This window comes from Paraburkholderia saeva (assembly GCF_907164555.1).
GTDB classification, from domain to species: domain Bacteria; phylum Pseudomonadota; class Gammaproteobacteria; order Burkholderiales; family Burkholderiaceae; genus Paraburkholderia; species Paraburkholderia saeva.
In genome coordinates this window covers 745,143-801,376 of the sequence record NZ_CAJQZC010000001.1, presented here as the reverse complement: position 1 = coordinate 801,376, position 56,234 = coordinate 745,143, and the positions used below count along the sequence as shown (strand labels likewise).

The following is a 56,234-nucleotide window of genomic DNA, read 5'->3' as shown; positions in this document are numbered from 1 at the left end:
TCTGGATGATCCAGATCCCGCCCAGCAACTGCAACTGGATCGCGTACGTCAGCGGCAAGCCAAGAATGAACGCCACCGCGCCGACCTTGACGATCAGCGACACGAGCTTGGCGATGTTCGTTTCCTGCTCGTGCGACATGTTGCGGTTCACGAACTCCTTGTGGATGTTGCGCGTGTACAGGTTCGCAGCCGCGATCGACATGATCGCCGCCGGCACCAGCGCGCCGATGCCGATCGCCGCAAACGCGACGCCGACAAACCACGACGGGAAGAAGTGCAGGAACAGCGCCGGCACGGCGAAGTTCGGACCGAACGCCTTGAAGTAAGGCGCGAATTCCGGCATGTCCTTCACGCCGGCCGCGAGCGCCATGAAGCCGAGCAGCGCGAGCAGACCCAGCACCAGCGAATACGCCGGCAGCATCGCCATATTGCGGCGAATCGTGTTACCCGACTTCGACGACAGCACGGCCGTGATCGAGTGCGGATACAGGAAGAGCGCAAGCGCCGAGCCGACCGCGAGCGTCGCGTAGGCGCTGTAGCCGTTCAGGCTGGCCGCATCCGGCGCCTTCAGAAGCAGCTTGGCAGGCGGCACGACCGAGAAAATATGTCCGAAGCCACCGAGTTGCGGCGGGATCACGATGATCGCGGCGGCGATCGTGATGTAGATCAGCACATCCTTGACGACCGCGATCATCGCCGGTGCACGCAGACCCGAGGTGTACGTGTACGCCGCGAGAATCGCGAACGCGATGATGAGCGGCAGGTCGCCGATAAAGCCCGTCGTGTCGAACCCGAGCGCGCCGATCACCACTTCGATACCGACCAGTTGCAGCGCGATGTACGGCATCGTCGCGACGATGCCTGTCACGGCGATTGCCAGCGCGAGCATGCGGCTGCCGTAACGGGCGCTGACGAAGTCGGCGGAGGTCACGTAGCCATGGCGCTTCGCGATGCTCCACAGCTTCGGGAACACGACGAACGCGAACGGATAGATCAGGATGGTGTAAGGCAGCGCGAAGAAGCCGGTTGCGCCTGCACCGAACACAAGCGCGGGCACGGCCACGAACGTGTAGGCCGTGTACAGGTCGCCACCCAGCAGGAACCACGTGACGATCGTGCCGAAGCGGCGGCCGCCAAGGCCCCACTCTTCGAGATGAGCGAGGTCGCCGCGCCGCCAGTGGGCCGCGACGAAACCGAGAATCGTGACGCCGATAAAGAACAGGACGAAGACAAAGGTTGCGGTGGCGTTCATCGCGCGCCTCCTTGCGGACCGTTGCCCGTCGGGCGCTTTTTGGTCTTGAAGTACACGAGTGCGGTGATGACGGCGCTGATCAGCACCCACAGCAACTGGTACCAGTAGAAGAACGGGAAGTCGAACAGCTGCGGTTCGATCTTGTTGTAGGACGGTACCCAGATCATCGCGATCCAGGGAAGTAGCAACAGCCACAACCAGCCTTTGCTGGACTTGTTGGCGTCGGCGTCGTGAGCCATGACGTCTCCTCTTTACTTATATTGAATAGTCCGCCCGTGTCGACGGATACCGGCCCCCGCGGGCGGATAGCCGACGGGCACCCCGAAAGCTTCGAAAGAGTATAGGAGCCGCGAACGTGCGGTCAAGCGGGGTTCTTCCCAAGCGCGCAACGCTTGTCAAGTGAAAAAAGCTCAGGTTCGGGTGAGTACTGTGCGACAGAGCGTCGCGTTCGACGTTGTAGCAGCCGCGCTCCGATAGTGCGCTTTCGTGCGTCGATGCAAGCGTGACAGCGCGTAGGGCGCGCCGGAAATAGCGAAGGCCGCGACGGCATGTCTGCCGTTCGCGGCCTTTGATGTCATGCGGCCTGCAGCGCGCGCCCGTGCGGGCGCGAGGCGGTCAGATCGTGAAAGAGCCGGACGTCTGCCCTGTCGACTCCTGCAAGCCCTTGAGCCACTTGCGCGCGGGCAGCGCGAGCGTGTCTTCGATCAGCTTTGCACGCTTTTGCAGCGTGACGAACGGGACGTCGATGGCCGGACCCGAGAACGCGATCGCGACGCGATTGCCGTCGTGCACCTCCGGCAACGCGAACACGCGGCCGTCGAACGCTTCGTTCAGGCGCTTCATGTTGCGCACGAAGCTCGGATGGTCACCGAACAGGTTGATCGTGACCACGCCCGCATCGGTCAGGCACGCACGCACCGCGCGGTAGAACGCGACGCTGTCGAGCACCGGGCCGCGTGCCGTCGCGTCATAGACGTCGATCTGCAACGCACCGATCGTGCCGTGATTCGCGCGATCGTTGACGAAGTCCCAGGCGTCCGTTTCGTGCACGGTGAGGCGCGCGTCGTCATGCGGCAGTTCGAACATCGTGCGGGCTGCCACCACCACGGCCGGGTTGAGCTCCACGGCTTCGACTTTCGCGCGCTTCAGGAAGCGGTGCGCGAACTTCGTCAACGCCGCAGCGCCGAGGCCCAGCTGGACGACGCGCTTCGGCGTTTCGAGGAACAGCAGCCAGGCCATCATCTGCTGTGCGTATTCGAGTTCGATGTGATGCGGCTTTTTCAGGCGCATCGCGCCCTGCACCCACTCGGTGCCGAAGTGCAGGTAACGCACGCCACCCTCTTCCGAGAACGTGACCGGCGCGAAACGCGGCTTCCTCGGCGCCTCGATGAGCGGTGCGTCGTCGAGATCATCGTCGCGGTTCCTGCCGGACGCGCGGTTTTTCGCGCGCGACATTGTCTGCTTCGATTCCACGGAATCAGCCTGTTTGTTGCGGAAAGCACGCGCCTCGGCCGAAGCACGTTTGATCAGTTTCGTCATGTAAGGATGTCGCGCCAGAGACGCAATTTTTAGTCGAACGAGAGCATAGCACTTGCCGGACACGAAGGGCCGCGCCGGGTCGGGCACGTGCCCGCGGTCATCGGGTTAGTAACGCGCTATGGCTTTGGCAGCGAATCCTTTCTGCCACGCCGGCGCGGCTTCGGCTCGACACCCACGCGCCAGTCGCGCGCAAGCACGAGCGACGTCATTCTTGCCACGACGTCTTCAAATGCAGGATCGGACTGCGGCACATACAGCCACTTTCCCAGCACCGGATGCGGCCGCAAGGCGGGCATTTCCTCGATCAGCACGACGTGCCGCTCCTGCGATGTGCATACGAGCAGGCCATTCCACGGCGCGTCGCGATCGGCTGCGACGAGGCACAACAGGCCGTCGATATAGGCGGCATCGGAGCCGAACATCCGTTTGCGAAGGTAGGTTGGGTCGCGCTCGAATGCTTCGAATATCCAGACGAGCGAGTTGCGGATGGTGGATGGCATCGTCGTGAGGGGTTCAGAAAGAACAACGTTACGCCAGAATCGTTCGCCAGAGCACCCGCTTTTGCTCAAACGAAAGCATCCGTGTCGACCTGTGATTGCCCGCGTGTTTGGGGACCGGAGTGAAACCCTGACCCGGCCAATCGGGTGACTTGCGCGAGCGCGGCCATCGGCGGATAATGCATCGCAATTGCAACGCATCGAGAGACGTCATGAAATCCGCCACCTTTCCGTCCATCCGGGTCGAGCAGGCGCTGCGCGACGCTGCCGAAAGCATCCTCGGCGAAGGAGAGACACTGTCGGGTTTCGTCGAGCAATCGATCCGCGAAGGCATCGAACGTCGTCGCAACCAGAGCGAATTCATTGCCCGTGGCATCGCATCGCGTGAAGCGGCCCGCGGCAGCGGTGACTATCTGTCGTCGTCCGAAGTATTGGAGAAGCTCGAGCGTCGGCTAGACGCCCTTCGCACGAAGCGCAAACCTCGATGACTTACGAGGTCCGGTTCACGCGTGCGGCTTCGGATGATCTGGAGCGTCTTTATGGCTTTATCGTCGATCGCGACGATGCCGACGTCGAACTCGCCGCCCGCGCGCTTGCAGCCATCGCTGCCGGCATCGCTACATTGGAATCGTCGCCGTTTACCTGTCGCAAAGCGCATGCGTCGATGCCGTTTCTGCGGGAATTGATCATTCCGTTCGGCGCGTCGGGATATGTCGCGCTGTTCGAGATCGAAGACGATCGTACCGTGACGATTCTTGCAGTGCGTCACCAGCGGGAAAGCGACTATCACTGAGCGTCGCTTCGCGTTCCAGCCATCCGCCGGCGTGCACCTCAGGAGCGAATCGATCGCCACACAACCAGTTTCTGCTCGAAAGACAACATCGCGTTCGCCGGGCTCGATGAAGGCAACACGAGCGTGTCGTAGCCCGCGGCAGCAATCACCGGCGCGAATCTTCCCGCTGTTTTACCGTTAAAGCAGACTTTCCTGAGCATCGGTGCGTGCTCGCGCAGCGACGCGAAATCGTTAGGCTGCGCGTTGCGGATCGCTGAATCGAGACTTCCTTCACGATGGCATGCATCGAGTACGTCCCAGATGCCGATGCGGTGCGTCAGCACGCGGGTCAGGCGTTCTTCGTAGGGAAGTTCGTGGAGCGAAGGTTCGTCGAGCACCGCGCCCAGTAACCGCCAGAACTGGTTGCGCGGATGCGCGTAGTACTGCGTCGCCGCAAGCGACGCCTCGCCCGGGAAACTGCCGAGCACCAGCGTGTGCGTATCGGCCGCGACGACCGGGGGAAAACCGCGCAGCATCAGCGGCTTCCTTCGCGGGGCGTGCGCGGCACGGCATGCATTCCGTGCGCCGAATGAGCCCGCGACGTCGTGTGATCGAGCGGACGTCCATGTTCACGCGGATGCGCGCGCGTCGGCGCTTCGTGGCCCGCTTCGCGCTGATCGTGCGCCCGCGTCTCTATTTGCGGTCGCTGGGCAAGATGCGCCCAGAGCGTGGGCAGCATGCATTCAGTGACCATCAGCGGCGCGCCGTGTCGCTCGAACACCGAGCGGCGCGCGACAAGCGCGTGCGGCGCGGCTCCTTCGATTTCGCGCGAAGCGAGCCGGTGCAAGGGATGTCGTGCGTTGAGCCGGCGGCTGACGAGCGCGGATCGCGCGACGCTGCTGTCGCTGTACAGCAACTCGGCGAGCGGCCGGTTGCGCAGACGCCGCATCGATTGCCACACACCGACGCTCGCCGCGAGCGGCGCAATGCTGTGCGCGGCGACGAACGGCGTGCCGTCGACGGAGAGCACGACTTCGCGCACCCACACCGGCGCGCGCGACGCGATGCACAGTGCGACATGTTCGTCGTCCCACGCGCGCGCAACGGCTTCGCGCGTCACGCGCACGGTGACCGCGCCAAGCGTCGCGAGATGGGCGGTCAGCGAACCGCCGCGGGTGAGCCAGTCTTTCTGGTCTGACGAGAAACCAGGCATGGGGGCAACGCGCCAGTGCGCGTCGGCGGCATCGAAACGGATAGACATGCGCCGCATTATAAGACGCGCCCCGCTTCGCTTTACGCGAGGCAACGCGTGGATGCCTGTTGAAGCCCGACGTCGAAGCCCTGCTGCCGCAAGGGCGACCATCCGCGGAAGACCGATTCGGAATTTGACGCAAACACGGCCTGCGACTCGGGAAGGCTGCCCGGCGCAACAGATTGACGTTTGACAGAACCCGGTCGAATCCGACCGGGTCTGTCTGAAAGCGTCCGACCTCGTGAGCAGACGGCGGATTACGACGTCGTGTCTTCACTTCATCGCACAAACGATTCTGAAAGCGCCTGAGCTCAACGGTATGCGCCGCTATCGATACTGTTTAGCGCGGTCCGCGTCGTGCGGAATCGCGTCATTTGAACCGGAACAGGTCCAAAAACAGGGAGAAGAGATTGACCGTCAACACAAAACACACGTCCGACCGTATCGCCCATCTCGCCGCCGTCGTGCTGGGAACGCGCAGCGCATCGCATGAAGAAAAGGAACTGGCCGGCTCGGCGCTTGCGCAGCACCACACGACAAAACAGTCGAGCGTCGCAATGGGGCGTCTCGCTGCAAAGGTGCTCGACGACAGGCACGCGAGTGAAGCGGCAAAGGAGCTCGCAGGCTCAGTGCTCGCGCAGGTTCGCCGGCTGACCTGAACGACCGAAGCGTCATCACGAAGTGCAAAAAAAAACGCTGCCATAAAGGCAGCGTTTTTCAACACACCATCATGCAAAAGGCGGGGCGCGATGCCCCCGCTTTCACACGTTGCGAGCCAGCAGCAACGCGTTGGTCCGCTTGACGAAGCTCGCCGGATCTTCCAGCGAACCGCCTTCGGCCAGCAACGCCTGATCGAACAGCAGATGGCACCAGTCGTCAAAGTTCGCGCTGTCGGTGTGCAGGTTCTTCACGAGCGCGTGCTCCGGGTTCACTTCCAGGATCGGATGCGAAGCCGGCGCGTGCTGTCCTGCCGCCTTCAACATGCGCTGCAGATAGCCGCTCATGTCGCCTTCGTCGGCCACGAGACACGATGGCGAATCAGTCAGACGGAACGTCAGGCGCACGTCCTTGGCCTTGTCCTTCAGCGCTTCCTTCATGCGCTCGACGAGCGGCTTCAGTTCTTCGCCGACCTTTTCCTGCGCCTCTTTTTCTTCGTCGTTCAGCGCGCCGAGGTCGAGATCGCCACGCGCAACGCTCGCGAGCGGCTTGCCATCGAATTCGTTCAGGAACGACAGCATCCATTCGTCGACGCGATCCGTCAGCAGCAGCACTTCGACGCCCTTCTTGCGGAACACTTCGAGGTGCGGGCTGTGCGTCGCGGCCTGGAACGTATCGGCGGTGACGTAGTAAATCTTCGACTGTTCCGGCTTCATGCGCGAAACGTAATCCGCCAGCGATACGGTCTGTTCCGACGAATCCGTATGCGTCGATGCAAAGCGGATCAGCTTCGCGACGCGTTCCTTGTTCGCGAAGTCTTCGCCGATGCCTTCCTTCAGCACCTGGCCGAATTCCGTCCAGAACGTCGTGTACTTTGCCTTGATGGCTTCGTCTTCCGAATTCGCCAGATCTTCCAGCATCGACAGCGAACGCTTCGTCACGCCTTCGCGGATCGCCTTCACGTCGCGGCTTTCCTGCAGGATTTCGCGCGATACGTTGAGCGGCAGATCCGCCGAATCGACCACGCCCTTCACGAAGCGCAGGTACTGCGGCAGCAGCTGTTCGGCGTCGTCCATGATGAAGACGCGCTTCACGTACAGCTTCAGGCCGCCGCGGTGATCGCGGTTCCACATGTCGAACGGCGCGTGCGCCGGCACGTACAGCAGCTGCGTGTATTCGCTGCGGCCTTCGACGCGGTTATGCGTCCACGTCAGCGGATCCTGATGGTCGTGCGACAGATGCTGGTAGAACTGCGTGTACTGTTCGTCGGTGATGTCGCTCTTCGAACGGGTCCACAGCGCGCTCGCCTGGTTGACGGTTTCGTCTTCGTCCTTCGCGATCATCTCGCTCTTTTCGGCGTCCCACTCTTCCTTTTGCATCAGGATCGGCAGTGCGACGTGATCCGAATACTTCTGGATAATCGACTTCAGCTTGTAGGTGGACAGCAGTTCGTCCTCGTCGGCGCGCAGATGCAGCGTGATCGTCGTGCCGCGTTGCGCGCGCTCGATCGAATCCACCGAGAAATCACCCTCGCCCGCGCTTTCCCAGCGCACGCCTTCGCTGGCCGGCAGACCGGCGCGACGCGTTTCGACCGTGATGCGGTCGGCGACAATAAAGCCCGAATAGAAACCCACGCCGAACTGGCCAATCAGCGCCGCATCTTTCTGCTGGTCGCCCGAAAGGCTGCCGAAGAATTCCTTCGTGCCCGAACGCGCGATCGTGCCGAGGTTCGAGACGGCTTCGTCGCGGCTCATGCCGATGCCGTTGTCGTCGATGCTGATGGTGCGCGCGGTCTTGTCATACGACACGCGGATGCGCAGGTTCGGATCGTTTTCGTACAGGCCGCTGTTTTCGATCGCTTCGAAGCGCAGCTTGTCGGCGGCATCCGATGCGTTCGAAATCAGTTCACGAAGAAAGATTTCCTTGTTGCTGTACAGCGAATGAATCATCAGATGCAGAAGCTGTTTCACTTCTGCCTGAAAGCTCATGGTTTCTTGTGCCATGGTCGGATGTCCTCTCTGTTGCGGGATGGTTCAAAACGGGCAAATTCCGCGCTTTTTTCGCACGCCCCGGCAGGGACGGCGCGACGTCGCGATGCGTCAGTTAAAAATGCGAATTGCCCGCGTAAATGGGGTCGCCCGCGCCCGTTTCAAGAGGCGCGGCGCGCGACACTGTCGAGATAACGGCACAGAAACACCGACAGCGCCGGATCCGTGCAGTTCGCGACGTTAAAGCGCATCCACGTGGTCGGCGACTGGTTCGGGGAGAAGAGGCTTCCTGGCGTCAGCAGGAAGCCGTCCTCGTGGCCGGCGGCGGCGAACACGTCAGCATCGACGCCCGTGTCGGCCCACAGAAACATGCCGGCGCCTGGCGCGAAGAATACTTTCATGCCCGCTTTTTCGAGCATGCGCACCGCCTTGTCGCGCACGCCGTCGAGGCGCGCACGCAGCCGCTCGACATGCCGCCGGTAATGGCCTTCGGTCAGAATCTTGTAGAGCACGCGTTCGTTCAGTTCAGGGGTCGTCATGCCGACCAGCATTTTCTGGTCGGTGATCGCGTTCGCCACTTCCGGCGCGCACGCGATGAAACCGACGCGCAGGTTCGCCGCCAGCGTCTTCGAAAAGCTGCCGAGATAGATCACGCGCTTCAACTGATCGAGGCTCGCGACGCGCGTCGCGGCGTAGCCGGCCGGGCACAGGTCGCCGTAGATATCGTCCTCGACAACAATGAAATCGTGTTCCTCGGCGAGCCGCAGGATGCGGAACGCCTGTGCGGCGGTAAGCGACGTGCCCGTCGGGTTCTGCAGCACGGAGTTGATGACGAGCATTTTCGGGTGCCACGTCCTGATCAGCTGCTCGAGCGCGTCGAGATCGGGGCCATCGGGCGTGTACGGCATGCCGACGAGCCGCGCGCCCTGCGAAGCAAAGCGCCCGAACATCTGGAACCACGCCGGATCGCCGACGATCACCGCATCGCCCGGCTGCACGTAAATGCGCGCGATCAGGTCGATGGCCTGCGTGATGCCGGACACCATCACGATCTGGTCCGGCGAAGCACCGATTTCCAGTTCTTCGAGCCGCGTCTGCAACTGCTGGCGCAGCGGCAGAAAACCCTGCGGCGTGCCGAAGCCGAGCATCTGCGCCCCGCTTTGCCGTCCGAGCGTGCGTAGCGCGCCGGTGATGAGGTCGCCATCCAGCCAGCGGCTCGGCAGATAGCCGAGGCCCGGTCCTTTCTCCGGTCGCGTCGACGAGTGCAGCATGTTGCGCAACAGCCAGACGACATCGATCGTGCTGGGCGCCGGCGCGGCCTCGGTGAGCGCACGCCGCTCGCCGGGCAGCTGGCTGACGGCGCGCTCACGTACGTAGAAACCCGAACCTCGCCGCGAATCGAGGTATCCCTGCGCGACAAGCCGTTCGTACGCCTCGACCACCGTGAAGCGCGACACGCCCTTTTCGAGCGCGAGCGTGCGGATCGACGGCATGCGCATGCCGGGGCGGAACACGCGCTCCTCGATGCGGCGGCGCGCCCATTGCACGAGCTGGTCGACGAGCGTCAGCGAAGACGCGTCGTGAGGCGCAGGGATCAGGTCGAGCGGGACGGACATAACAGGTCTCCAACTGTACAGAACAGTATCGAACCGATTGTACCGTTACTGTGCCGGTCGCAGGCGCTACATTGAGCATTCCGTTGAGCGACGCGGCGTGCACCCGCGTGCCCGGCATCTGGCTGATCCCGGGTATATCGCGCGTCGCACGGGCCGTCGTTCAGGCGAAGGGTTATGCTAACGGCCCGGGCCACATCGCCCTTTGCGTCGCGCTTGCGTCGTCCAGTCGCCCGTGCCGATGCGCCTGCCGCTCGCTGAAAACCGTCTTTTACCGTGTTGCCATGACCGCCCAGAAGCTGCATCTCGATCACCTCGTTGTCACCGCCCGCACACTCGACGAAGGCACGCAGTACGTTGCCGACGCGCTCGGTGTCACGCCAGCCGGCGGCGGCGCGCATCCGCTGATGCGCACGCACAACCGGCTTCTGAACCTGTGGGGCGGCGTCTATCTGGAAGTGCTCGCGATCGATCCGGAAGCACACGCCCAACTGGCGGAAACCGCTATTGCGCCGCGTCCGCGTCTCTTCGCACTCGATGCGCCCGAAACGCACGCGCGGCTCGCCGGCGGCCCGTACCTCTCGCACTGGGTCGCACGCGTCGAGCGCCCGAAGAACCTGCCGCGCTGGCGCGAGCAGTATCCGGAGCGGATTGCGCCCGTCGTGCCGATGTCGCGCGGCGACTTCGCGTGGAGTCTCACCGTACCCGACGACGGTGCGTTTCCCGCGTGGCTGGGTGCCGGCGACGGCATCGCGCCTTCGCTGATCCAGTGGGATACGGCGCTGCATCCATCCGCAGTGTTGCCGGAAGCGGAAGTCGCGCTGAAGTCGCTAAAGGGTTTTCACCCGCAACCCGATTTGATCCGTGAACAGCTCGAATGGCTCGGTGCGGCACATCTGATCGCGCTCGACACGTCGCTGGACAGCGCGCGCCTCGTCGCTGAATTCGAAACACCCGCCGGGCTTCGCTCGCTCAGGTAGCGTCTGTCACCGCCCACGAACCGAAGCCGGCCCCGACAACAAAACAGTAAAGAGAGACACCCGTAATGAAAGCGCGCGAATCCCAGGGCATGATGCTCGGCCTCATCGGCGTCATGATCTTCAGCCTGACACTGCCCATGACGCGCATCGTCGTGCAGGAGTTTCATCCCCTCCTGAACGGCCTCGGCCGTGCGCTCGCCGCCGCGGTGCCGGCGGCCGCGCTCCTCGCATGGCGCCGCGAGCGCTGGCCGAACTGGCCGCAGGTCAAGAGCCTCGCCGTAGTGTCGCTCGGCGTGATCATCGCGTTTCCGGTGTTTTCCGCATGGTCGATGAAGACGGTGCCCGCTTCCCACGGCGCGGTCGTCAACGGCCTGCAACCGCTGTGCGTCGCGCTGTATGCCGCGTGGCTCTCGCACGAACGGCCTTCGAAGGCGTTCTGGGCGAGCGCGCTCGCCGGCAGCGCGATCGTCGTCGCGTTCGCGCTGCAATCGGGCGGCGGCTCGCTGCAGGCGGGCGACCTGCTAATGCTCGTCGCGGTCGGCATCGGCGCACTCGGTTATGCGGAAGGCGCCCGCCTCGCGCGGCAGATCGGCGGCTGGCAGGTGATCTGCTGGGCGCTCGTGCTCTCGGCACCGTTTCTCGTGATTCCGGTCGGCTGGCTCGGCTGGGAACATCACGTGCAGCATCCCGAACCTGTTGCGCTGAAGACGTGGCTCGCGTTCGGCTATGTCACGCTCTTCTCGCAGTTCATCGGCTTTTTCGCGTGGTACGCGGGGCTCGCGATGGGCGGCACGGCGCGTGTGGGTCAGGTGCAACTACTACAGATCTTCTTCACGATGGCGTTTTCCGCGCTCTTTTTCGGCGAGCACGTTGCGGCGTCCACATGGCTTTTCGCGGCCGCTGTGATCGCCACCGTTGTGCTCGGCCGCAAGGCGGCTGTGCGCACCGTGCACGTGCCCGCGCGCGCAGCGTGACGAGACGCGCGATAATTACGGATTCGACCGACCCTTTCCGGCTTCCGCATCACACCAGCAATCGAGGAGACTATGGACCAAAGCGACCTTCAAGCCCCGACGTGGCAACTGTCCGAACGTGCACGCAAGCTCACCAGCTCGGCGATTCGCGAGATCCTGAAGGTCACTGAACGGCCCGAAGTCATTTCGTTCGCGGGCGGCCTGCCTTCGCCCGCGACCTTCCCGGCCGAGCGGATGCGCGAGGCGTCCGACCATATCCTGCGCAACGACCCCGCCGCCGCGCTTCAGTACAGTGCGACCGAGGGCTACATGCCGCTGCGCGAATGGATCGCCGCACGCTATTCCGTGAACGGCGCCGCGATCCGCGCCTCGCAGGTGCTGATCACGACCGGGTCGCAGCAGGCGCTCGACCTGCTCGGCAAGGTGCTGATCTGCAAGGACAGCCCCGTGCTCGTCGAAACGCCGACGTATCTCGGCGCGTTGCAGTCGTTCTCGATGTACGAGCCGCACTACGTGCAGGTGCCGACTGATGAGAACGGTTTGATCCCCGAGGCGCTCACGCCCGAACTGACGGCGGGTGCGCGCCTCCTGTACGCGCAGCCGAATTTCCAGAATCCGACGGGCCGCCGTCTGCCGGTCGAGCGCCGCCGTGCGCTCGCCGCGTTCGCGAAAACGGCGCCCTTCCCCGTCATCGAAGACGATCCCTATGGCGCGCTCGATTACGCAGGCGAGCCGCTGCCGACGATGCTCTCGATGTCGCCCGATCACATCGTTCACCTGGGCTCGTTCTCGAAAGTGCTCGCGCCGGGTCTGCGGATCGGCTACATCATTGCGCCCGAGGAACTGCACTTCAAGCTGGTGCAGGCCAAACAGGCCACCGATCTGCATACGCCGAGCTTCACGCAGCGCATCGTGCATGAGGTCGTGAAAGATGGCTTTCTCGATACGCACGTACCGACGATCCGCGCGCTCTATCGCGACCAGTGCGCCGCAATGCTGGCTTCGCTCGAACGCTACATGCCCGAAGGCGTGAGCTGGAACCGGCCGGAAGGCGGCATGTTCGTGTGGGTCACGCTGCCAGCGCATTTGAACAGCATGAAGCTGCTCGAAGAAGCGGTCGCGCAGAATGTCGCGTACGTGCCGGGCGGCCCGTTCTTCGCGAACGAAGCGCAACACCACACGCTGCGTCTTTCGTTCGTGACCGTGCCGCCGGCAAAGATCGACGAAGGCGTCGCGAAACTCGCGGCACTGATCCGCGCGCGGATCTGATTGCAGATCCGCTTTCCCGATTTCATCCAGAGATAAAGGACACGTCATGGCTCAAGCAAATGTGTATGACCGGCTGAAGGAACTCGGCATCGAACTGCCGAACGCAGGTGCGCCCGCCGCCGCTTACGTCATGAGCGCGCAGAGCGGCAACACGGTGTATCTGTCCGGCCACATTGCAAAGAAGGACGGCAAGCCGTGGGTCGGCAAGCTCGGTGAAACGCTTTCGACCGAAGAAGGCAAGGTCGCCGCGCGTTCGATCGCGATCGATCTGCTCGCCACGCTGCATACGCACGTCGGCGACCTGAACCGCGTGACGCGCATCGTCAAGCTGATGAGCCTCGTCAATTCGACACCCACGTTCACCGAACAGCATCTCGTGACGAACGGCGCATCGGAACTCGTCGCCGATGTATTTGGTGAGCGCGGCAAGCACGCACGTTCGGCTTTTGGCGTGGCGCAGATTCCGCTGGGCGCGTGCGTCGAAATCGAAATGATCGCCGAAGTACAGTAAAACGTTTTTGCGTTCCGGCTTCAACCCTGTTGAACCCACGCCGAACGCCAGCGGCGCCGCGCGACTGTGACTCAGCGCGTGGCGCCGCCAGCCAGCATGTTCCATGCGGTATTTGTCATATGCGGGAAACATGTCGATGTTTTTCATGTCGCGTGTCAAGAGCAGCAGAAAAGACGAATAACGCGATTCAGGCGCCGATCTTAAAAATATGAAGAATCGCGCTTGTTCAATTCCAGCATTGGAAACGGGCGAAACGTATGCTTAGTCGCTTCAAGCAGGTCGATGTGTTTACCCTTGCTCCGTTCAAGGGCAATCCGCTGGCGGTGATCCTCGAAGGCGACGGCCTGACCTCCGACCAGATGCACGCCATCGCGCGCTGGACGAATCTGTCCGAGACCACTTTCCTGCTGAAACCGACCGACCCGGCCGCCGACTACCGCGTGCGTATCTTCACCCCCGGCGGCGAGCTTCCGTTCGCGGGTCATCCGACGCTCGGCACCGCACATGCGCTGCTTGAAAGCGGCTACACGCCGAAACAGCCAGGCCGGCTTGTGCAGCAATGTGGCGTTGGCCTCGTTGAACTCGCCCAGCAGGATGCGCAGGTCTGGGCCTTCGCCGCGCCACCCGCCCGCGTCACGCCGCTTCCCGAAACGCAGTACGCCGCGCTGCAGGCGGCCCTGAAAACCGATGCGATCGACTTCAACGCGCCGCCGTGTGCGATCAACAACGGCGCGGCGTGGCTCGTGGTGCGCCTGCATTCCGCTGAGGCATGCCTTGCGCTGACGCCCGATTCGCCGCTGCTCGCCGACGTCGTCCATGCCGCCGATACGCATGGCATCGCCGCCTATGCGCCGCATGCGCCGGGCGGCCCCGCTACGTTCGAAGTCCGCTGCCTGATGGCGGGCGGCGCATTCGGCTTCGGCGAAGACCCGGTGACGGGCAGCGCGAACGCCGCGCTGGCTGGTTTGCTGACGCAGCAGAATCGCCGTCCGGGTAACGCCTATACCGCACGCCAGGGCACCGCGATGGGCCGCGACGGCCGCATCGTCGTAACCTACGATGATGTTGCCGGCAAGACGTGGATCGGCGGCTCATCGGTGACGGTTGTAGACGGAACGTTCCGGTTGCCGTGAGCGGTGAGCCGCGAGCGCACGCATTCCACCGTTGTCCACAAAATGCCTTACGTGGGCAACCTGACGATGATATCGATGCGGGTGCAATGCATCGCATCGATGCTGACCTGATGCATTCTGGATAAACCCGCGGCGTCGATATACGTCCCCCTGACGCAGCGGACGTCGTCGCATACCAGGTTTCGACGGAACCCTTCAAAGGCGGGTGGCCCGCGAACACGGCGACAAGGCTGGCAAGCCGCGTCAGGTCTGCGTGTCGCGTGCCTGGCCGGGCGAGCGTATACCCGATGCGCGGATGCTTCCTTAATCTTTTGGCATTCAGTAATATCGAAAGGTCCCGGTGACCAACGGACTTCGGCACAGCGCCGCGCCTTCCTACCCGCGCACCTGGTACCCGTTCATCATGCAGCCAACCTCGAACTTCGCGCAGTCGACATACCCGGAGCCGCTGCAGCGAGGCACACGCCCCTGGTCAGCACGATGACCCATTTCCGCTCCTTTGCGACACGCGACGGAAGACTCCGCAATCCCACGGTGTCGCGCCGCCGTGCGCTTCTGGCTATTCCCGCGCTGGGCGTGCTTGTATTGATCCTGTTGTGGACCGTCATCTTCGCGCGCCTGTCCGTCGAGAAGGAGACCACGTATCGGGAAGCGATGGCATCGTCGGCGATCCTGTCGGCAGCGCTCGAGCAACACACGGTCAAGGCCATTCACCAGGTCGACCAGATTACGCGCTTCGTCAAATACGAATTCGAGAAGACGCCGAATCACTTCGACCTGTCGAGCACGGTTGAAAAAGGCGTCGTGCAGAGCGAAACGCTCGTGCAGGTTTCGCTGATCGACGAACACGGCAAGCTGATCGCGAACACCGCCGATCCCAATCCGAAACGTATCGATCTCTCGGACCGTGAGCACTTCAAGGCGCACGAACACGAGAACGACGACGCGCTCTTCATCAGCAAGCCGGTGCTTGGACGTCTGTCCGGACACTGGACGTTGCAGATGACGCGCCGCCTGAATCATCCGGACGGCTCGTTCGCGGGTGTCGTGGTGGTGTCGGAGGATCCGAGCTACTTCACGACCGACTTCTACAACAACGCGGCGATCGGCCGCGACGGTGTGATCGCCGTGATCTCCGATTCGGGCACCGTGCTCGCGCGCCGTACCGGCAGCGCCGAGCATGCGGCTGGCACGTTCTCGGCGAGTGGGACGTACCCGACGTCGGAACATGTATCGGGCACCTACGTCGATCCGATCGACAACGTGACGCGCATCGTGTCGTACCGTCATATCGACGGCTATCCGCTCGGCGTGCTGGTCGGCCTCTCGCAGGCGGAAGAATTCGCCGACTACAACCACACGCGCAACGTGTACCTGATGATGGCGGGCTTTATCTCGCTCGCGATGCTGAGCTTCTTCGCCGTTGCCACTGGGTTGATCGGCAAGCTGCTCGGACGCGAACGCGAGATGACGCATCTCGTCGAATACGATCTGCTGACCGGCCTGCGCAACCGCTACGCCACGCTGCAAAGCCTTCGACACGACGTTGCGTTGCCGGTGAACGTCGGCCGCCTCGCGATCCTCTTCATCGACCTCGACAACTTCAAGACCGTCAACGACACGCTCGGCCACAACGCCGGCGACATCGTGCTGCAGATGACCGCATCGCGGCTCGCCGATGCGGTCGGCGATCTGGGCGCGTTGAGCCGCATCGGCGGCGACGAATTTGTCGTGATCGTCAAAGGCGAGAACGTCGAAAAGCGCGCCGTCGATCTCGCCGAAGCAACGGCCGACGTGTTCGCCAAGCCGTTCGAAGTGCGTGGCAGCGCGTTCGTGCTGCACGCGAGCGTGGGCATCGCGCTGTACTCGGTCGCCAACGAAAGCGAAATCGACCTGCTGAAAAAAGCCGATCTCGCAATGTACAGCGCGAAGGATGCCGGCAAGAACTGCTACCAGTTCTACTCGCCGCAGCTCTCGCACCGCGCGGACCATCTGATGAAGTGGGAGCAGCAGCTGCGCGTCGCGCTGAACGAAGGGCAACTGTTCCTTGCCTATCAACCGAAGGTCGATCTCACGCGCCGCTGCATCACCGGTTTCGAGGCGCTGGTGCGCTGGAACCATCCGCAGCACGGCCTGATTCCGGCCAACGAGTTCATTCCCGTCGCGGAATCGACCGGGCTGATCGTCCCGATCGGCGACTTCGTGATCGAAACCGCCTGCCGGCAACTGGCGATGTGGCAGCAACAGGGCTACGACCCGCTTTCGCTCGCGGTCAACATTTCCGCCGTGCAGTTCTGGCGCGGCGACCTGTACCAGACGATCTCGCGCGCCATCGAGGAAACCGGCATTTCCGCGCGCCGCCTTGAACTGGAAATCACCGAGACGGCGATGATGGAATATCCCGATCTCGTCTCCGAGAAAATCTTCGCGCTCAAGCGCCTGGGGGTGCGCATTGCGCTCGACGACTTCGGCACGGGCTATTCGTCGCTGTCGTATCTGAACCGTTTTTCGGTCGATACACTGAAGGTGGACCGCTCGTTCGTGCAGGCCATCCCCGGCGACCGCAGCGTGTGCGTGATGGTGACGGCGATCGTCAATCTGGCGCGCTCGCTGGGGCTGACGGTGGTCGTGGAAGGCACGGAGACGGAAGAACAGATCGCGTGGCTCGCGGCGCTCGGCCACATCGAGGCGCAGGGCTTCCTGTTTTCGCGACCGGTGCCGTCGGACGGAATACCGGCGCTGCTCGACCGGTTTGGCGTCTGTGGCATGCCGGACCGCCGCGTAACCCAGGAACCCGATCTCGACAGTATGGGCTTTGCACCGAGCACCAGTGGACAGTCTGCGTGACTGAAGCGACGGCGCGCTGCCGCGACGCAACGTCCGCGCAGCAGGCGGTCCCGACGCTGGCCATGCCACCGGTCAGGCGCACGGCGAGGGCCGCTCACCCTGAACCAGAACGAAACCCGACGATACGCGCGCCCGGCACGACCGGCGCGGATTTGCCATGCAGATGACGACAACGAGGGACGCCGCCCGGCGAGGCGAGCGCGAACCGCTGTGGACGCTCTTCAGGGTGGTCTTCGGACTATCCACACTGTCATGGGGCGGCCTCGCGCTGATGGCGCAGCTGGAGCATCACTACGTCGAACGCGAAGAACGTCTCTCGCGACTCGCCTTCTCCGACCTGATCGCGCTCGCGTGGATGGTGCCGGGGCCCGTCGGCTGCAACGTCGCCGTGCAGCTCGGGCATACACTGCGCGGACGCGCAGGCGCGTGGATCGCCGGCATCGCGAGCGTGCTGCCCTTCTTCCTGTTGATGACGCTCTTCGCGATCTTCTATCGCACGCCGATCGTCCGGGCGGCCGCCTCGGAAATCCTCATCACCCACTTCAGCGTCGTGCTGGCGACGCTCATCGGCGTGACCTGGTACAAGCAGACGCGCGCGCTCGTGCGTGGCCATGTGGAGTGGATCGCGGCCGTCCTGTCGTGCGTTGCGCTGGTTTATGCGCATAGCCCTGCCGCCTACGTGCTGCTGCTGGGCGGAGCGTTCGCGGCAGGCTGGCTGAAGAGCCGCGCGCACGCAATGCCACTCAAGGTTTCGCTCGATGCGGGCGAGGGTCAACTGCTGCTTGCGCTGGCCGCACTCGTCGTGCTGTTTGCGCTTCCGCTGCCGCCGCGGTACGAGCCGGTGCTGCTGTGGCCGCGTCTTGCGGGCGCTGGGATGACGTTGTTCGGGGGGGGATTTTCGGCGTTGCCCGTATTGAAGACGCTCTTCGTCACACCGCCCATCGGCGTGTCGAATAACGACTACACGCTGGCGTTTTCGCTCTCGCCGTTGTCGCCAGGGCCGCTCCTGAACGTGGTGCCGTTCCTCGGCTATCTGATCGACGGATGGACGGGCGCGCTGATCGCAACGTTTGCGCTCTTTGTGCCGTCGGGGTGTCTGGTCGTGCTCGCGCAGCGCCATCTTCATCAACTCAAGGCGCATCCGCGCTTCGAAGAGGGCATGCGCGTGCTACGCGCGGTGACGACCGCGTTTCTCGCCGTGGCCGTCTTCAGGATCGTGCAGCGCGTGCCGCTGCAACCCTCGTATGGCGCGACTGCGCTGTTTTCGTTGATGTGCTTCGTGCGGCTGAAAATGCCGGTGTACGCGGTGTACGGTACGGTGGCGATCGTCTGCGGGGTGTGGGTGCTATACGTACACGGCGTGTGAGCCTGCGCTCAGAACCCGCGCGACATCACGGCGACGCCGATCGTCACGACGCCCAGCACCATGTTGATCACCACCAGACGCCGCACGGTACCGACGGCGCGCGCACCGTCCGGCCAGTTCTGCGCCTGGACTGCGCGACGGATACGCGGGAACACGGCGAAACGGATATGCCCGAAGAGCAGCATCATCACGATGCCAAGACCCGCCATGGCGTGAAGCGTCCACGATGCGTGACCGCCGCCGAACTGCATCAGCAGAAAACCGCCCGAGATCAGGATGACAAGCACTGCGGCGCCGACCCAGTTGAAGAAGCGCCCGAAGACGGACTCCCACAACGGCAGACGCAGCTGTGGCGAGAGATCGGCAAGCGCCGGCCGCAGACAGAAATGCGCGAACACCATGCCGCCCACCCACACGGCCACGCCGAGCAGATGCAGAAAGAGCGCGAGTTCGATGGCTTTGTTCATGATTGTTTTCCCTGTGCGGTGTGGAACTGTCGCGCTTCATTTGAAGCTGCCATTGAGCGCATTCGACCACAGCTCAACAGCGCAGTTCATCTTTATGTTTTATTTTGACGTTTGCGCGCGACGGTTTTGTCGTCGGGCGTCGTGCTTCGCTTTGTTTTGATTCTTTTGCTGCGATTCGTTTTGCTGCGCATCAGCCACGGGTCGGCCCGGCGATTTTCGCCAGATTCAAACGCCGGCCTGCTCCCGCATGCGACGGGCGAAGGGCGAACGGCGAAGAGCCATGGCGGAGGCTCTTCGCCGCTTGCTGCGTGTCCGGATGGCTGTGACGTTATTGAAAACGCCTAGCCCGCGAGTGCCGGCCTCAGCGCCTGCACCTTCAGCTTCGTGTCTGGCGCACGACCCTTGCGCGCCCGTTTGCCCACGTGCGGCGCGAGCGCTGCGCCCACCAGCGTTTCTTCCTGCTGCTTGCCACCGCGACCCGTGCCTTGCAAAACGACGCCTGCCTTGCCGATCGCGAGAGCCTGCGCGAGCGCTTCCTTGTCGTCGAGCGCCATCAGCGTGACGCCGCGTCCGCCGCCTGAGAGCGTCTTCATCTCGTCCATGCCGAACACCAGCAAACGACCCGCGCCCGACAGACACGCCACCTGCGTCGCGTCCGGCAGCATCGGCATCGGCGCGAGCGGTGTCGCGCCTTCGTCGATCGTCATGAACGACTTGCCGGCCTTCACGCGGCTCACCATGTCGCCCACCTTCGCGATGAAGCCGAAGCCGTTGCTCGACGCAAGCAGCAACGCCTGATCGGCCGAAGCCGCGTAGTAGTGCATCAGATGCGTGCCCGATTCGAGCTCGATCAGCGACGTGACCGGCACGCCGTCACCGCGCCCGCCCGGCAATATCGCCACGGCGACGGAATAGACGCGTCCCTTGCTGCCCCATGCAATGAGGATGTCCGGCGTGCGGCACTGGAACGCCGCGTACAGACCGTCGCCGGCCTTGAACGTGAAGCCGGCCGGGTCGAGTGCGTGGCCCTTCAGCGCCCGCACCCAGCCCTTCTGCGACACCACGACGGTGACCGGTTCATCGACGACACGCGCCTCGAACGTCGCGCGTTTTTCCTGCTGGATCAGCGTGCGGCGGTCGTCACCGTACTGCTTCGCGTCACCTTCGATTTCCTTGATGAGCAGACGCTTCATCGCCGATTCGCTGCCGAGCAGTTCCTCGAGCTTCGCCTTCTCGTCGCGCAATTCGGACAGTTCCTTCTCGATCTTGATCTTCTCAAGTCGCGCCAGTTGACGCAGACGAATCTCAAGAATGTCTTCAGCCTGACGATCCGACAGACCAAACGCCGAGATCAGCGCGGACTTTGGTTCGTCTGATTCGCGAATGATCCGGATGACTTCATCGATATTCAGGAAGACGATCATCCGCCCTTCGAGGATATGGATCCGGTCGTCGACCTTCATCAAACGATGTTGCGTGCGGCGCGTGACCGTCGCAAAACGGAAGCCGATCCATTCGCCGAGGATTTCGTTAATGCCCTTCTGACGCGGCCGGCCGTCCGAGCCGACCATCACCAGATTCAGCGACGCGTTCGATTCCAGGCTCGTATGCGCGAGCAGCGTGTTGACGAATTCGGTCTGGTCGATACGGCTCGACTTCGGCTCGAACACGAGACGCACCGGCGCGTCCTTGCCCGACTCGTCGCGCACGGCGTCGAGGAGCGCCAGCATCGTCTGCTTTGTTTGCAGCTGTTCGGGCGTGAGCGTCTTCTTGCCGAGCTTGATCTTCGGGTTGGTCTGCTCTTCGATTTCTTCGAGCACCTTCTGGCCCGACGTGTTCGGCGGCAATTCGGTGAACACGACCTGCCACTGGCCGCGCGCCATCTCTTCGATTTTCCAGCGCGCGCGCACCTTCAGGCTGCCGCGTCCGGTTTCGTACGCAGCGGCAATTTCCGCCTCGCTAGAGATGATCTGGCCGCCGCCCGGGAAATCTGGGCCCGGCACGAGCTGCATCAGTTCGGCGTGCGAAAGCCTCGGATTGCGGATCAGCGCGACGGCTGCGGCCGCGACTTCGCGCAGGTTGTGCGACGGGATTTCGGTTGCGAGCCCGACTGCGATACCCGACGCGCCGTTCAGCAGCACGAACGGCAGGCGTGCCGGCAACAGCCTCGGCTCTTCGAACGAGCCGTCGTAGTTCGGCATGAAATCGACCGTGCCCTGGTTGATTTCATCGAGCAGCAGTTTCGCGATCGGCGTGAGACGCGCCTCGGTGTAACGCATGGCCGCCGCGCCGTCGCCGTCGCGCGAACCGAAGTTGCCCTGGCCGTCGATCAACGGGTAGCGCATCGAAAAGTCCTGCGCAAGCCGCACGAGTGCGTCGTACGCCGACTGGTCGCCGTGCGGGTGATACTTGCCCAGCACGTCGCCGACGACGCGCGCCGACTTCACCGGCTTCGCGTTATCGGCGAGGCCCATCTCGTTCATCGCGAACAGGATGCGGCGCTGGACAGGCTTCTGGCCGTCGCACACATCGGGCAGCGCGCGGCCCTTCACCACGCTCACCGCGTAGTCGAGATACGCGCGTTCCGCGTAGTTGCCGAGCGTCAGGAATTCGCCGGCCGGTACCGCTTCGGTGAAAAGATCGGGAGTGTTATCGTCCATCTGGATGTCGTGTCCGTATTTTTACGTGAGGGCATGCGCTCGCGGGATGCCGGGATACGTCAGCGCGCCCGCTCAGATATCCGCTTCGACTTCGTTGCCCTTTTCTTCGAGCCAGCTGCGACGCGACGCCGCTTCGCCCTTGCCCATCAGCATCGTCATGCGTGCGACGGTCGCGTCGAAATCGAGCGCGCCAAGCGCGACCGGCGACAGGCGCCGCGTGTCCGGGTTCATCGTCGTGTCCCACAGCTGCTCGGCGCTCATTTCGCCAAGGCCCTTGAAGCGGCTGATCGTCCACTGCGACTCACGCACGCCGTCCTTGCGCAGCTTGTCCAGAATTGCTTCGAGTTCGCCCTCGTCGAGCGCGTATAACTTTTGCGCCGGCTTCTTGCCGCGCGCGGGCGCGTCGACGCGAAAGAGCGGCGGACGCGCCACACACACGTGCCCGCGTTCGATCAGCTGGGGGAAATGCTTGAAGAAGAGCGTGAGCAGCAGCACCTGGATGTGCGCGCCATCGACGTCCGCGTCCGACAGGATGCAGATCTTGCCGTAGCGCAGATTCGACAGATCGACCTTGTCGTCGGGGCCATGGGGATCGACGCCGATCGCCACCGAAATGTCGTGCACTTCGTTATTGGCGAAGAGGCGGTCACGTTCGGTTTCCCACGTGTTCAGCACCTTGCCGCGCAGCGGCAGGATCGCCTGATATTCCTTGTCGCGGCCCATCTTGGCCGAACCGCCAGCCGAATCGCCCTCGACAAGAAACAGTTCGTTGCGGCCGATTTCCGTCGATTCGCAATCGGTCAGCTTGCCCGGCAGCACTGCCACGCCCGAACTCTTGCGCTTCTCGACCTTCTGTCCGGCGCGCGTACGTGCCTGCGCCTGCTTGATGACGAGGTCAGCGAGCTTCTTGCCGTGTTCGACGTGCTGGTTCAGCCACAACTCGAGCGCCGGACGTGCGAACGACGACACCAGCTTCACGGCATCGCGACTGTTCAGCCGCTCCTTGATTTGCCCCTGGAACTGCGGGTCCAGCACCTTGGCCGACAGCACGAACGACACGCGCGCGAACACGTCTTCGGCGAGCAGCTTCACGCCCTTCGGTTGCAGGTTGTGCATCTCGACGAAGCTCTTCACCGCCTGGAACAGCCCTTCGCGCAAGCCGGATTCATGTGTGCCGCCTGCCGGCGTCGGAATCAGGTTGACATAGGATTCACGCGTAAGCGGCCCTTCCTCGCTCCACGCGACGACCCACGCGGCGCCTTCGCCTTCCGCGAAAGTTTCTTCGTTCGAGCGCGAGCTTTCCGCATAGCGCTCGCCTTCGAAAAGCGGAATCAGCAGGTCGCTGCCGGCCATGCCTTCGAGCAGGTAGCCACGCAGACCGTCTTCATACTTCCAGCTTTGCTGCTCGCCCGTTTTCTCGTTGACAAGCGTGACTTCGACGCCCGGCAACAGCACGGCTTTCGATCGAAGCAGACGCTGCAATTCCCCAACCGGCAAGTTCGCCGAGTCGAAATATTTCGGATTCGCCCAGGTGCGCACGCGCGTGCCGGATTTCTTGTCGCCGCGCTGGGCGGGACGCACTTCGAGCGGCTTGACGACGTCGCCATCGGCAAAGCCGAGGTCGGCGATCTTGCCGTCGCGCCAGACGGTGACGTCAAGGCGCGTGGACAGCGCGTTCGTGACCGACACGCCGACGCCATGCAGGCCGCCCGAGAACGTGTACGCGCCGCCGGACGCCTTGTCGAACTTGCCACCCGCATGCAGACGCGTGAACACGATTTCGACAACCGGCACGCCTTCTTCCGGATGCATGCCGAAGGGAATGCCGCGGGCGTCGTCTTCGACGGACACGGACTGGTCGGTGTGCAGCGTGACGGTGATCTGGCGACCATAGCCACCGAGCGCTTCGTCGGCAGCGTTGTCGATGACTTCCTGAATGATGTGCAGCGGATTTTCGGTGCGTGTGTACATGCCGGGCCGTTGCTTGACCGGCTCCAGGCCCTTCAGCACCTTGATCGACGCTTCGCTATACGCGGCGTTTGGCTTTTTCGTAGACATGGCTTGCTGTGGTCCGTCGGTTCATCGTTGTCCACAGGTCCTGTGGACATCTGCGTGGACAAACCGTTGAGTTTTCAAAAAAAGCGAAACGAAACAACGGGGTGAATCAATGTGCCTGCCGTTTGGGCAGTGCGTTTATTAACTGCTCGTATTGCGACATCTGTTGCCTGCCGCCTGCATCGACGCGCCCGCCAGTATGGGCGCTGATGCGTTCGCGGGGTATTTTACTGATTTCAGTACGCGCGGCAATTCGATGATGCGGGCGTTGGCCGTCTGGCCAGGCGCTGGCGTCACGCTGAGCCGACGGGGCGCTGCCGGCGCCTCGTAACCCGCCGCCGCAATGCTCGCCAGCCGACGCCAGGATACCCCACGCCCGGCGTAACGGCGTCACGACATGCACAAAATCTGGCGACGCTTATTTGCGTTTCGCCTCCAGTTCTTCCCAACGTTCGAGCGCGACCAGCAGTTCGTCGTCGATGGCCGCGTAGCGCTCGGTCAGCCGCGTGCCTTCCTGCGCGTCTTTCGCGAAGATCGAACCATCTTCGAGTTCCGCGCCAATTGTTTTCTGCTCTGCTTCGAGCGCCGCGATCTGTTGCGGCAACGACTCCAGTTCGCGCTGCTCCTTGAACGACAGCTTGACCGAGCGCTGCGCGTTGCGCCCCGCCCCGCTGTCTTTCGCCGCGACGTCTTTTGCCGGCTCTTTCGGCGCTTCGCTCTGCGCGAGCTTTAGCGAGCGCTCGCGTTGAATCTGCCAGTCGGTAAAGCCGCCGACGTATTCCCGCCACTTCCCCTCGTCTTCCGATGCAATTACCGAGGTCGCGACGTTATCGAGGAAAGCACGATCGTGGCTCACCAGCAGAACCGTGCCGTCGTAGTCGGTCAACAGTTCTTCGAGCAGTTCGAGCGTCGGGATGTCGAGGTCGTTGGTTGGCTCATCCAGTACCAGCACATTCGCCGGCCTTGCAAACAGCCGCGCCAGCAGCAGACGATTGCGCTCGCCCCCCGACAGCGATTTCACCGGCGAGCGGGCGCGCTCAGGTGCGAACAGGAAATCGCCGAGATAGCTCATCACGTGCTTCTTCGTGCCGTTCACTTCCACCCACTCGCTGCCCGGGCTGATCGTGTCGCCGAGGCTCTTGTCGAGGTCGAGCTGCGCGCGCATCTGGTCGAAATATGCGACCTGCAGATTCGTGCCGATGCGCACCTTGCCTTCGTCCGGCGTCAGTTCGCCGAGAATCAGTTTCAGGAGCGTAGTCTTGCCCGCGCCGTTCGGCCCGATGAAGCCGATCTTGTCGCCACGCATGACGGTGGCCGAGAAATGGTCGATCACAGTGCGCGCGCCATAGCCTTTCGACACGTCGGTGAGCTCGGCGACGATCTTGCCGGACTTTTCGCCCTGCCCCACGTCGAGCTTGACGTTGCCGAGCGAATTGCGGCGCTCGGCGCGCTCGTTACGCATCTGCACGAGCCGCGCAATGCGCCCGACGCTGCGCGTGCGCCGCGCTTCGACACCCTTGCGGATCCACACTTCTTCCTGTGCGAGCAGCTTGTCGGCCTTTTCGTTTTCGATACGCTCGACTTCCAGCTGCTGCGCCTTGCGTGTCTGGTACGCCGAAAAATTACCCGGATACGACAGCAGACGGCCGCGATCGAGTTCGACGATGCGCGTAGCGACGCGATCGAGAAACGCCCGGTCGTGGGTGATGAACAGCAGCCCGGCGCGCTGTGAAATCAGCAGTTCTTCGAGCCAGCGGATACCGTCGAAATCAAGGTGATTGGTCGGCTCGTCGAGCAGCAGGACGTCGGGCTGCACCACCAGCGCGCGCGCCAGCGCCACGCGTTTTTGCATGCCACCCGACAGCGCGCCCACGCGCGCTTCGCCATCGAGACCGATCTGCGCGAGCGTTGTGGACACGCGCGTGCGCCAGCTCCAGGCGTCGGTGGCATCGAGCGACGACTGAAGTGTGTTCATGCGCGCGAGCAGCGCGTCATGCTCAGCGCCTTCCGGCGTTTCCGCGAGTGCATGCGCGACGGTGTCGTATTCGTCGAGCAACGCGCGCGCATCGGTCAGGCCGGCCGCAACGGCATCGAACACCGACATGTCGGTATCGAACTCGGGTTCCTGCGGCACGTAAACAGTAGTGAGGCTTTGCTGCCGCGTGACGAGGCCGTCATCGGGCTTCGTCAGATCGGCAACGATCTTGAGCAGTGACGACTTGCCTGCGCCGTTGCGGCCAATCAGCCCGACGCGCTCCCCCGCTTCGAGAGAGAAATCGGCGTGATCAAGCAACGCGACGTGACCGAACGCGAGTTGCGCTCCGGTAATGGTGTAAAGCGACATGGGGAGAAGGAAGAAGACTGCAATGAATCGGAACTGCCCATTGTACCGGTCGCGCGATTGAACGCATCCCGGCCGGGTGGCATATGCCGTCTGGCCAGATTGAATTCGCCGGACCGCCGCGCACAGAATGGCACGACAAACCTGAGTGTCGCGACCGGCGCACACCGGCCGCTGAGGTACCGGCGGCCGCGCTGTGTCGCGTGCCCCGATACCCGCTACGTCATTACAACCTGCCCGTTACTTCACATGAACCGTTATCGTCCTGCTCATTTCCGGCCCATACGAACGATGCGCGCCGTCACCGAACTGCAGCGTCAGCGTGTGGTCACCTGGCGGCAACGTGACGTCCGTCTCCGTCTGGCCCTTGCCAAAGTGCAGCGACTTGTCGTTCGCCGGAATGACTTCGCCCTTCGGCAGCGGCTGGCCGTCGATCAGCAGATGATGATGGCCGGTGCCATCTGTCATGGTGCCGGCGGGCGCGACTTTCATGCCGTCAACGGCGAATTTCACGTGTACGGGGTTGCTTACCGTGGCGCCGTCTTTCGGTTCGACGAACGACACGCCGTCCGCACGCGCCACGCCCGACGCAACGAACAGACCGGCAAACACCAGGCTCGCAAGCCATTTGTTATTGAACATCGTGTTCTCCTTGAGGTACGCCGCTTCTCACTTTCGCGTCCGCACTGCTGGTGCGTCAACAGGACGCGGGAACGACTGCGCCCCGAGCATACACCGGGTGCGTGACCGTCCGGGGTGCATGCGCCCGCCCGGCACGCCATCCCGGCGCCACCTGCGACGCCCCTACGCAGCGGGATCTGCGCGATTTCCGGTAAGATTGCGGCTCTTCGCGCCCTGCCCCGAAAAGGGGCAGAACGCGCGGGCCATTGCATTGATCTGAAGAAAGAGTACGTCGTGAGCGAAGTGATTGAATACAAAAGCTGGGTCTGCCTGATTTGCGGCTGGATCTACAACGAAGAAGACGGTCTGCCGGAAGAAGGCATCGCGGCTGGAACGCGTTTCGCCGAAATCCCGGAAGACTGGCGCTGCCCGCTGTGCGACGTAGGTAAGGCCGAGTTCGCCGTCGTCGAGTTCTGAAGCCGCCGCGCGCCCGCAGGATTGCCGGCGCCCCGTCCTGTCGCGAATCCCCGCTGCTTCTTTCCGTCAGTCGCGTATCGCCACCACCACGAGTTCCCGGCTGGCGGCATCCACCGGTTCACGCGACCAGCCGCCATACCAGGTCATCGAAACGAAGCCTGCTTCGCGGAGCGTCGTCTCCAGCGCATCCTGGTTGCGAAACTGCAATTCGCTTTCCGCGACGATCTCCGCGCCACCGCGCTCGAACCCGTAATGGGTCGCGAACCGTACGCATTCGCCTTGTACGTCGATCAAGCGATGCCACACGTCGACCCAGCCATACGTCGTCGATTCGACGCGCCGGCGTGATGCCTCCGGCGTCCACGCGCGCCAGGGTTCGCACGCCGGATTGCGGCTCTCGAAAGCAAGGCAGCCGCCTGGTCGCAACGCGTCGTATGCCGCTGAAAGCGTCTGACGCCAGCTTGCGTCGTCGACGAAAACCTGCGCCACGTGCCCCGTCATCACGGCAAGATCCGCCGCGCCTCGACGCGCCATGCCGGCGTCGCCCTCGATCCACGTGACGCGTTCGCCGCCCGCGCGGCTACGCGCAACCGCCAGCATCGCCGGCGATGGGTCGATGCCCGTCACGTCGTGTCCACGGTCCGCCAGCGCGCAGCTCAGGAGGCCCGTGCCGCAGCCGATGTCGAGCACCCGGTCGGCGCCTGAGGACTGTGCGAGGTCGAGGTAGAAGGCCGTGTCGGCGGCGGCGGGATTAAGCAGGTCGTAAAGGCCGACGAGGCGCGGGTCGCCATAGAGGTTCGGAACGGTCATCGCAGGATCATAACGGCACAGCGCAATGCGGCGCGCGGCGCCATTCTCGCGGCGGGTCGCGTTTGCTATACTCTGGCCCCTGTGGCGCGATTCCTGCGCGTGCGAGCGGGCCGTCCAGTGCGATGGCGTTGCCTTCACGCTGCATGACGCCGCGCGGTTCCAGCTACGGTGGGTGACTTAGGAACGTAGCAGTGATGGAACACGCGGAACGTTCGCCTCGCCGTGCATGGTTCCCTCTCCCTGTAGTTCAATGGATAGAACAAGTGCCTCCTAAGCGCTAGATACAGGTTCGATTCCTGTCAGGGGGACCACACCGCACCGTCCCTGCACTGCTTTCGCGCCGTGCCCACACGCCGTACCAGCCGAACTGGCGAACTAACCCCCCTCTGATCGCCGGATTGCGCGCGCCCACGTCCCGTTAAGCTTCATTCATCGCGATATCCGATCGCCGCCCGATCCAGGCAGACAGGGTGCAACGAATACGACGGGGCCTCCCAATGGTTACTTTGATCGATCACGACATTGCACACATCACACACGTCATGCGGCCGTCGCTGTATGGCAACGCGGGCGTGCCGATCCTGCCGACGTCGTACTGGCGCAAGCGCCTGCATCATCTGCTCGACGCCTGGCACGTGACGAAAGCACAGCTCTGCGCCATCGACAGCCTCCTGCTGGAACTGGATCACTACGACCGCGATCAGGCACGCATCACGACGGGCGACACGGTAGTCTGCCAGGCGGTGGTCACGCCCGCTTCCCGCTCGACGGCGCACGCGCGCCGCAACGCGTCCGCGGCATGACGCTCACGCGCGAGCGCAACCGGCAAAGCCGTATGGCCTGAACGGCATACGGCTTCGGTGCGAGCATCAGTGTCAAAATACGGGGCTAACGGCCGGAGGGCCATCGATTTACCCCATCCGTAGAGGAGTCCCGTGGACACCAGCAAACAGATCGCCGCATTGACCGTTTCCGGCATGCAGACCGCCGGCGCGAGCCAGGCCACCGCCATCGCCCTTCACGTTCTGATCCGTCATCTGAAGTCGCCCGAGTTGCTCAGTGAACTGACGACGGCGTTCGAACAACATCAGGCGTTGATGCTGCAAAAACCGTGGCCGGAGCAGATGCTGGCCTCGTTCGAGGCGACGCGCCGTTTCTTCGAAAGCGCCGCACGCAGCGACAGCGCCCCCGAAACGACCGGCAATGCGAGCTGACACGGCCTCATCCCTGCGGCGCACGCGCCGCGCCCCCTGTGGTTCAACTGCGTGACTTATCCTTACAACATCGCGGCTGCCGCCGTTCTGATGACCATTGTCGCTTTCAGCGCAATCGCGCTCATCGTGAACTGATCCTGCGAGTTAACCGACCGGTATGAAAAAAGGCGCCGAAGCGCCTTTTTTCTGGCCCGTGCGGCCAGGCCTGCACGGCAGCACGGGCACACATGCCTTACGGGGCATTGCGTTTTGCGTTTTCTTTCGCGTTGTCCTTTGCGTTTTCCCTGGCGTCGCCATAGGCCTTGCGCATTTCGCCCGCGCCCTGCTGAAGATCGCCCTTCACTTCCTGGGCAGCGTCGCCGGTTGCACGGCCGACAGTCTCATTGACCTTGCCCTTTACCTTTTCTGCCACACCCTTCACTTGATCCTTGTTCATGTCTGGCTCCCATCGTAGTGCCAGCGCGAATTTGCGCCAGTACCCGAGTCACAGCAACCGCTGTGCCCAGCCCTCGTCGTCACGCCGCAAGCAGCGTTGCGCCTTGTCGCACAAGGCTCCTCGGCTAACGGGGCCAGTCCAGTGCGATTTGCCGTTGAGAGACGATCCGGGCGCAGCCGCACGGCGACCGGAAAAAGTCACGCGTATTGCACCCTGCCGAAATGTACGAGCGGCACTCTGTCATCGGTAAAGACGACTCGCGGATCCTAAAGCATTCATTTCCGGTGCCGTAAACGGGGTATGGACCGACCTACCCCCGCCCGCTCCGGCTCATTTCAGGCCACGCTGATCGATCAGGACATCGCGCATATCGCGCGTGTCATGCGGCCGGCCCTTCAGGGCGACCTGGGCGGGCCGATCCTGCCAGCCTCGTACTGGCGGCAGCGTCTGCACACGCTGCTCGATGCCGATTTCCTGACCAAGGGTCAGCTTCGCGCGATCGACAGTCTGCTGCTTCAACTCGAACATTTCCTGCTTCGCAACCATCCGCCTGCGATACACGCCCTCGTCGCCGCTAACGCGAACACGATGACCCCTGGCGCGACCTGCACAGCGCAGGGATAAACCACCGCCGTCACCCGAAGGCGGCCGCAGGGCGGCTACCCACGCCAGCGAACGTCGCCCGAAACGCATCCATCGCTGATCGCACGTGTATCGCGCCGCCTTGCACGCCCTCCCGGTTTTTTTGCGATCGCCTGCCTGACGTAGCAAAAAAGGGACGCGCCCAGGTCATAATGTCCGCAAAAATCCCCAGCAAGGACCGATAGTGACTCAGGCCACGCTGCGAGCGCTGCTGACGCAGGCTCGCGCCCGCTACACACAACGAGAAATCGCCGATCACGTCGGCAAGGACATCAAAACCGTCCGCCGCTGGGAAAAAGGCGAAACGCCCTGCCCGGCGATGCTCGGCCCGGCGCTGCGTCTGCTGCTGACCACGGGTGCCCCCGACGGCTCGCGCCGCGCCGGCACGCCCGCGCGCTTCTCCTTCATCGATCTGTTCGCCGGCATCGGCGGCATCCGTATGGGCTTCGAGGCGCAAGGCGGCGAGTGCGTCTTCACGAGCGAGTGGAACGACTTTTCGAAGAAGACGTACCTCGAGAACTACGGCGAGAACCACCCGTTCGCCGGCGACATCGTGTCGTTTCCCGCCGAAGATGTTCCCGCCCACGACATCCTGCTCGGCGGCTTTCCCTGCCAGCCGTTTTCGATTGCGGGCGTCAGCAAGAAGAACGCGCTTGGCCGGCCGCATGGCTTCGAGTGCACGACCCAGGGCACGCTCTTTTTCGACGTCGCGCGGATCATCGCGGCGAAGCGTCCCGCCGCGTTCCTGCTCGAAAACGTAAAAAATCTGCTGTCGCACGACAAGGGCCGCACGTTCGACGTGATCCTGCAGACGCTGCGCGACGAACTGGGCTACGAAGTGCACTACCGCGTGATCGACGGCCAGCATTTCACGCCGCAACACCGTGAGCGCATCATCATCGTGGGCTTTCGCGGCAAGACGTCGTTTTCCTGGGACGACCTGCGTCTGCCGGAAAACGGTCCGCGGCTCGCGTCGATCCTGCATCGCACGGACGGCAGCGAACCGCATCTGCCGTGGGACGACGCGCGCTTCTTCGATCACGCCGCGCGCTGCGTGCAACCGAAATACACACTGACGCCCAAGCTGTGGGCCTATCTGCAGCAGTACGCCGAGAAACATCGCGCGGCCGGAAACGGCTTCGGGTTCGGGATGGCGTATCCGGACAGCGTCACGCGCACGCTGTCGGCGCGCTATCACAAGGACGGCTCCGAGATTCTCGTGTATCAGGGCGATGGCCTGCGGCCGCGCCGGCTGACGCCGCGCGAATGCGCGCGTCTAATGGGCTTTCCGGACACGTATCGCATTCCCGTCAGCGATACGCAGGCTTACCGGCAGTTCGGCAACAGCGTCGTGATGCCGGTCATGCAGGAAGTGGCGCGCATCATGGCGCCGCACGTCGAAGCGTTACTGTCCGGCAACGGCGAATCCGGTAACACGCCGTCGCAGGACATCGCGCTCGTCGCCTGATGGTCGACGTCGTCGACGCCGCGACGCGAAGCCGGATGATGTCCGGCATTCGCGGGCGCAACACGAAACCCGAACTTCTGATCCGCAGCCTGCTGCATCGACGCGGCTTTCGCTTCCGGATCGACGCACGCGATCTGCCGGGCCGCCCCGACATCGTGCTGCCGCGTTATCGCGCGGTGGTCTTCGTGCATGGCTGCTTCTGGCATGGCCATGGCTGTCATCTCTTCAAATGGCCACAGACACGCCCCGAGTTCTGGCGCGAAAAGATCGGCCGCAACCGCTGCAACGATGAGCGCGCCGTACAGGCGTTGCGCGCAGCCGGCTGGCGCGTGGCAATCGTATGGGAATGCGCCTTGCGTGGAGCGAACCGGGACATCGAAGGCGTGATCGAGCGTCTCGCCGGCTGGCTGAAGGAGGAAAGCGGCGCGCCCGGAAAACCCTCAGACAGCGACGGGCGCGACAGGCTCGAACTCAGCCTGTAAGCCCGCACCCTCATGCACACCGCAACACGCTGACGACACAACGACGATGGCCCAGGTTTGCGGCACAGCCGCAAAGACGTGCGGTGCTACACTCGATCAGCGTATTGCGCGTGTCTGTCTGCCGCGTGCGCGAATGCGAGACAGCGTCCGTTCCATCTCAAGAACTTTCCTTGAAGGAGGCATCCGATGGCTGATTTCCGACTCTGGTCCGACGAGTTTCCTGCCAACGGCTTCTTGCCGAAATCGCAGGAATTCAACGACAAATCGTTCGGCGTCGACGGCGAGAACATCTCCCCCGCCCTGCAATGGGACGCACCGCCCGCCGATACGCAAAGCTTCGCCCTCACGCTATACGATCCGGACGCGCCGACGGGAAGCGGCTTCTGGCACTGGGTGATCGTCAACATTCCGCCCGACGCGCGATCGCTGCCCCGCAACGCCGGCAAGGCCGACGGCAGTCTGTTGCCGCATGGTGCGCTGCAGGTGCGCAACGACTACGGCACGGCGGGCTTCGGTGGCGCGGCGCCGCCGCGCGGCGACAGGACGCACCGCTACATTTTCCGGCTGCACGCACTGAAGGTGGCGCACCTGCCGATCAATGCCGAAACGACGAACGCGGTCGCGCGATTCATGACGCACCTGAACGAGATCGATTCGACGACGTATACGGGCCTGTACGAACTGAAGTAGTGTGGCGACGCGGACCGCTCTCCTTTCTGGCGCGCCTCGCGGCGCGCCGTCCGCACGCTGGTTCTGCCGGACGCCCCGGCGCCCGGCCCGCGCCCGCGCCAGTCTGGCGCCGACACCGGAACGATGCGCGCACAACCTTCCTGTAAGGCGGGTTTCGTACAATTCGGCGTCCGCTTACCAATGATCCGATAAAGGCCCGATAAAGGCCGTGCCGATGAATCCAGAACAAGGCCTGCCCATTCCGCAACGTTACGGTGCAATCGTCGTCGTGGCACTCGGCATTACGCTCGCCGTGCTCGACAGCGCCATCGCCAACGTCGCGCTTCCAACCATCGCGCGACATCTGCGCGCCAGCGCCGCCGGCTCGATCTGGATCATCAATGCGTACCAGCTGACCATCACGATCTCGCTGCTGCCGCTTGCCTCGCTCGGCGATCGCATCGGTTACCGGCGCGTGTATCTGGCGGGTCTCGCGCTCTTCACGGTCGCTTCGCTCGGATGCGCGCTGTCGACTTCGCTGCCGATGCTCGCCTTGACCCGCGTGATCCAGGGCTTCGGCGCGGCGGGCATCATGAGCGTGAACACCGCGCTCGTCCGCATGATCTATCCGTCGGATCAACTCGGCCGCGGCGTCTCGATCAACGCGATGGTGGTCGCGGTTTCGTCGGCGGTCGGACCGACGGTCGCTTCCGCGGTGCTCTCGGTCGCGACGTGGCCGTGGCTCTTCGCGATCAATGTGCCGATCGGCATCGTGGCGTTCACCGCCGGGCTCAAGGCGCTGCCGCGCAACACACCGCACGATGTGCCCTACGATTTTCTGAGCGCGGTGATGAACGCGTTCGTGTTCGGCCTGCTGATCTTCGCGGTCGACGGTCTCGGTCACGGCGAGAATCGCGGCTATGTGATCGCGGAGTTCGTTGCGGCCGGCGTCATCGGCTACTTTTTCGTGCGGCGGCAGCTCGATCAGCCTGCGCCGCTTCTGCCCGTCGATCTGCTGAAAATCCCGATCTTCGCGCTGTCGATCGGCACGTCGATCTGTTCGTTCGCCGCGCAGATGCTGGCCTTCGTGTCGCTGCCGTTTCTGATGCAGGACACGTTCGGGCTCACGCAGGTGCAGACCGGCCTTTTGATGACACCGTGGCCGCTCGTCATCATCGTCGCGGCGCCGCTTGCGGGCGTGCTGGCGGACCGCTATTCGGCGGGCATTCTGGGTGGTATCGGGCTCATCACGATGAGCTGCGGATTACTGCTCCTCGCCACGCTCGGCCCGCATCCGGAACCGGTCGAGATCGCGTGGCGCATGGCGGTGTGCGGCGCGGGCTTCGGACTTTTCCAGTCGCCGAACAACCGCGCGATGCTGTCGTCGGCGCCGCGTTCGCGCAGCGGCGGCGCGAGCGGTATGCTCGGCACGGCACGTCTGACCGGACAGACGCTCGGCGCGGCGCTCGTCGCGTTGATCTTCGGCGTGGCGCCGCAACGCGGGCCGACAATCGCACTCTACGTCGCGGCGACGTTTGCAATTGCTGCCGCGGTGGTCAGCATGATGCGGGTCGTGCAGCGCGGCGCGACTGCGTCGACCTGATTGCTGCCGCGACAGACGAAAAAACGGCGGCCAGAACTGGCCGCCGTGCAGATCAATCATCGCTTTTCTTTCGGTCTGGACGCCGGGCTTCTAGTTCGCCGTCGCGTCCGCGAGCTTTACCGCCTTGGCGGTCACCGAAGAAGCCGTCGCCACGTTGCGCAAATCGGCGAGGAAGTTGTCGCGCCACACAGAAAGATTGTTCTCACGCAGCGGCGCCATCATGTCCGCGTGGCGTGCCTGGCGTTCGGCGAGCGGCATCGACAGCGCGCGCTCCAGCGCTTCGGCCATCTGCGACAGATCGAACGGATTCACGACCAGTGCGCCCGGCAACTGCTCGGCGGCACCGGCGAACTGCGACAGCACGAGCACGCCCGGATCGGCCGGATCCTGTGAAGCGACGTATTCCTTCGCGACGAGGTTCATCCCGTCGCGCAGCGGCGTCACATAACCGACCTGCGACTGGCGGAATAGCGCCATCAGCAGATTGCGGTCGTACTTCCGGTTCAGATACTGGATCGGCGTCCAGTCGAGTTGCGCAAAGCGGCCGTTGATCCGGCCCGCTTCGCCTTCGAGCGTCTGACGGATGCGCTGATAGGTCGAGACGTCGGAACGCGTCGGCGGCGCGATCTGCACGAGCGACACGCGGCCATGCCAGCCCGGTGCGTTCAGCAGCAGACGCTCGAACGCCTGGAAGCGCTCGACAAGCCCCTTCGAATAATCGAGCCGGTCGACGCTCATGATCAGCTTGCGCCCACGCATCCCTTCGCGCAGGCTGCGTACCGGCTTGCGATCGGTGAACTGCTCCGCGGCCTTCGCAATCGCATCCGGATAGATGCCGATCGGATAGGCGCCGACCTTCAGGAAGCGGCCGTACGCGTGCACCATCCCGTCTTCGCTCGACGTGCCGTGCTGGCCGCGCTCGATGTAGTCGACGAACGACTGACGATCCGCATCCGTCTGAAAGCCGACGACGTCGTAACTGCACATGCATTTGACAAGCTCTTCGTGCGGCGGCACGGTGCGCAGCACTTCGGGCACCGGAAACGGAATATGCAGGAAGAAGCCGACCGGATTTTTCACGCCGAGATCGCGCAGGCAGCGCGCGAACGGCAGCAGATGGTAGTCGTGCACCCAGATGATGTCGTCGGGTTTGAGCAGCGCCTTCAACTGCTTCGCGAGCGTCACGTTGACGCGCAGATAACCCGAGTACTCCTGCCGGTCGTAACGTGACAGGTCATTGCGATAGTGGAAGGTCGGCCAAAGCGTGGCGTTCGAGAAACCGCGGTAATACTGGTCGTAGTCGCGCTTCGTGAGACCGACGGTGGCGTATGTCACGTTGCCCTGCTTTTCGATGACGGGCGCCGCCGGCTCACTGACGGTCTCGCCACTCCAGCCGAACCACACACCGCCTGTTTCTTTCAGCGCATCGAGTACGCCGATCGCGAGACCGCCAGCGGCCGGACGCCCCTCCTGGGTCGGCGCGACACGATTCGATACCACGATCAATCTGCTCATTCGTCTCCACCTCATTCAGTTAAGCGTTGCATGGGGGAATTCAGCTTTTATGGTGCACGCAAGTCACATGCCGTGTCTCGCAAAAACCGGAAGAAAAATGTATGCAAATGTGACGGACGAGTAAAAACTTGCGATGTAATGCACATCGCAAAGAAATTTTTTCCGCCTTCCGGGCGTTCGACGCGATGGGACATGCGGTGCGCGGCAAGGCGGACGACGCACCGCGAGTCGTGGCGTCGACCTGACCGCGCTCAGGCGTCCTGCTCGGAGCCCAGATCGCGCTGATATTCGATCCCTTCCTGGCGCACGCCGCCCTGATTGTGGTCGCCGTCCGGTGGCGCGTGGGGCGCGGGGCGATTCTGCGCGGCCGGATCGGGACCGGCGGGCGGCCCGCCTGTGCCACTACCCGGGGCGTTAGCCGGACGTGCGTCGCGCTTCGAATGGCGCGCGGAGCGCCGCAAGGCGGGGTGTCTCATTTCGATGCCTCCACTGGAAGGCCGCCACCCGACCGGTGGCATCCCCATAGTCTAGGGCCCGGCGTGGCAAATTGCCGGTAAAAAGTCGGACCGACTTGTAACAAGTACAGAAAGGACGGCGGTGGGCTTCCGGCCGCCGGCGATGGCTAGCTCAGTCCACGTTCACGTGCGGCGTCTGGTTGGGCGCTGGCGGCGGATCGCCGATCGGCGGCGTGTCCGGAATCGTCGGTTCGCGCGTCGGGTCGGGGATGGTGTCGGGCTCAGGCGTCGACGGCGGCTCGACGGGCTCGGGGCGATGCGCGATCAGCGCCGGATCAGGCATGTGATCCAGGTTCGAAGCCGGCGCGAAATACTGCGTGGGCAGAGCAGCGTGGCGGTCAGGCATTGAAGTCTCCTCGTTCGAGTCGTGCCCTTTCATCAGCAAGCGATGTGCCGTCCACGACCGACGCATCCGCTCACCCTCTACCTGCCCGCGCCGCCGAATGCAAAACGGGCCGACGTCATGCACGTCGGCCCGTTTCGGTTCGCCTCACGGCGTATCCATCCGCGCACGTTACATGCGCGCGGCGCGCTCAGGCATCGGCATCGCCGAGTGCGCGGGACTCGTCATCCGCTTCGCCTTCGGCGAGGCGCGCATCGTTGCCATATTCGACGAGGCGGTTATACAGCGTCTTCAGACTGATGCCGAGGATCTCCGCCGCTCGCGTTTTCACGCCGCCGCATTGTTCGAGCGTAGCGAGAATCAGCTGGCGGTCGGCTTCGGCCAGCGAGGTGCCGAACGGTATCGTTACCGCCGTGCCCGCCGCCGGTTTCGACAGCGAGATCTGCAGCGGCACCGTCGCCGTGCTGTCGGATTCCGCGCCGGACATGATGTGCGCGCGCTGGACATAGTTCTTCAGCTCGCGCACGTTGCCGGGCCACGGATACGACATCAGCATGTCCTTCACCGCCTGCGGGAAGTGCTTCTTCGTGCTGTGGCGTTCGTTCAGTTCGTCGAGGAAGGCCTGCGCGAGCAGGTCGACGTCCTTGCCGCGTTCACGCAGCGGCGGCAGACTGATCGGAAAAACGTTCAGGCGGTGATACAGGTCGAGGCGCAACTTGCCTTCGAGCACGGCCTGCTCCGGATCGCGATTCGTCGCGGCGATCAGGCGGACGTCCGTTTCGATCTCCTTCGTTGTGCCCACACGCATGAACATGCCGGTTTCCAGCACACGCAGCAGCTTGACCTGCAACTCGATCGGCATTTCAGTGATCTCGTCGAGGAACAGCGTGCCGCCATTCGCACGCTCGAAGTAACCCTTGTGCTGACGGTCGGCGCCCGTGAACGAACCCCGCTCGTGGCCGAACATTTCCGACTCGATCAGGTTCGGCGAGATGGCGCCGCAGTTCACCGCGAGAAACGCGTGCTTGCGGCGCAGGCTCAACTGGTGAACGGTCTGCGCAGCGACTTCCTTGCCCGTGCCCGATTCGCCGACGAGCATCACCGAAGCCGCCGTTGGCGCGACGCGCCCGATATGGTCGTAGACCTCCTGCATCGCAGGCGAATTGCCGAGCATCAGGCCGAAGCGGCCCATGCGACGCAGTTCGCCGCGCAGGTTGCCAATCTCGGCTTTGAGGTCGCCCGCGCGCGGCAGGCGACTCAGAATCGCCTTCACGCGCTGCATGTTGATCGGCTTGACCAGATAGTCGGTCGCGCCCATTTTCAGCGCGTTCACGGCCGATTCAACCGTTGCGTGCCCGGTAATGACGATGACCTCGACGCCCGACTGCGGATCGAGATCCTCGAAGAGATCGACGCCACTGCCGTCGGGCAGCTTGAGGTCAGTGAAAATCACGTCCGGCGTCTGCCGGACGAGCTGGATGCGCGCTTCCCGCAGATCGCCGGCGGTAACCGTAGTCAAACCGTCTTCTGCGATGATGGTAGCGAGCGCCTCGCGGGTACCTGGATCGTCGTCGACAATCAATACGTGTGGCATTGCGTCTCGAAAGCGTGAAAGGCGTTGGATGTTCGCATCGTCAGACGCATGAATCCCGCCGGTTGCAACGCACGCGATGCGTCACGCACTGCACGAACCGCACAATCCGCGTGCGATGCGTTCCGGTGAGGATTCGCAACCTGACGTCGCGGCCCGTGCCCGACCCGATCGCCCGGCAACCGGAATCGGGATCGATGATGAACCGTGACGCAGACCAGGCGCGTCGGCGCAACAATTGGCGGATGCGAGCCAGCCGTAACGCCTCATTGTTGTGGATTTATCTATTGTACGGCTTTACTCCGGCCACACACCTCTATCTTATGGCCAGTGAGTGCAGCGAAGCCAGCCGGCTCTGCCGGCAAACAGAACACGCCGCGACGCTGGCGAGGGCCGCCGCAACCATTCACCGGATTCGCCCGCGGCGTCCGGACCATGGAGCCAGGTCATCCCGTCAACTGTGCGGAAATGGCCAGGGCTCACCGGCGCCCGCTGGATGCCCGGTGCCGTTCGCAGCGCTGCCATTGCTGGCGGTCTTCACCACTGCGGCGGGCTGCACAGGTGTGACGACGTTCCCGCCTTCGCCTTCCCAGCGGTTCAGATCGCGGTTTAAAAGCGCCTGCGCTGCGCGTTGCCGCTGCGACCAGCGCCACGCGAGGATGCCGCCGACTGCCATCAACGCGCCGAAAATGCCGATTCTGGGTCGTGCCATGTCGAACTCCTCTTCATCGCAAATCTGGGAAATCTGGTCAGGGCGGCCGGCTGCGTGATGCTCGTTGCAATCGATCCGCCTGCACGCGCCGCACGAAGACCCGCCCGACCGCGCGGTCAACGCGCTGTCGACGTCGGGTAACTTAACGCGCCGCCAGGACGCCCAGCAAAAAGCCAATCCCGGCGCCGATGCCCACCGCCTGCCATGGATTCTCGCGGACGTAGCGATCGGTGTTGTCGGCGGCGACGCGATAATGCTGCTTCGCAACCGATTGCGCGTCGCCCAGCGCAAGCTGCAGCGAATCGACGTGCGTGCGCAGACGTTCGCGCAACGCGTCGACGCCCTCGCCCGGCACAGCCGTTGCGAGGCGCAGCATTTCTTCGGAATCTGTCAGCAGCACCCTCAGGTCTTCAACAATCTTTTCCTTGCCAAGTGCAAGCTGTACCGTGGTGTCGCTCATGATCAAAACGCTCCTCGTTGTTCGTAAACTGCGCGAAGAATCTCCGGGTTCGATGCACCGCAAACCGTGGTGCACTGCCGTCGACGCAGCGCCGGCGCCCATCGCGCGCAAGGTGGCAGGGCGTTGCAGCCGCCGCATTAAACCAGGCTAGACGCAATTCGCGCGCCTGCTCTCAATCCGAACTGCGCGCATGCTCGCTCTTTAGTCGATCGATTTCCCGCAGACGAGTTCCGGCGTTCATCGCCCATCTGCGCAACCGCATGTTCCGGTCGATATTGCCGATCGCTCATGACAAATATGTCGTTAGTACCGTTTATCGATGGGGGCGCCGACTGGCGGCGCACAAACCACCGTTTGATCGACCTCATCCGCTTGCACGCATTGCGGTGTAAGGCGCGCGAGTGGTTAAATCGCATTTACGAGATATTCAACAGGTGCGGTTCGCACGTCGTGCGAACCGGCCTCGCTACAACGAAGAACATTTTTGCAGGACACCCTGTTTATGGCGTCAATCGATCTGGACTCGCCCGCTGTCGCCCCAAGCGAAGGCGCGGCGCAGACGAAGCAACGCATCCCGGGCGCGGTGGCCGGCCTCAGGTCTTTCGGCCTGCTGTACGGCTCGTCGCCGGTGATGCTCGAACTGTACGAACAGATTGAACGCGTCGCGGCAACCGAGGCAACGGCCCTGATCATCGGTGAATCCGGCACGGGCAAGGAATTGATCGCCCGCACGATTCACGACCAGAGCGCACGCCGCGATGCGCCGTTCATCGCCGTCAACTGCGGCGCGATTCCCGACGAGCTGATCGAAGCCGAACTCTTCGGGCACGAGAAAGGCAGCTTCACGGGCGCGGTGCAGGGACGCGTCGGCTATTTCGAGCATGCGAATGGCGGTACGCTGTTCCTCGACGAAATCACCGAGATGGCCCCGGTGCGCCAGGTGAAGCTGCTGCGTGCGCTCGAGACCGGCACGTTCTTTCGCGTCGGCGGAAGCGAGCTGATTCACGGCGACGTGCGGGTGATCGCCGCGACCAACCGCGATCCGGTCGTCGCGATGAAGGAGAACGGCCTGCGCGAGGATCTGATGTACCGGCTCGCCGTGTTTCCGCTGCGCGCACCGCCGCTGCGCGAACGCGAGAACGATCGCGAACTGCTCGCGCATCACTTTCTTGCCTCGATGAACCAGCAGGAAGGCACGAACAAGACCTTCAGCAAGCGCGCGATCGAAACGCTGCGGACGTGGTCGTGGCCTGGCAACGTCCGCGAGCTGAAGAACGCGGTATACCGGGCATTTATCCTCGCGGAAAAGACCGTCGAACTGCCGCATCCGCATCTCGCGTCGCGGGTGAAAAAGCCAGTGACGCAAGGCGACGCGATGAGCGTCTGGATCGGCACGCCGCTCGCCGACGCGCAGAAACAGATCATCCTCGGCACGCTGAAATACTGCGACGGCGACAAGCGTCGTGCCGCGAAGGCACTCGGTGTGAGCCTGAAGACGCTCTACAACCGGCTCGGCACGTACGGTACCGAAGACGGCATCGAAGAAGAAAGCGAGTAGCCGATAACGTGCCGTGGTCCGGACATCGCACGCCGGATATCGCCTGAAGACGACATCTTTTTCCCGGCCGGGTGAGCGCGAAAACAGAAACGCGTTTGCTCGTGCCTCTCCCCTGAAAGCGTGCCGCAAGTTAAACACGCCTGTTTCGCACGCTGGATCTCCCCGCCCTTTCAGAAACGTCATTGACGCGCATCAGCATTTGCAATTGCTTGCACTTTTCTCCTGCCATTTACAAAACGCATCCTGCAAAATGCTGCGGCAAGAAAGGACGTAAATAACGCGTCGTCTGGCTGTTGTTGCGCGAAGCGCGTGGCCGCCGGCAGACGTCGCATGCAGGAGCAAGACAGGGAATGATGATCAGGATGCACCGGGCCCACGGCGCCCAGCGGAAGAGCGTGTCCATGCTCTCCGCGCTCGCGACCCTTGCCGTCGTCGCGACAGCGAGCTTGAGCGGATGCAACTCGCTCTATTCGGAAGGGGCCACCGCCGGCGCCGGCATCGCGGGCGCCGCAATCGCTTCCAGTATCACCAACAACGCAGCCGTCGCCACCGGCATCGGCCTTGGCGCCGTTGCTGCAGCACGCGCCGGCGTGCAGTACTCGCAGCGTGTCGTTCACCGCGATACGCAAGACCACATCGCGCAGGCAGCGGGCCCACTCGACATCGGCGCCGTCGCCCCCTGGAGCGTCACGCACCCGGTGCCGATCGAAGAGGACGAGCACGGGCGCGTCACTGTCAGCCGCACGATCAGCACCGGCGCGCTCGACTGCAAGGAGATCGTCTTCTCCGTCGACAGATCCGCGACGCAGAACGTGCCGGCGAGTACGGCGTTCTACGTCGCGTCGATCTGCCGTGACGGCGCCGCGTGGAAATGGGCGTCGGCGGAACCCGCCACCGAACGCTGGGGCGCGCTGCAATGAGCGCGGCAGGAAGCATACGGCTCGCGCTGGTGGCTGCCGTCTGTCTCGGTGCCAGCGTTGTGATCAGCGGCTGTTCGTCGGCGTCGGTCGGCGCAGCGGGCGGCGCGGCGGCGGGGCTCGCAACCGGCATCGTCACGGCGAACCCCGCAGTCGGGATCGGCGTTGGCATCGCGGTGCAGGCTGCGACCGACGAAGTCGTCAAGAACTACATGCGCGACATGCACGAAGACCAGCAGGACCTGATCGCGGCGCTCGCTGGCGCGATGCCTGTGGGCGAAACGCGGCCGTGGCGCATCAAGCACTCGATGCCCATCGAAAACGGCCACGGCCAGGTTCGCGTGACGCGCGCCTTCACGTCGGCGCTCGCGATCTGCAAGGACTTCGTGTTCTCCGTGCAGGACGGCGACGATCCGGGGGCGCACGAAGCCTGGTACACCGGCAGCGCGTGCCAGCAGGACAAGGGCTGGAAATGGGCGCTGGCCGAACCCGCCGTCGAACGCTGGGGCAACCTGCAATAACGTCTGCCGCGCCGTCCGGTTACAACGCGCGTATGAAAAAGGCCGTGCAGGGTTCGATGACGAACCGTGCACGGCCTTTCCGTTTCCGGGAACAGTGAAGTCCCGGCTACATCAATACCTGATCAGGACTCGACGTCCTCCAGGCTGAAGATTTCAGTCTGGTCGTTATACGAGAAGATCTCGCCGTAACGGCCCCAGTTGATGACGGCGTCGAGCGTTTCTTCGGCGGCCTTGTCGGAGAGAAAATCCTCCAGTTCCTGCTCGAATCGCACGCGCGGCGCGCGATGGCCCGGGCGCTCGTTCAGCACTTTCTTGATCCGCGCGGCAAGCGGCACGTGCCGCAGCAGATGCTCGGCGAACATCATCTTGCGTTCCTGCGTGCCGAACTCCGAGAACACCCGTGCCGGCGGCGTCAGGAAGATGTCGCCTTCGCGCACGTCGGCGAAACCGAGATGCTGCAGCACTTCCGCGACCGGGAACAGATCGTCGACCTCCAGATGCAGCGAGCGCGCGATCTCCGGCATGTCGGCGCGACCATGGTACGGCGCGGCAGCCAGCGTCTCGATCAGACCGGCCATCAGGTTGGTGGACACGTGCGGCAGCCAGCTGCTCCACTCCAGCCCCTTGCGCGTCGCCTCGCCTGTCTGACGCGCGGTCATCTTCGCGTAGATGTCGTCGACGAGACGCCGGAACGCCGGATCCAGACGATTGCGCGGATGCTTGAACGGCACCTTGATCTCGGCGATCACACGGCCCGGATTCGACGACAGCACGAGAATCCGGTCGCACATGAACACCGCTTCCTCGATATTGTGCGTGACGATGAGCACCGACTTGATCGGCATGCGGCCCTGCGTCCACAGATCCAGCAAATCGGTACGCAGCGTTTCGGCGGTCAGCACGTCGAGCGCGGAGAACGGTTCGTCCATCAGCAGCAGCGTCGGGTCGACGACGAGCGCGCGCGCAAAACCCACGCGCTGACGCATGCCGCCCGAAAGCTCGCGCGGATACGCGTTCTCGAAACCGTCGAGACCGATCAGGTCGATTGCGGCCAGCGCGCGCTCGCGGCGCTCGCGCGCGGCGACGCCCTGCGCTTCCAGCCCGGCTTCCACGTTCTGCAGCACGGTCAGCCACGGAAACAGCGCGAAGGTCTGGAACACCATCGCGACGCCTTCGGCGGGACCGTCGAGCGGCTTGCCCATATACGTGACTTCGCCGCCGGTCGGCTCGATCAGGCCGGCGATGATCCGCAGCAGCGTCGACTTGCCCGAGCCCGAGCGGCCCAGCAGACCGACGATCTCGCCTTCGCGCAGCGACAGGTTCGCGTCGTCGAGCACCAGCAGTTCGCCCTGCGACTTGTTAAAACCACGGCACACGTCCTTGACGCGCAGGATCTCCTCGCCGAGCCTCGGAGGCATCGGCGGCGTCTGGATCGGCGCGGCGGCTACGGCTTTCGGGTTTTGCATCGTGTTTCGCTCTCAATCGAGCCGAAGCTTCGCTTCGGCATAGGCGTACATCGGACGCCACAACAGACGGTTGAACAGGGTCACGAAAAGCGACATGACGGCGATGCCGAGAATGATCTTCGGATAATCGCCCGCTTCCGTATTCTGCGCGATATAGGAGCCGAGGCCATGCGCGACGACCTTGGTATTGCCCCACTGCACCGCCTCCGCGACGATGCTCGCATTCCACGCGCCGCCCGACGCGGTGATCGCGCCCGTCACGTAGTAAGGAAAGATGCCCGGCAACATCGCCTGGCGCCACCACTGCCAGCCGCGGATGCGGAAGTTGGCGGCCGCCTCGCGGTAGTCGTTCGGATACGACGTCGCGCCGGCAATCACGTTGAACAGGATATACCACTGCGTGCCGAGTACGATCAGCGGCGAGAGCCAGATGTCCGGGTTCAGGCCGAAGCGCACGATCACGATCACGAAGACCGGGAACAGCAGGTTCGCCGGGAACGCCGCCAGGAACTGCGCGAGCGGCTGCATCTTTTCGGCGAGCTTCGGGCGCAGCCCGATCAGCACGCCGATCGGCACCCACACCACCGACGCAATCGCGATCAGCACGACCACGCGCAGGAGCGTGATGAGCCCGAGCACGAACGCGTGGCCGACTTCGTCCATCGTCACGCCGGTGCGCACGTACATCACCACGCGCCAGACCACGTAGACCGTGGCGAGCAGCACGATCACCGACCACACGATGTCGCCGACCCTCGACGACTTCTCGCGCTGCGGAATCTGGAAGCGCACGCGGTCGAACGACGGCACGCGCAGCGGCACACGGGCGGCCTTCGCGAACAGCCAGCCGAGCGGCACGAGCAGCCGGTGAATCAGCCGCGTACGGCGGATCAGGTCGAGCAGCCACGATTCCGGCGCGTTGCCCGAGCTGGTGGTTTCCATGCGGAACTTGTCGGCCCACGCGACGAGCGGACGGAACAGGAACTGGTCGTAGGCGAGAATCACGACGGTCATCGTCAGGATCACCCAGCCGATCGCGTGCAGGTCCTTCCCGGCGATCGCCGCGGCCAGATAGGCGCCGATGCCCGGCAACGTGATCGAATGATTGCCGACGGTAATCGCCTCGGATGCGACGACGAAGAACCAGCCGCCCGACATCGACATCATCATGTTCCAGATGAGGCCCGGCATCGAGAACGGCACTTCGAGCTTCCAGAAACGCTGCCACGAAGTCAGGTGGAAACCGCGCGACACTTCGTCCAGATCGCGCGGCACCGTGCGCAGCGACTGGTAGAAGCTGAACGTCATGTTCCACGCCTGGCTCGTGAAAATCGCGAAAATCGCCGCGAGCTCGGCGCCGAGCACCCGCGCCGGAAACAGCGCGAGAAAGAACGTGACGGTAAACGAGATGTAACCCAGCACGGGCACCGACTGCAGGATGTCGAGGATCGGCACGAGCACCTGTCCGGCGCGGCGGCTCTTGGCGGCGAGCGTACCGTACACGAGCGTGAAGACGAGCGAGGCGACCATCGCCGCGAGCATGCGCAGCGTGGTGCGCATCGCGTATTCGGGCAGATTCGCCGGATCGAGCGAGATCGCCTGCGTCTGCAAGGTGGAGATCGGCGCCATCGTCTCGTGAAAGCCGATCGCCGCCATCGCGATGATGCAGATGATCAGCGGAAACGCGACGAAGTCCCAGCGATTGGGCAGCACCCGCCATGCCGAAGCGTTGGCGGTGCGATTCAGGTTGAAGCCGAAGTCCATCAGGCACGCTCCCCGTTCAGGCGAGCGGCAGACATGGCCGAAGCCACGGCCGTGCAGATGCGGGCCGGGCGGGTAGCAGCCGCCGCGCGCGCGCTGCTACGGTCGAAGGATCGGTCCGGAAAGCGGAATTCAGGCATGGCTAGACGCTTATGCGCGGTAAATCGTTGGCATTGGAGACGCGCTGGCCGGTTACGGTGCGAGCCGTGCGGCGCATCACGCCGACTTCCCGCGCCGCCCGGCGCACCCGCCACCGCTGGCGCCGCCCGAGGGCTGGCGAGCTTTCCTCGTTTTGGACGGCACGACACTACTACAACCTGTGTTTCAGGCACAACCTCGGGCACCACTTTTGCATCGAATCCGCGCCATTCCGGTCACCGGGCGGCCGCTGGTGTGCGCCAGCGTCGCGTCCGAGCCACATCCGGTAAACCCGTGTTCCCATTCAGAAAATGACCCGGCAAGCCGTTAATGAGCCTGATGGGTGGTCACGCAATGCAATATGCGCCTCTCGGAAGGTCGCGCGGCGGTTAAAATCGCAGGACGGCGAGCGGCGCCTGAATTTCCCGGCGACCTGCGACCCTGCTGCTGAGGTCCACGGATACAACATCGGCACGGCGGGCGGATACCTCTGGAGGCACGCCCCCGCGCCGGCAGGCTGCATCGCATGACCCTGTCGCATTTAACAGTCAGACGGATCGAACGGATCAAGCAGATCAACACGCCGATGAACAGGACAACCTTGCGCCAGCTAACCGGGCCGGTCAGTTTCATGCTGATCGTGCTCGTGTGCTGGTTCGCCGCCGGCATGATTGCGGACCGGATGGTACAGCAAGAACTGAACGCGTCCATGCGGGCGCAACAGCAGATGTCCCTTTCTATCGTCGACAACATGGCCGAAGTGATCGCCAGCGATCTCGCCATGTCGCGCGCCATTCCCGCCACGATGGCCGAACTGGGCGTGATCCAGCACGCGCTGACGCAAACGCAGAATTATGCCGCGAACAGCGACAGCGCGGAACCCGCTCACCGCGACGAACTGCTGAAGATTCCCGAACTGACTTCCGTCAGTAGTTTCCTGCACGACGCGCAAGGCTTCTCCGGCCTCGATTCGATCTGGCTCGTCAACGCGAACGGCCTGTGCGTCGCATCGAGCAATGCGGAGAACGGACGGAGCTTTGTCGGCATCGACATGCGCATGCGCGGCTATCTGGCCAACGCGCTCCTCGGTGCGTTCGCCGAGGCGTACGGCGTCGGGCGTGCGAGCGGCGAGCCGGGCATCTTCATTTCGGCGCCCGTCTACGACGACGGCCTGCTGGTCGGCGCAGTCGTCGCCAAGGTCGGCATCGCCCGGCTGCGCCACTGGGTCGCGCACGCCGGCACCTTCGTCGCGGATGACAACGGCGTCATCATCATGGCGCACAACAGCGCGCTCGAAGGCCGTGCGCTGCCCCACTCGCGCATCACGCAGATGCCGGTCGCCGAGCGGATGAGCATCTATCGCCGCGACGCCTTCCCCGAGATCGAGATCCGTCAGGCCAGTCGCGGCGTCTATCAACAGGCGCCGTGGTTCCCCGAGACGCAGGCGTCGAAGCTCATCGAGATGCCGGAATATCGCGATCCGTCGCTCTACCAGTCGCGCATCGGCCTGAATTCCGGGCTGTCCGCGCATCTGGTCGACCCGCTCACGGCGTACCCGGAACTCGTGCGCAACCACAAGCGCGACCGCCTGCTGGTGTTCCTGACGCTCGCCGGCACCGCCGCGCTCGCCTGGGTGATCGCGGTTTCGTACATGCGCGAGCGCCGCCACCATCGCGCGACGCGCGATCTGGCCGAGCAGCTGCAATCGGCGAATACGCTGCTGTCCGCCGAGGCCCGTCACGACGCGCTGACGGGCGCCCTGTCGCGGCGCTATTTCCTGGATCTGCTGCGGCGCGAGATCGACGGCGCGCGCGCCGCGCGTGAGCCGCTGTGCGTGGCGATCGCCGATCTCGACCATTTCAAGCAGATCAACGACCGTTTCGGCCACGCAGCGGGCGACCGGGCGCTCGAACACTTTGTCGATACGTGCCGGGCCGAGTTGCGCGGCGGCGACTCGATCGGCCGGCTGGGCGGCGAGGAGTTCGGCATCCTCTTGCCGGCGACGACGCTCGCGGCCGGGCTCGAGGTCGTCGAACGGCTGCGCAAGCGGCTCAAGGCGGCGCCTTCCACGAAGCTGCCGTCATCCGCGGCGCTGAGCGTGAGCATCGGCATCACCGAGCTGTCGCCGGAAGATCTGCCGGAGCGGATCATGAGCCGCGCCGACCTTGCGCTCTACGCGGCCAAGTCCGGCGGGCGCGATCGTAGCGAAGCCGTTCCGCCCGACGACACCGCGCCGCCCGCGCGCACCGCCGCGTCGGTGTGGTAACCGGCGCCACTGTGCGCCCGGTCACATGAACTGAAACGGCCACCGAATTCCCCCGAAGGAAGCAGGTATCATCAACTTTCATACGAAGGTTGTTGCCACCGTCTACCGGGAGAGTCGCATGAAGGGAAATCTGGTCATCGTCTGTCGCGATCAGGATGCTGTCGCGTTCGACCATCTGCTGGCCGAATACGGTTCGTTCCAGACCCGGCTGTCGTCGACCGCCTGGTACCTGAAGCTCGAAGTCGCGCCGGAAGTGATTCAGGAGGAAATTCTCGCGCGGCTCGGCAAGTACACCACGCACTACATCTTCGAGGCGGAAACGGTCACCTGGAATACGGTCGACAGCGATGCCGCCACCGCGCTCAACACCCTTTTCGCCGAGTAGGCAGCCTCAGAACAGAACGCGCCAGAAGCCCGGAGGGCTGCTGGCGCGTTTGTGTTGATCCCGCTTCAATTCACGTTCGTTTGCGCGCTTAACGCCCCCAGGCGGTTTCTGTCGACATTGCAGCACCACGCGGCGGCAGTACATCGAACGCGAAGCGCATCAGTACACGCAGGCCACGCCCTTCGTGGTTGCCGATCTCCCACTCTCCGCCTGCCCGGCGCACCAGCCGCTCGACGATCGCAAGACCCAGGCCGCTGTGCCCGTTGCCGCCGCGCGCCGGATCGAGCCGCACGAACGGCCGGCTTGCATTGATCAGATCGTGCGCGGCAATACCGCTGCCGTTGTCGTACACCGACAGCGTGTAGCCATCCGGCGTACGCTCCGTCTCGATGACGATTGGCGGCGCGCCATACGCATGCGCGTTATCCAGCAGATTGGACAGGATCCGGTCGAGTGTTGCAGCCGGCAGAAGGAACCCGACGCCTGCGTTCAGCACCGTCTGGACGGCCGGCGCGCCTGCCGCGACCGCACGGTACGTGCGCGCGACACGCTCACATTGCGTATCGACTTCGACCGTTTCGCTGCGATCGGCGCCGTCGTGTGCGAAAACCAGAAACTGGTCGACGATATGCGCCATCGAGTCGACGTCACGCACCACGCCATCGCGCACCTTGGCTTCATCCATCATTTCGGCGCGTAGACGCAGTCGCGCAAGCGGCGTCTTCAGATCATGCGCGACGCCGGCCAGCATCACCGCGCGGTCATTCTCCGTGCGCGCCACTTCCTGAACCATCTGGTTAAAGCCACGCGTGAGCTGCTGCAACTCGCGCGGCCCCCGCTCCGGCACCGGCGGGACCGGCAACCCGCGCCCGAACCGCGCAACCGCCTGCGCCAGCGAGCGCAATGGCTGCTGCAACTGCCACGCGGCAAAGAGCGCGGCCATGACACCCGCCGAAAAGATGATGACGAGCCACCAGACGGTCCGGTCAAGCGGACGCGGCGGCCTGAGCGGCTGCACGGGCACCACGATCCAGCTATGGTCGGCGGCTGAGCGCACCCACAACGTAGGCGGCTTGCCGGGCGTACCCGCACGCACCTGCGTGCCGGCAGGCATGCGGTCCTGCACGTCGTCGAGGAAGCGCTGCAAGCCTGGCGGCACTTCGACGTCGGAAGCGGGCACGTCGGGACTCGTGGGGTCGACAAGGCGCACGCGCGACGGCAGCGGCTGGTCCGGCGTGCGCGCCACGTGCTGGCGCACGGCCTCGACGAGGAACGTTGCTTCTTCAACGGCGTAGCGCGCCTGCAGCTGGTTGCGGTCGAGCCGCATCAACGCGTACCACGCGAAGTGCGAGATCAGCAACACGCTGACGACCAGCAGCGCCAGCCGTCCAAACAGCGAATCAGCTGGCCGGCGCATGCTGCTCGCCGTCGGGCACGAACACGTAACCACGGCCACGCACCGTCTGGATGAAGCGCGGCGTGGACGGATCGGTTTCGAGAATGCGGCGCAGACGCCACACCTGCACATCGATGCCGCGGTCGGTGCCGTCGTATTCCGGACCGTGCAGCAGTTCGAGCAGGCGTTCACGCGTGAGCGTGCGCATTGGATGATTCACGAAGATCTTGAGCAACGCGAATTCGCTGCCCGACAGGGTGAGCGGACGGTCGTCCTGGTTCAGCGTGCGCGACTGGAAGTCGAGCGTGAAACGGCCGAACGCGAACGGCTCGCGCTGCTCCGGCGCGGCCGCCGAAGGCAGCGTGCGGCGCCGGCGCAGCACCGCCTGCACGCGCGCCAGCAGCTCGCGCGGGTTGAACGGCTTGCCGAGGTAGTCGTCCGCGCCCAGTTCGAGACCGACGATGCGGTCCACGTCGTCCGCACGGGCGGTCAGCATGATGACGGGGATATCGTCGCCCGAAGCGCGTAACTTGCGCAGCGCCGTCAGCCCGTCGACGCCCGGCATCATCAGGTCGAGCACGATCAGGTCCGGCCGCTCGCGTTCGAGCCGGCGTTCGAGAGAGCCGGCGTCGTGCAGCACCGAGACTTCGATGCCCTGCCGGGCCAGATAGTCGCGCAGAAGGTCGCGCAGTTCGACGTCGTCATCGACGACCAGAATTTGAGTAGCCATGGGACGAAGTTTAACGCGCGCGACCCGCCGCTTTCTTCACAAACCTGCCGCAAAGGGTTACTGGGTGTTACGGCGAAAGGCGCACGTAATGTCGTGTAATGGCCGGCATGAAGCGTGTAACACGCCGCACGCCCGGCACCCCTACGCTGTGTCTAACCGGATGCGGGCCGTCTCACTCTCGCGATGACGCCCCCGCACCGCCGGCCTGGATCAACATAAAGGAGTCGCTCCATGTCTACAAAAACTTCACGCTTTCTCGCCGTTGCCGCTTCGTCTCTCGCACTGAGCCTTGGCATCGCTTACGCTGCCCAGCCGGGTGGCGCCATGGGCGGCCCCGGTGGTCCCGGCGGCCCTGGTGGCTGGCACGGCCACTTCATGAAGGAACTGAGCCAGCTGCACGGCCAGCTGAACCTGAACGCGGATCAGGAGAAACAGTGGCAGGCCGCGCTCGACACGATGAAGCAGACGCACGAAGCCGAACGTGCGAATCATGAACAGATGAAGCAGCAGTTCAAGTCGATGCAGCAGCAACCGATTCTCGACCTGAACGCGATGCACGCTGCGCATCAGAAGATCGAGCAGCAGGACGCGCAGCTGCGCGAACAGAGCGCGAATGCATGGCTCACGTTCTACAACGGCCTGAACGACCAGCAAAAGACGACCGTCAGCACCGCGATCAAGCAGCGCTTCGCGAAGATGGAACAACGCCACGAGAAGATGCATGAGCGTTGGGAACAGCATCGCGGTGCTGCGCCGGGCGCTGCTTCGGCAGTCAAGCCGTAAGCGGCCCTGGCTCCTGCAGGCTGCACACGCCGCTTGCAGGAGAAAAAAATCGCCACGGGATGTTCTCCGTGGCGATCGTGTTTGTGGCATGACAGCGCGAAGGTGATCCGGTGGTGCGCGCGACCCGTTACTTCAGCCGCAACGTCAGCCGAGGTCGAACAGCAGCACTTCGGCCTGATTGCCCTTTTCGAGCGTGACCGTGTCGACGTCGGCGAGCATCGCCGCATCGCCAGCCGTGAGCGCTTCGCCGTTCACCGTCACGCCGCCGCGCGCCACCTGCACGTAGACACGCCGCCCTGCCGGCACCGTGAAGTCAGCGCGCTCGGCGCCGTCGAAGAGCCCGGCGTGGATCGAGGCGTCCGAGTGAATCGTCACCGAACCGTCGCGCCCGTCGGGGGAAGCGACGACCCGCAACCGGCCACGCTTGTCCGCATCTTCGAAGCGTTTCTCCTCGTAGCCGGGCGCATCGCCGCGACGGGCCGGCAGCACCCAGATCTGCAGCAGATGCAGCGGCTCTTCCTTCGATGCGTTGAATTCGCTGTGCATCACGCCCGTGCCGGCGCTCATGCGCTGGACGTCGCCGGGACGGATCGTCGAGCCGTTGCCCATGCTGTCCTTGTGCGCGAGCGCGCCCTGCAACACGTACGTGACGATCTCCATGTCGCGATGGCCGTGCGTGCCGAAGCCTTCGCCCGGCCCGATCACGTCTTCGTTGATGACGCGTAGCGGGCCAAACTGCATATGGTCGGGATCGTAGTAGTCGGCAAATGAAAAGCTGTGATACGAGTCGAGCCAGCCATGGTTGGCGTGACCGCGTTCGTCCGAGCGGCGAATCTGCAGCATGTCGATCTCCCGTCAATATTGTGCGATGCGCAGAATGTATGGGCACGCGATCAAAAGGACAATCCGCATGCGTGCACTGCATCGTTTCGCCAGCGATGCCAATCGCGCGGCCTCGCAGGGTCCTTCGCGGGGCCGCGCGACGCAGGTATGCCCGACCAGGGGCGAAGCCCGGGTGGCGCGCGCCGGCTGTTCGGGTAAAATACCGCGCTTTTCGGTCGGACGGACTTGCTCCGCACGCCCTTGCGCCTTCCGCCGTGCGTTTCGCCCGGCGCCCGAGGGGACTTGCGAGGGGCCTCTGCAGCAATTTTGTCCGCCTAGAATAGCGACGGCGAGCCAGGCACGGCGACCGCTGACCGCTGGCGTTGGCCGACTGGCGGTCAACGACGGCGGTCGGGAAACCAGCGGAAAGCGGCCACGGGAGACCGGGCCGGTACCAATGGGCCGGACGGGGTTCTGGTTATACAGTCGGAAAAAGCGCTGCATCGCCGGCGAAGACAGGACAGGTAACCCGCACGAAGCGGGACGCCTGGCATGTCTCGCGGCCCCGGATCCGGGGCGCGGCTGTGCAGTCACGAATCGCACAGCGGCCTGCTGTGCGCCGGGCGTCCCGCCGGATCGATGGATCCACCGGCAACAGGACACACGGCGCGCGCGGAACCGCGTCTTTCGCGGCGTCGAGACGCGTCGTCAAGGACTTCATATGTTTCTATCAGGCTACGGCCCCATCATCCTTGCCGGCACCTGGCAGACCGTCAAACTGGCGGTCCTGTCGCTGGCGTTCGCCTTTCTCCTCGGCCTGCTCGGTGCGGGGGCGAAACTGTCGAAGAACCGTGTGTCGCACGGCGTCGGCACGCTGTATACAACACTGATACGCGGCGTGCCCGATCTGGTGCTGATGCTGCTGCTCTTCTACAGCCTCCAGATCTGGCTGAACGACCTCACCGACCTGATCGGGTGGGAACAGATCGACATCGATCCGTTCGTCGCCGGCGTGATCGTGCTGGGTTTCATCTACGGCGCGTACTTCACCGAAACGTTTCGCGGCGCGTTCCTCTCGGTTCCACGTGGCCAGCTGGAGGCCGGGTCGGCTTATGGCATGAGCGCGTGGCAGGTGTTCTCGCGCATCATGTTCCCGCAGATGATGCGCTTCGCGCTTCCCGGCATAGGCAATAACTGGCAGGTGATGGTCAAGGCCACGGCGCTCGTGTCGATCATCGGTCTCGCTGACGTCGTCAAGGCTTCGCAGGATGCCGGCAAGGGCACGCTGCGATTCTTTTTCTTCACCCTGCTGGCGGGCGCGGTCTATCTCGTCATCACCACCGTCTCGAACTTTGTGCTGATGTACCTCGAAAAACGTTACTCGACCGGTGTGCGAAAGGCGGATCTATGATCGGGCTGATCCAGGAGTACTGGCGCAACTACCTCTTCACCGACGGCTATCGCTTCACCGGCCTCGCGATCACGATGTGGCTGCTGGTCGTGTCGATTGGTTTTGGCTTCTGCCTGTCGATCCCGCTGGCTGTCGCGCGCGTATCGAAGAAGAAATGGCTGTCGCGCACGGTGTGGCTGTATACCTATGTGTTTCGCGGCACGCCGCTGTATGTCCAGCTGCTGCTCTGCTACACGGGTCTTTACAGCCTCGAGTTCATCCATTCGCACGCGCTCACCGACGCGTTCTTCCGCAACGGCATGAACTGCACGCTGCTCGCGTTCACGCTGAACACCTGCGCGTACACCACCGAAATCTTCGCGGGCGCGATCAAGGCTACGCCCTACGGCGAGATCGAGGCGGCCCGTGCGTACGGGATGTCGCAGTTCACGCTGTATCGCCGTGTGATCCTGCCTTCGGCGCTGCGTCGCGCGCTGCCGTACTACAGCAACGAAGTGATCCTGATGCTGCACGCCACGACCGTCGCGTTCACTGCGACCGTGCCCGACATCCTCAAGATCGCACGTGACGTGAACTCGGCCACGTACCAGTCGTTCGGAGCGTTCGGCATTGCCGCCCTGCTCTACCTCGCTATTTCCTTCACGCTCGTGTGGCTCTTCCGCCGCGCCGAGCACCGCTGGCTCGCCTATCTGCGGCCGCAGGGCAAGTAAGCCTGACGAGAGACACAGATGAAAACCAGCAAACAGAAGCTCTTCGTCGATGAGCTCCACAAGCAGTACGGCGACAACGAAGTCCTGAAGGGCGTCTCGCTGAAGGCGAACGCAGGCGACGTGATCAGCGTCATCGGCTCGTCCGGTTCGGGCAAGAGCACGATGCTTCGCTGCATCAACTTCCTCGAACAGCCGAACGCGGGCCGCATCTTCGTCGACGGCGAGGAAGTGCGCACCGCGAAGGACAACCGCAGCGGTGCGCTGCGCGTCTCCGATCACAGGCAGCTGCAGCGCGTGCGCACCAAACTGTCGATGGTGTTCCAGCACTTCAACCTGTGGACGCACATGTCGGTGCTCGAGAACATCACCGAAGCGCCCGTGAACGTGCTCGGCCTGCCGCGCCGCGAAGCCGAGGATCGTGCCCGCCAGTACCTCGAAAAGGTCGGGCTCGCGCCGCGCGTCGAGAAACAGTATCCGTCGCATCTGTCGGGCGGCCAGCAGCAGCGCGTGGCGATCGCCCGCGCGCTCGCGATGCATCCTGACGTGATGCTCTTCGACGAACCGACTTCGGCGCTCGACCCGGAACTCGTCGGCGAAGTGCTGAAGGTCATGCAGACGCTCGCCGAAGAAGGCCGCACGATGATCGTCGTCACCCATGAGATGGCGTTCGCGCGCAACGTCTCGAACCACGTGATGTTCCTGCACCAGGGACGCGTGGAAGAAGAGGGTCATCCCGACGAAGTCTTCAAACACACGAAGAGCGATCGTCTCAAACAGTTCCTTTCGGGCAGTCTCAAGTAAGAACGACGGATTTGTAGTTTATGTAGTTTTACAAGGCGCTTTCAGCGCCTTGTTTCATTTCGGTCGCATGCACCTCGAACAAGCGATTTATCCCAACATATGCGCAAAGCAACCACAGTCTGGCCCTACTCCTGACGATTTGGAACGTCAATAGTGGCAATCCTTGACTCCATGCGTTATGAACCGTGATTCCCTTGTCGCACAAGGGTTTAAGCGATATTTAGAGCATTGTTGCCGAAGTAGCAGGCACGGACGTATTGCAATTTGGCGACACCTGTTTGGGAGACGTCGATTTTCTTCGCCAGGTAGGGGTATTTTTGCTAAATTAGTAACCAAAGTAGCAAAACAAAGTTCGATAAAAGTAGTTTCACTTCATAAGACGCACAGGAGATACCGGTCAACGAGGGATCGGGCATGACGTAAAGATGGCCCAACAAGGCCGCGCGTCATCAACATACGACCCCGGCCGCAAAGCTCTCTGGTACGGATTTCTGTTCGGCGCCTCTGGCGTCCGGACACCATTCGCAGTACTGGGTTTATTTTTTTGACAGGGTATGGAGGAGAAGATGAAGAAAGCTTTGCTCGCGGCATCGCTGCTGACGTTTGGCGTGGCAGCACACGCACAGAGCAGCGTAACGCTGTATGGGCGCCTGGATGCCGGCCTTGAGTACATGACGGGTGTTCCGCAAGGCACCGGTGCAAACGGTCAGGCAACTGGCAGCACGAATCGTTTCCGCGCAGAAAGCGGCGACTGGGGTACCAGCCTGTGGGGCATGAAGGGTGTTGAGGACATCGGTGGCGGCAACAAGGTTCTCTTCCAGCTGGAAGGCTCCTTCAA

At 63.6% G+C, this 56,234-nt stretch carries 54 protein-coding genes and 1 tRNA gene (2 of these 55 cut by a window edge); 29 read left to right on the top strand and 26 right to left on the bottom strand.

The annotated features are described in order from the left end of the window. From mctP to LPA36_RS03580, 4 genes are all read right to left on the bottom strand, one after another. Window positions 1-1,252: the 5' portion of a monocarboxylate uptake permease MctP gene (mctP, locus tag LPA36_RS03595; RefSeq protein WP_228874760.1), read on the bottom strand. The gene continues 299 nt to the left of window position 1, outside the view; only the first 1,252 of its 1,551 coding nucleotides appear in the window; its start codon is at window positions 1,250-1,252; the stop codon falls past the left edge of the window. Continuing rightward, entirely contained in the window at window positions 1,249-1,491 is a 243-nt protein-coding gene (locus tag LPA36_RS03590) for a DUF3311 domain-containing protein (RefSeq protein WP_228874759.1), read from the bottom strand. Before LPA36_RS03590 ends, mctP begins: the two co-directional genes overlap by 4 nt. Window positions 1,492-1,867: 376 nt before the next feature. Further along, window positions 1,868-2,791, bottom strand: a complete 924-nt coding sequence (locus tag LPA36_RS03585; protein WP_228874758.1) for a class I SAM-dependent methyltransferase — start codon at window positions 2,789-2,791, stop codon at window positions 1,868-1,870. A 116-nt stretch (window positions 2,792-2,907) separates the two neighbouring features. Beyond that, on the bottom strand, window positions 2,908-3,291 hold the full coding sequence (locus LPA36_RS03580; protein WP_228874757.1) for a hypothetical protein: 384 nt from the start codon (window positions 3,289-3,291) through the stop codon (window positions 2,908-2,910). Window positions 3,292-3,500: 209 nt separating this feature from the next. Between LPA36_RS03580 and LPA36_RS03575 the strand changes: the two genes are divergently transcribed. Further along, window positions 3,501-3,776, top strand: a complete 276-nt coding sequence (locus tag LPA36_RS03575; RefSeq protein WP_228874756.1) for a YlcI/YnfO family protein — start codon at window positions 3,501-3,503, stop codon at window positions 3,774-3,776. After that, complete coding sequence (locus LPA36_RS03570; protein WP_228874755.1) at window positions 3,773-4,081, top strand: type II toxin-antitoxin system RelE/ParE family toxin; 309 nt, start codon at window positions 3,773-3,775, stop codon at window positions 4,079-4,081. The genes LPA36_RS03575 and LPA36_RS03570 overlap by 4 nt, the downstream gene beginning before the upstream one ends. A 38-nt stretch (window positions 4,082-4,119) precedes the next feature. Here the strand turns inward: LPA36_RS03570 and LPA36_RS03565 are convergent, their stop codons facing one another. Beyond that, a complete protein-coding gene (locus LPA36_RS03565) occupies window positions 4,120-4,596 on the bottom strand; it encodes a DNA-deoxyinosine glycosylase (protein ID WP_228874754.1) in 477 nt (158 codons plus the stop codon). Continuing rightward, complete coding sequence (locus LPA36_RS03560; protein ID WP_228874753.1) at window positions 4,596-5,321, bottom strand: chorismate--pyruvate lyase family protein; 726 nt, start codon at window positions 5,319-5,321, stop codon at window positions 4,596-4,598. The genes LPA36_RS03565 and LPA36_RS03560 overlap by 1 nt, the downstream gene beginning before the upstream one ends. 401 nt (window positions 5,322-5,722) lie before the next feature. On the opposite strand from LPA36_RS03560, the gene LPA36_RS03555 reads away from it, so the two are divergent. After that, a complete protein-coding gene (locus tag LPA36_RS03555; protein ID WP_228874752.1) occupies window positions 5,723-5,971 on the top strand; it encodes a hypothetical protein in 249 nt (82 codons plus the stop codon). Between the two features lie 102 nt (window positions 5,972-6,073). On the opposite strand, the gene htpG is transcribed toward LPA36_RS03555, so the two are convergent. Further along, window positions 6,074-7,972 (bottom strand): molecular chaperone HtpG, encoded by a 1,899-nt coding sequence (htpG, locus tag LPA36_RS03550; RefSeq protein WP_228874751.1) that lies wholly within the window; start codon window positions 7,970-7,972, stop codon window positions 6,074-6,076. Between the two features lie 146 nt (window positions 7,973-8,118). Beyond that, window positions 8,119-9,573 (bottom strand): aminotransferase-like domain-containing protein, encoded by a 1,455-nt coding sequence (locus LPA36_RS03545; RefSeq protein ID WP_228874750.1) that lies wholly within the window; start codon window positions 9,571-9,573, stop codon window positions 8,119-8,121. 281 nt (window positions 9,574-9,854) lie between these two features. On the opposite strand from LPA36_RS03545, the gene LPA36_RS03540 reads away from it, so the two are divergent. The 7 genes from LPA36_RS03540 (at window position 9,855) to LPA36_RS03510 (ending at window position 18,650) form a co-directional block, all read left to right on the top strand. Further along, window positions 9,855-10,550 carry a VOC family protein gene (locus LPA36_RS03540; protein WP_228874749.1) on the top strand — a complete coding sequence of 232 codons (696 nt, stop codon included), beginning with the start codon at window positions 9,855-9,857 and terminating at the stop codon, window positions 10,548-10,550. Between the two features lie 65 nt (window positions 10,551-10,615). Then, on the top strand, window positions 10,616-11,524 hold the full coding sequence (locus LPA36_RS03535) for a DMT family transporter (protein ID WP_228874748.1): 909 nt from the start codon (window positions 10,616-10,618) through the stop codon (window positions 11,522-11,524). Window positions 11,525-11,596: 72 nt separating this feature from the next. After that, window positions 11,597-12,793, top strand: a complete 1,197-nt coding sequence (locus LPA36_RS03530; RefSeq protein ID WP_228874747.1) for an aminotransferase-like domain-containing protein — start codon at window positions 11,597-11,599, stop codon at window positions 12,791-12,793. Window positions 12,794-12,839: 46 nt separating this feature from the next. Continuing rightward, window positions 12,840-13,304, top strand: a complete 465-nt coding sequence (locus LPA36_RS03525; protein ID WP_228874746.1) for a RidA family protein — start codon at window positions 12,840-12,842, stop codon at window positions 13,302-13,304. 257 nt (window positions 13,305-13,561) lie between these two features. Continuing rightward, window positions 13,562-14,437 carry a PhzF family phenazine biosynthesis protein gene (locus tag LPA36_RS03520; protein WP_228874745.1) on the top strand — a complete coding sequence of 292 codons (876 nt, stop codon included), beginning with the start codon at window positions 13,562-13,564 and terminating at the stop codon, window positions 14,435-14,437. A 480-nt stretch (window positions 14,438-14,917) separates the two neighbouring features. Continuing rightward, window positions 14,918-17,284: a bifunctional diguanylate cyclase/phosphodiesterase gene (locus LPA36_RS03515; protein WP_228874744.1), complete on the top strand. Its 2,367-nt coding sequence runs from the start codon at window positions 14,918-14,920 to the stop codon at window positions 17,282-17,284. Between the two features lie 157 nt (window positions 17,285-17,441). Next, window positions 17,442-18,650 (top strand): chromate transporter, encoded by a 1,209-nt coding sequence (locus LPA36_RS03510; protein WP_228874743.1) that lies wholly within the window; start codon window positions 17,442-17,444, stop codon window positions 18,648-18,650. 8 nt (window positions 18,651-18,658) lie between these two features. Here LPA36_RS03510 and LPA36_RS03505 read toward each other — a convergent pair whose 3' ends face one another. The 5 genes from LPA36_RS03505 to LPA36_RS03485 form a co-directional block, all read right to left on the bottom strand. Further along, window positions 18,659-19,117: a CopD family protein gene (locus tag LPA36_RS03505; RefSeq protein ID WP_228874742.1), complete on the bottom strand. Its 459-nt coding sequence runs from the start codon at window positions 19,115-19,117 to the stop codon at window positions 18,659-18,661. Window positions 19,118-19,458: 341 nt separating this feature from the next. Beyond that, entirely contained in the window at window positions 19,459-21,777 is a 2,319-nt protein-coding gene (gene parC, locus LPA36_RS03500) for a DNA topoisomerase IV subunit A (protein WP_228874741.1), read from the bottom strand. Between the two features lie 72 nt (window positions 21,778-21,849). Further along, window positions 21,850-23,835, bottom strand: a complete 1,986-nt coding sequence (locus tag LPA36_RS03495; protein ID WP_228874740.1) for a DNA topoisomerase IV subunit B — start codon at window positions 23,833-23,835, stop codon at window positions 21,850-21,852. A 415-nt stretch (window positions 23,836-24,250) separates the two neighbouring features. Then, a complete protein-coding gene (locus tag LPA36_RS03490) occupies window positions 24,251-26,176 on the bottom strand; it encodes an ATP-binding cassette domain-containing protein (protein ID WP_228874739.1) in 1,926 nt (641 codons plus the stop codon). A 237-nt stretch (window positions 26,177-26,413) separates the two neighbouring features. After that, on the bottom strand, window positions 26,414-26,815 hold the full coding sequence (locus LPA36_RS03485) for a DUF4399 domain-containing protein (protein WP_228874738.1): 402 nt from the start codon (window positions 26,813-26,815) through the stop codon (window positions 26,414-26,416). A gap of 273 nt (window positions 26,816-27,088) precedes the next feature. Here LPA36_RS03485 and LPA36_RS03480 point away from each other — a divergent pair, with 273 nt between their 5' ends. Next, entirely contained in the window at window positions 27,089-27,271 is a 183-nt protein-coding gene (locus tag LPA36_RS03480; RefSeq protein WP_228874737.1) for a rubredoxin, read from the top strand. Between the two features lie 66 nt (window positions 27,272-27,337). On the opposite strand, the gene LPA36_RS03475 is transcribed toward LPA36_RS03480, so the two are convergent. After that, window positions 27,338-28,081, bottom strand: coding sequence for a class I SAM-dependent DNA methyltransferase (locus tag LPA36_RS03475; protein WP_228874736.1), 744 nt, complete (start codon window positions 28,079-28,081; stop codon window positions 27,338-27,340). A gap of 236 nt (window positions 28,082-28,317) precedes the next feature. Between LPA36_RS03475 and LPA36_RS03470 the strand changes: the two genes are divergently transcribed. The 3 genes from LPA36_RS03470 (at window position 28,318) to LPA36_RS03460 (ending at window position 29,295) form a co-directional block, all read left to right on the top strand. Next, window positions 28,318-28,392, top strand: a tRNA-Arg gene (locus tag LPA36_RS03470). 186 nt (window positions 28,393-28,578) lie between these two features. Next, window positions 28,579-28,884, top strand: a complete 306-nt coding sequence (locus LPA36_RS03465) for a hypothetical protein (protein ID WP_228874735.1) — start codon at window positions 28,579-28,581, stop codon at window positions 28,882-28,884. 132 nt (window positions 28,885-29,016) lie between these two features. Then, on the top strand, window positions 29,017-29,295 hold the full coding sequence (locus LPA36_RS03460) for a hypothetical protein (protein ID WP_228874734.1): 279 nt from the start codon (window positions 29,017-29,019) through the stop codon (window positions 29,293-29,295). Window positions 29,296-29,527: 232 nt separating this feature from the next. Here LPA36_RS03460 and LPA36_RS03455 read toward each other — a convergent pair whose 3' ends face one another. Then, entirely contained in the window at window positions 29,528-29,731 is a 204-nt protein-coding gene (locus LPA36_RS03455) for a CsbD family protein (protein WP_228874733.1), read from the bottom strand. A gap of 300 nt (window positions 29,732-30,031) precedes the next feature. Here LPA36_RS03455 and LPA36_RS03450 point away from each other — a divergent pair, with 300 nt between their 5' ends. The 5 genes from LPA36_RS03450 to LPA36_RS03430 all read left to right on the top strand — a co-directional run bounded on the left by LPA36_RS03450 (window position 30,032) and on the right by LPA36_RS03430 (window position 34,595). Further along, complete coding sequence (locus LPA36_RS03450) at window positions 30,032-30,355, top strand: hypothetical protein (protein ID WP_228874732.1); 324 nt, start codon at window positions 30,032-30,034, stop codon at window positions 30,353-30,355. A gap of 202 nt (window positions 30,356-30,557) precedes the next feature. Next, window positions 30,558-31,841: a DNA (cytosine-5-)-methyltransferase gene (dcm, locus tag LPA36_RS03445; protein ID WP_228874731.1), complete on the top strand. Its 1,284-nt coding sequence runs from the start codon at window positions 30,558-30,560 to the stop codon at window positions 31,839-31,841. Next, on the top strand, window positions 31,841-32,323 hold the full coding sequence (locus tag LPA36_RS03440; protein ID WP_228874730.1) for a very short patch repair endonuclease: 483 nt from the start codon (window positions 31,841-31,843) through the stop codon (window positions 32,321-32,323). The genes dcm and LPA36_RS03440 overlap by 1 nt, the downstream gene beginning before the upstream one ends. Window positions 32,324-32,509: 186 nt before the next feature. Beyond that, on the top strand, window positions 32,510-33,013 hold the full coding sequence (locus LPA36_RS03435) for a YbhB/YbcL family Raf kinase inhibitor-like protein (RefSeq protein ID WP_228874729.1): 504 nt from the start codon (window positions 32,510-32,512) through the stop codon (window positions 33,011-33,013). Between the two features lie 214 nt (window positions 33,014-33,227). Next, window positions 33,228-34,595: an MFS transporter gene (locus LPA36_RS03430; protein ID WP_228874728.1), complete on the top strand. Its 1,368-nt coding sequence runs from the start codon at window positions 33,228-33,230 to the stop codon at window positions 34,593-34,595. Window positions 34,596-34,685: 90 nt separating this feature from the next. On the opposite strand, the gene otsA is transcribed toward LPA36_RS03430, so the two are convergent. The 6 genes from otsA to LPA36_RS03400 form a co-directional block, all read right to left on the bottom strand. Continuing rightward, window positions 34,686-36,110: an alpha,alpha-trehalose-phosphate synthase (UDP-forming) gene (gene otsA, locus LPA36_RS03425; RefSeq protein WP_228874727.1), complete on the bottom strand. Its 1,425-nt coding sequence runs from the start codon at window positions 36,108-36,110 to the stop codon at window positions 34,686-34,688. Between the two features lie 251 nt (window positions 36,111-36,361). Next, window positions 36,362-36,586: a hypothetical protein gene (locus tag LPA36_RS03420; protein ID WP_228874726.1), complete on the bottom strand. Its 225-nt coding sequence runs from the start codon at window positions 36,584-36,586 to the stop codon at window positions 36,362-36,364. Window positions 36,587-36,737: 151 nt separating this feature from the next. Continuing rightward, window positions 36,738-36,971 (bottom strand): hypothetical protein, encoded by a 234-nt coding sequence (locus tag LPA36_RS03415; RefSeq protein WP_228874890.1) that lies wholly within the window; start codon window positions 36,969-36,971, stop codon window positions 36,738-36,740. Between the two features lie 187 nt (window positions 36,972-37,158). Next, on the bottom strand, window positions 37,159-38,562 hold the full coding sequence (locus LPA36_RS03410) for a sigma-54-dependent transcriptional regulator (protein WP_228874725.1): 1,404 nt from the start codon (window positions 38,560-38,562) through the stop codon (window positions 37,159-37,161). Window positions 38,563-39,013: 451 nt separating this feature from the next. Then, the gene (locus LPA36_RS03405) at window positions 39,014-39,271 is read right to left on the bottom strand and encodes a hypothetical protein (protein ID WP_228874724.1); all 258 of its coding nucleotides are present in this window, start codon (window positions 39,269-39,271) and stop codon (window positions 39,014-39,016) included. 142 nt (window positions 39,272-39,413) lie between these two features. Then, a complete protein-coding gene (locus LPA36_RS03400) occupies window positions 39,414-39,731 on the bottom strand; it encodes a DUF883 family protein (protein WP_228874723.1) in 318 nt (105 codons plus the stop codon). Between the two features lie 502 nt (window positions 39,732-40,233). Between LPA36_RS03400 and LPA36_RS03395 the strand changes: the two genes are divergently transcribed. The 3 genes from LPA36_RS03395 (at window position 40,234) to LPA36_RS03385 (ending at window position 42,727) form a co-directional block, all read left to right on the top strand. Beyond that, a complete protein-coding gene (locus LPA36_RS03395) occupies window positions 40,234-41,289 on the top strand; it encodes a sigma-54 interaction domain-containing protein (protein ID WP_228874722.1) in 1,056 nt (351 codons plus the stop codon). A gap of 401 nt (window positions 41,290-41,690) precedes the next feature. Next, window positions 41,691-42,209 carry a hypothetical protein gene (locus LPA36_RS03390; protein ID WP_228874886.1) on the top strand — a complete coding sequence of 173 codons (519 nt, stop codon included), beginning with the start codon at window positions 41,691-41,693 and terminating at the stop codon, window positions 42,207-42,209. Next, entirely contained in the window at window positions 42,206-42,727 is a 522-nt protein-coding gene (locus LPA36_RS03385; RefSeq protein WP_228874721.1) for a hypothetical protein, read from the top strand. Before LPA36_RS03390 ends, LPA36_RS03385 begins: the two co-directional genes overlap by 4 nt. 122 nt (window positions 42,728-42,849) lie before the next feature. Here LPA36_RS03385 and LPA36_RS03380 read toward each other — a convergent pair whose 3' ends face one another. Then, a complete protein-coding gene (locus tag LPA36_RS03380; RefSeq protein ID WP_228874720.1) occupies window positions 42,850-44,193 on the bottom strand; it encodes an ABC transporter ATP-binding protein in 1,344 nt (447 codons plus the stop codon). A gap of 12 nt (window positions 44,194-44,205) precedes the next feature. Beyond that, entirely contained in the window at window positions 44,206-45,957 is a 1,752-nt protein-coding gene (locus LPA36_RS03375) for an ABC transporter permease (protein ID WP_228874719.1), read from the bottom strand. A 721-nt stretch (window positions 45,958-46,678) separates the two neighbouring features. Between LPA36_RS03375 and LPA36_RS03370 the strand changes: the two genes are divergently transcribed. After that, window positions 46,679-48,358, top strand: coding sequence for a sensor domain-containing diguanylate cyclase (locus LPA36_RS03370; protein WP_228874885.1), 1,680 nt, complete (start codon window positions 46,679-46,681; stop codon window positions 48,356-48,358). Window positions 48,359-48,476: 118 nt separating this feature from the next. Beyond that, on the top strand, window positions 48,477-48,743 hold the full coding sequence (locus LPA36_RS03365) for a double-stranded DNA-specific endonuclease (protein WP_228874718.1): 267 nt from the start codon (window positions 48,477-48,479) through the stop codon (window positions 48,741-48,743). An 88-nt stretch (window positions 48,744-48,831) separates the two neighbouring features. Here LPA36_RS03365 and LPA36_RS03360 read toward each other — a convergent pair whose 3' ends face one another. After that, window positions 48,832-50,160, bottom strand: coding sequence for an ATP-binding protein (locus LPA36_RS03360; protein ID WP_228874717.1), 1,329 nt, complete (start codon window positions 50,158-50,160; stop codon window positions 48,832-48,834). Continuing rightward, a complete protein-coding gene (locus LPA36_RS03355; protein WP_228874716.1) occupies window positions 50,144-50,869 on the bottom strand; it encodes a response regulator in 726 nt (241 codons plus the stop codon). Before LPA36_RS03355 ends, LPA36_RS03360 begins: the two co-directional genes overlap by 17 nt. 231 nt (window positions 50,870-51,100) lie before the next feature. Between LPA36_RS03355 and LPA36_RS03350 the strand changes: the two genes are divergently transcribed. After that, on the top strand, window positions 51,101-51,652 hold the full coding sequence (locus LPA36_RS03350) for a periplasmic heavy metal sensor (RefSeq protein ID WP_228874715.1): 552 nt from the start codon (window positions 51,101-51,103) through the stop codon (window positions 51,650-51,652). Window positions 51,653-51,796: 144 nt separating this feature from the next. Here the strand turns inward: LPA36_RS03350 and LPA36_RS03345 are convergent, their stop codons facing one another. After that, window positions 51,797-52,495 carry a pirin family protein gene (locus LPA36_RS03345; RefSeq protein WP_228874714.1) on the bottom strand — a complete coding sequence of 233 codons (699 nt, stop codon included), beginning with the start codon at window positions 52,493-52,495 and terminating at the stop codon, window positions 51,797-51,799. A gap of 700 nt (window positions 52,496-53,195) precedes the next feature. Here LPA36_RS03345 and LPA36_RS03340 point away from each other — a divergent pair. From LPA36_RS03340 to LPA36_RS03325, 4 genes are all read left to right on the top strand, one after another. After that, complete coding sequence (locus LPA36_RS03340; RefSeq protein ID WP_228874713.1) at window positions 53,196-53,885, top strand: ABC transporter permease; 690 nt, start codon at window positions 53,196-53,198, stop codon at window positions 53,883-53,885. Further along, window positions 53,882-54,595, top strand: coding sequence for an ABC transporter permease (locus LPA36_RS03335; protein WP_228874712.1), 714 nt, complete (start codon window positions 53,882-53,884; stop codon window positions 54,593-54,595). The genes LPA36_RS03340 and LPA36_RS03335 overlap by 4 nt, the downstream gene beginning before the upstream one ends. Before the next feature lie 18 nt (window positions 54,596-54,613). Further along, window positions 54,614-55,396: an ABC transporter ATP-binding protein gene (locus LPA36_RS03330; protein WP_228874711.1), complete on the top strand. Its 783-nt coding sequence runs from the start codon at window positions 54,614-54,616 to the stop codon at window positions 55,394-55,396. Window positions 55,397-55,962: 566 nt separating this feature from the next. Beyond that, a protein-coding gene (locus tag LPA36_RS03325; protein ID WP_228874710.1) for a porin crosses the window boundary here: on the top strand, window positions 55,963-56,234 show its 5' end (the start). 880 nt of this gene lie beyond the right edge of the window; only the first 272 of its 1,152 coding nucleotides appear in the window; its start codon is at window positions 55,963-55,965; its stop codon lies beyond the right edge, outside the window.

Excerpts from the sequence above, each read along its gene's own strand:
- LPA36_RS03540 (WP_228874749.1), top strand. The coding sequence starts at position 9,855 with ATGACCGCCCAGAAGCTGCATCTCGATCACCTCGTTGTCACCGCCCGC.
- LPA36_RS03400 (WP_228874723.1), bottom strand. The coding sequence starts at position 39,731 with ATGAGCGACACCACGGTACAGCTTGCACTTGGCAAGGAAAAGATTGTT.
- LPA36_RS03380 (WP_228874720.1), bottom strand. The coding sequence starts at position 44,193 with ATGCAAAACCCGAAAGCCGTAGCCGCCGCGCCGATCCAGACGCCGCCG.
- otsA (WP_228874727.1), bottom strand. The coding sequence starts at position 36,110 with ATGAGCAGATTGATCGTGGTATCGAATCGTGTCGCGCCGACCCAGGAG.
- LPA36_RS03415 (WP_228874890.1), bottom strand. The coding sequence starts at position 36,971 with ATGCCTGACCGCCACGCTGCTCTGCCCACGCAGTATTTCGCGCCGGCT.
- LPA36_RS03335 (WP_228874712.1), top strand. The coding sequence starts at position 53,882 with ATGATCGGGCTGATCCAGGAGTACTGGCGCAACTACCTCTTCACCGAC.
- LPA36_RS03495 (WP_228874740.1), bottom strand. The coding sequence starts at position 23,835 with ATGTCTACGAAAAAGCCAAACGCCGCGTATAGCGAAGCGTCGATCAAG.
- LPA36_RS03490 (WP_228874739.1), bottom strand. The coding sequence starts at position 26,176 with ATGTCGCTTTACACCATTACCGGAGCGCAACTCGCGTTCGGTCACGTC.
- LPA36_RS03340 (WP_228874713.1), top strand. The coding sequence starts at position 53,196 with ATGTTTCTATCAGGCTACGGCCCCATCATCCTTGCCGGCACCTGGCAG.
- LPA36_RS03345 (WP_228874714.1), bottom strand. The coding sequence starts at position 52,495 with ATGCTGCAGATTCGCCGCTCGGACGAACGCGGTCACGCCAACCATGGC.
- LPA36_RS03560 (WP_228874753.1), bottom strand. The coding sequence starts at position 5,321 with ATGTCTATCCGTTTCGATGCCGCCGACGCGCACTGGCGCGTTGCCCCC.
- LPA36_RS03420 (WP_228874726.1), bottom strand. The coding sequence starts at position 36,586 with ATGAGACACCCCGCCTTGCGGCGCTCCGCGCGCCATTCGAAGCGCGAC.
- LPA36_RS03450 (WP_228874732.1), top strand. The coding sequence starts at position 30,032 with ATGGACCGACCTACCCCCGCCCGCTCCGGCTCATTTCAGGCCACGCTG.
- LPA36_RS03355 (WP_228874716.1), bottom strand. The coding sequence starts at position 50,869 with ATGGCTACTCAAATTCTGGTCGTCGATGACGACGTCGAACTGCGCGAC.
- LPA36_RS03505 (WP_228874742.1), bottom strand. The coding sequence starts at position 19,117 with ATGAACAAAGCCATCGAACTCGCGCTCTTTCTGCATCTGCTCGGCGTG.
- LPA36_RS03530 (WP_228874747.1), top strand. The coding sequence starts at position 11,597 with ATGGACCAAAGCGACCTTCAAGCCCCGACGTGGCAACTGTCCGAACGT.
- LPA36_RS03375 (WP_228874719.1), bottom strand. The coding sequence starts at position 45,957 with ATGGACTTCGGCTTCAACCTGAATCGCACCGCCAACGCTTCGGCATGG.
- LPA36_RS03435 (WP_228874729.1), top strand. The coding sequence starts at position 32,510 with ATGGCTGATTTCCGACTCTGGTCCGACGAGTTTCCTGCCAACGGCTTC.
- LPA36_RS03405 (WP_228874724.1), bottom strand. The coding sequence starts at position 39,271 with ATGGCACGACCCAGAATCGGCATTTTCGGCGCGTTGATGGCAGTCGGC.
- LPA36_RS03475 (WP_228874736.1), bottom strand. The coding sequence starts at position 28,081 with ATGACCGTTCCGAACCTCTATGGCGACCCGCGCCTCGTCGGCCTTTAC.
- LPA36_RS03410 (WP_228874725.1), bottom strand. The coding sequence starts at position 38,562 with ATGCCACACGTATTGATTGTCGACGACGATCCAGGTACCCGCGAGGCG.
- parC (WP_228874741.1), bottom strand. The coding sequence starts at position 21,777 with ATGGACGATAACACTCCCGATCTTTTCACCGAAGCGGTACCGGCCGGC.
- LPA36_RS03575 (WP_228874756.1), top strand. The coding sequence starts at position 3,501 with ATGAAATCCGCCACCTTTCCGTCCATCCGGGTCGAGCAGGCGCTGCGC.
- LPA36_RS03515 (WP_228874744.1), top strand. The coding sequence starts at position 14,918 with ATGACCCATTTCCGCTCCTTTGCGACACGCGACGGAAGACTCCGCAAT.
- htpG (WP_228874751.1), bottom strand. The coding sequence starts at position 7,972 with ATGGCACAAGAAACCATGAGCTTTCAGGCAGAAGTGAAACAGCTTCTG.
- LPA36_RS03360 (WP_228874717.1), bottom strand. The coding sequence starts at position 50,160 with ATGCGCCGGCCAGCTGATTCGCTGTTTGGACGGCTGGCGCTGCTGGTC.
- LPA36_RS03485 (WP_228874738.1), bottom strand. The coding sequence starts at position 26,815 with ATGTTCAATAACAAATGGCTTGCGAGCCTGGTGTTTGCCGGTCTGTTC.
- LPA36_RS03585 (WP_228874758.1), bottom strand. The coding sequence starts at position 2,791 with ATGACGAAACTGATCAAACGTGCTTCGGCCGAGGCGCGTGCTTTCCGC.
- LPA36_RS03370 (WP_228874885.1), top strand. The coding sequence starts at position 46,679 with ATGAACAGGACAACCTTGCGCCAGCTAACCGGGCCGGTCAGTTTCATG.
- LPA36_RS03430 (WP_228874728.1), top strand. The coding sequence starts at position 33,228 with ATGAATCCAGAACAAGGCCTGCCCATTCCGCAACGTTACGGTGCAATC.
- LPA36_RS03565 (WP_228874754.1), bottom strand. The coding sequence starts at position 4,596 with ATGCTGCGCGGTTTTCCCCCGGTCGTCGCGGCCGATACGCACACGCTG.
- LPA36_RS03365 (WP_228874718.1), top strand. The coding sequence starts at position 48,477 with ATGAAGGGAAATCTGGTCATCGTCTGTCGCGATCAGGATGCTGTCGCG.
- LPA36_RS03455 (WP_228874733.1), bottom strand. The coding sequence starts at position 29,731 with ATGAACAAGGATCAAGTGAAGGGTGTGGCAGAAAAGGTAAAGGGCAAG.
- LPA36_RS03390 (WP_228874886.1), top strand. The coding sequence starts at position 41,691 with ATGCTCTCCGCGCTCGCGACCCTTGCCGTCGTCGCGACAGCGAGCTTG.
- LPA36_RS03570 (WP_228874755.1), top strand. The coding sequence starts at position 3,773 with ATGACTTACGAGGTCCGGTTCACGCGTGCGGCTTCGGATGATCTGGAG.
- LPA36_RS03395 (WP_228874722.1), top strand. The coding sequence starts at position 40,234 with ATGGCGTCAATCGATCTGGACTCGCCCGCTGTCGCCCCAAGCGAAGGC.
- LPA36_RS03525 (WP_228874746.1), top strand. The coding sequence starts at position 12,840 with ATGGCTCAAGCAAATGTGTATGACCGGCTGAAGGAACTCGGCATCGAA.
- LPA36_RS03440 (WP_228874730.1), top strand. The coding sequence starts at position 31,841 with ATGGTCGACGTCGTCGACGCCGCGACGCGAAGCCGGATGATGTCCGGC.
- LPA36_RS03590 (WP_228874759.1), bottom strand. The coding sequence starts at position 1,491 with ATGGCTCACGACGCCGACGCCAACAAGTCCAGCAAAGGCTGGTTGTGG.
- LPA36_RS03465 (WP_228874735.1), top strand. The coding sequence starts at position 28,579 with ATGGTTACTTTGATCGATCACGACATTGCACACATCACACACGTCATG.
- LPA36_RS03545 (WP_228874750.1), bottom strand. The coding sequence starts at position 9,573 with ATGTCCGTCCCGCTCGACCTGATCCCTGCGCCTCACGACGCGTCTTCG.
- LPA36_RS03520 (WP_228874745.1), top strand. The coding sequence starts at position 13,562 with ATGCTTAGTCGCTTCAAGCAGGTCGATGTGTTTACCCTTGCTCCGTTC.
- LPA36_RS03510 (WP_228874743.1), top strand. The coding sequence starts at position 17,442 with ATGCAGATGACGACAACGAGGGACGCCGCCCGGCGAGGCGAGCGCGAA.
- LPA36_RS03350 (WP_228874715.1), top strand. The coding sequence starts at position 51,101 with ATGTCTACAAAAACTTCACGCTTTCTCGCCGTTGCCGCTTCGTCTCTC.
- LPA36_RS03330 (WP_228874711.1), top strand. The coding sequence starts at position 54,614 with ATGAAAACCAGCAAACAGAAGCTCTTCGTCGATGAGCTCCACAAGCAG.
- LPA36_RS03535 (WP_228874748.1), top strand. The coding sequence starts at position 10,616 with ATGAAAGCGCGCGAATCCCAGGGCATGATGCTCGGCCTCATCGGCGTC.
- LPA36_RS03580 (WP_228874757.1), bottom strand. The coding sequence starts at position 3,291 with ATGCCATCCACCATCCGCAACTCGCTCGTCTGGATATTCGAAGCATTC.
- LPA36_RS03385 (WP_228874721.1), top strand. The coding sequence starts at position 42,206 with ATGAGCGCGGCAGGAAGCATACGGCTCGCGCTGGTGGCTGCCGTCTGT.